The sequence below is a fragment of the Streptomyces sp. NPDC088116 genome, from assembly GCF_044741745.1.
Classification (GTDB): domain Bacteria; phylum Actinomycetota; class Actinomycetes; order Streptomycetales; family Streptomycetaceae; genus Streptomyces.
Window position 1 is genome coordinate 1 of the sequence record NZ_JBIUTF010000009.1, and the last position, 56,377, is coordinate 56,377.

The 56,377-nt window shown below is 69.8% G+C and carries 51 protein-coding genes and 3 pseudogenes (1 of these 54 cut by a window edge); 29 read left to right on the forward strand and 25 right to left on the reverse strand.

The features are described from left to right. Positions 1-88: 88 nt before the first annotated feature. Positions 89-229: pseudogene (locus ACIOJD_RS30860) on the reverse strand (RacO protein); the annotation flags it as partial. A gap of 142 nt (positions 230-371) precedes the next feature. Here ACIOJD_RS30860 and ACIOJD_RS30865 point away from each other — a divergent pair. After that, positions 372-860 carry an SDR family oxidoreductase gene (locus ACIOJD_RS30865; protein WP_401919416.1) on the forward strand — a complete coding sequence of 163 codons (489 nt, stop codon included), beginning with the start codon at positions 372-374 and terminating at the stop codon, positions 858-860. A gap of 338 nt (positions 861-1,198) precedes the next feature. Here ACIOJD_RS30865 and ACIOJD_RS30870 read toward each other — a convergent pair whose 3' ends face one another. After that, entirely contained in the window at positions 1,199-2,764 is a 1,566-nt protein-coding gene (locus ACIOJD_RS30870) for an alpha/beta hydrolase (protein WP_401919417.1), read from the reverse strand. Positions 2,765-2,886: 122 nt separating this feature from the next. Further along, entirely contained in the window at positions 2,887-3,111 is a 225-nt protein-coding gene (locus tag ACIOJD_RS30875) for a hypothetical protein (RefSeq protein ID WP_401919419.1), read from the reverse strand. Between the two features lie 251 nt (positions 3,112-3,362). On the opposite strand from ACIOJD_RS30875, the gene ACIOJD_RS30880 reads away from it, so the two are divergent. Next, a complete protein-coding gene (locus tag ACIOJD_RS30880; RefSeq protein ID WP_401919421.1) occupies positions 3,363-4,004 on the forward strand; it encodes a TetR/AcrR family transcriptional regulator in 642 nt (213 codons plus the stop codon). A 37-nt stretch (positions 4,005-4,041) separates the two neighbouring features. Here the strand turns inward: ACIOJD_RS30880 and ACIOJD_RS30885 are convergent, their stop codons facing one another. Continuing rightward, positions 4,042-4,545 (reverse strand): transposase, encoded by a 504-nt coding sequence (locus ACIOJD_RS30885; RefSeq protein ID WP_401919422.1) that lies wholly within the window; start codon positions 4,543-4,545, stop codon positions 4,042-4,044. Then, complete coding sequence (locus ACIOJD_RS30890) at positions 4,542-4,664, reverse strand: hypothetical protein (protein ID WP_401919423.1); 123 nt, start codon at positions 4,662-4,664, stop codon at positions 4,542-4,544. Before ACIOJD_RS30890 ends, ACIOJD_RS30885 begins: the two co-directional genes overlap by 4 nt. Before the next feature lie 1,207 nt (positions 4,665-5,871). Between ACIOJD_RS30890 and ACIOJD_RS30895 the strand changes: the two genes are divergently transcribed. Both ACIOJD_RS30895 and ACIOJD_RS30900 read left to right on the forward strand, forming a co-directional pair. Beyond that, complete coding sequence (locus ACIOJD_RS30895) at positions 5,872-6,573, forward strand: 2-phosphosulfolactate phosphatase (RefSeq protein WP_401919424.1); 702 nt, start codon at positions 5,872-5,874, stop codon at positions 6,571-6,573. Positions 6,574-7,531: 958 nt separating this feature from the next. Then, the gene (locus ACIOJD_RS30900) at positions 7,532-7,918 is read left to right on the forward strand and encodes a DUF4429 domain-containing protein (RefSeq protein WP_401919425.1); all 387 of its coding nucleotides are present in this window, start codon (positions 7,532-7,534) and stop codon (positions 7,916-7,918) included. A 39-nt stretch (positions 7,919-7,957) separates the two neighbouring features. Here ACIOJD_RS30900 and ACIOJD_RS30905 read toward each other — a convergent pair. Then, positions 7,958-9,105: pseudogene (locus ACIOJD_RS30905) on the reverse strand (FAD-dependent monooxygenase). 89 nt (positions 9,106-9,194) lie between these two features. On the opposite strand from ACIOJD_RS30905, the gene ACIOJD_RS30910 reads away from it, so the two are divergent. The 4 genes from ACIOJD_RS30910 to ACIOJD_RS30925 all read left to right on the forward strand — a co-directional run bounded on the left by ACIOJD_RS30910 (position 9,195) and on the right by ACIOJD_RS30925 (position 13,221). Next, the gene (locus ACIOJD_RS30910; protein ID WP_401919426.1) at positions 9,195-9,752 is read left to right on the forward strand and encodes a TetR/AcrR family transcriptional regulator; all 558 of its coding nucleotides are present in this window, start codon (positions 9,195-9,197) and stop codon (positions 9,750-9,752) included. A gap of 230 nt (positions 9,753-9,982) precedes the next feature. Next, complete coding sequence (locus ACIOJD_RS30915) at positions 9,983-10,780, forward strand: hypothetical protein (RefSeq protein ID WP_401919427.1); 798 nt, start codon at positions 9,983-9,985, stop codon at positions 10,778-10,780. Continuing rightward, on the forward strand, positions 10,777-11,535 hold the full coding sequence (locus ACIOJD_RS30920; RefSeq protein WP_401919428.1) for a hypothetical protein: 759 nt from the start codon (positions 10,777-10,779) through the stop codon (positions 11,533-11,535). Before ACIOJD_RS30915 ends, ACIOJD_RS30920 begins: the two co-directional genes overlap by 4 nt. 564 nt (positions 11,536-12,099) lie before the next feature. Then, positions 12,100-13,221, forward strand: a complete 1,122-nt coding sequence (locus ACIOJD_RS30925) for an NADH:flavin oxidoreductase (RefSeq protein ID WP_401919429.1) — start codon at positions 12,100-12,102, stop codon at positions 13,219-13,221. Positions 13,222-13,539: 318 nt separating this feature from the next. On the opposite strand, the gene ACIOJD_RS30930 is transcribed toward ACIOJD_RS30925, so the two are convergent. After that, a complete protein-coding gene (locus tag ACIOJD_RS30930; protein ID WP_401919430.1) occupies positions 13,540-14,463 on the reverse strand; it encodes an Lrp/AsnC ligand binding domain-containing protein in 924 nt (307 codons plus the stop codon). A 165-nt stretch (positions 14,464-14,628) separates the two neighbouring features. Here ACIOJD_RS30930 and ACIOJD_RS30935 point away from each other — a divergent pair, with 165 nt between their 5' ends. Both ACIOJD_RS30935 and ACIOJD_RS30940 read left to right on the forward strand, forming a co-directional pair. After that, positions 14,629-16,080 (forward strand): carboxylesterase/lipase family protein, encoded by a 1,452-nt coding sequence (locus ACIOJD_RS30935; RefSeq protein WP_401919431.1) that lies wholly within the window; start codon positions 14,629-14,631, stop codon positions 16,078-16,080. 323 nt (positions 16,081-16,403) lie between these two features. Beyond that, positions 16,404-17,687, forward strand: coding sequence for an MFS transporter (locus ACIOJD_RS30940; RefSeq protein WP_401919433.1), 1,284 nt, complete (start codon positions 16,404-16,406; stop codon positions 17,685-17,687). 70 nt (positions 17,688-17,757) lie between these two features. Here ACIOJD_RS30940 and ACIOJD_RS30945 read toward each other — a convergent pair whose 3' ends face one another. Both ACIOJD_RS30945 and ACIOJD_RS30950 read right to left on the reverse strand, forming a co-directional pair. Beyond that, positions 17,758-18,609 (reverse strand): RNA polymerase sigma-70 factor, encoded by an 852-nt coding sequence (locus ACIOJD_RS30945; RefSeq protein ID WP_401919435.1) that lies wholly within the window; start codon positions 18,607-18,609, stop codon positions 17,758-17,760. Positions 18,610-18,613: 4 nt separating this feature from the next. Continuing rightward, positions 18,614-19,165, reverse strand: a complete 552-nt coding sequence (locus ACIOJD_RS30950) for a carboxymuconolactone decarboxylase family protein (RefSeq protein ID WP_401919436.1) — start codon at positions 19,163-19,165, stop codon at positions 18,614-18,616. 544 nt (positions 19,166-19,709) lie between these two features. Here ACIOJD_RS30950 and pabB point away from each other — a divergent pair. The 4 genes from pabB to ACIOJD_RS30970 all read left to right on the forward strand — a co-directional run bounded on the left by pabB (position 19,710) and on the right by ACIOJD_RS30970 (position 23,831). Continuing rightward, entirely contained in the window at positions 19,710-21,938 is a 2,229-nt protein-coding gene (gene pabB / locus ACIOJD_RS30955; protein ID WP_401919438.1) for an aminodeoxychorismate synthase component I, read from the forward strand. A gap of 115 nt (positions 21,939-22,053) precedes the next feature. Continuing rightward, the gene (locus ACIOJD_RS30960) at positions 22,054-22,710 is read left to right on the forward strand and encodes a maleylpyruvate isomerase N-terminal domain-containing protein (RefSeq protein WP_401919439.1); all 657 of its coding nucleotides are present in this window, start codon (positions 22,054-22,056) and stop codon (positions 22,708-22,710) included. Positions 22,711-22,801: 91 nt separating this feature from the next. Further along, positions 22,802-23,173, forward strand: a complete 372-nt coding sequence (locus tag ACIOJD_RS30965; protein WP_401919441.1) for a hypothetical protein — start codon at positions 22,802-22,804, stop codon at positions 23,171-23,173. A 139-nt stretch (positions 23,174-23,312) separates the two neighbouring features. Then, entirely contained in the window at positions 23,313-23,831 is a 519-nt protein-coding gene (locus ACIOJD_RS30970) for a DUF1203 domain-containing protein (protein ID WP_401919442.1), read from the forward strand. Positions 23,832-23,896: 65 nt separating this feature from the next. Here ACIOJD_RS30970 and ACIOJD_RS30975 read toward each other — a convergent pair whose 3' ends face one another. Together ACIOJD_RS30975 and ACIOJD_RS30980 are read right to left on the reverse strand one after the other, a co-directional pair. After that, positions 23,897-24,118 carry a hypothetical protein gene (locus ACIOJD_RS30975; protein ID WP_401919443.1) on the reverse strand — a complete coding sequence of 74 codons (222 nt, stop codon included), beginning with the start codon at positions 24,116-24,118 and terminating at the stop codon, positions 23,897-23,899. After that, positions 24,031-24,579 (reverse strand): hypothetical protein, encoded by a 549-nt coding sequence (locus ACIOJD_RS30980; RefSeq protein WP_401919444.1) that lies wholly within the window; start codon positions 24,577-24,579, stop codon positions 24,031-24,033. The genes ACIOJD_RS30975 and ACIOJD_RS30980 overlap by 88 nt, the downstream gene beginning before the upstream one ends. Positions 24,580-24,762: 183 nt before the next feature. Between ACIOJD_RS30980 and ACIOJD_RS30985 the strand changes: the two genes are divergently transcribed. The 7 genes from ACIOJD_RS30985 to ACIOJD_RS31015 all read left to right on the forward strand — a co-directional run bounded on the left by ACIOJD_RS30985 (position 24,763) and on the right by ACIOJD_RS31015 (position 31,327). Then, positions 24,763-24,918, forward strand: coding sequence for a hypothetical protein (locus ACIOJD_RS30985; protein ID WP_401919445.1), 156 nt, complete (start codon positions 24,763-24,765; stop codon positions 24,916-24,918). Positions 24,919-25,021: 103 nt separating this feature from the next. After that, positions 25,022-25,204 carry a CsbD family protein gene (locus tag ACIOJD_RS30990; protein WP_401919446.1) on the forward strand — a complete coding sequence of 61 codons (183 nt, stop codon included), beginning with the start codon at positions 25,022-25,024 and terminating at the stop codon, positions 25,202-25,204. Positions 25,205-25,340: 136 nt separating this feature from the next. Further along, complete coding sequence (locus ACIOJD_RS30995; protein ID WP_401919448.1) at positions 25,341-25,523, forward strand: hypothetical protein; 183 nt, start codon at positions 25,341-25,343, stop codon at positions 25,521-25,523. Positions 25,524-25,618: 95 nt separating this feature from the next. Continuing rightward, a complete protein-coding gene (locus ACIOJD_RS31000) occupies positions 25,619-26,329 on the forward strand; it encodes an HAD family hydrolase (protein ID WP_401919450.1) in 711 nt (236 codons plus the stop codon). Positions 26,330-26,688: 359 nt separating this feature from the next. After that, the gene (locus ACIOJD_RS31005) at positions 26,689-28,308 is read left to right on the forward strand and encodes a hypothetical protein (protein ID WP_401919451.1); all 1,620 of its coding nucleotides are present in this window, start codon (positions 26,689-26,691) and stop codon (positions 28,306-28,308) included. A gap of 7 nt (positions 28,309-28,315) precedes the next feature. Continuing rightward, on the forward strand, positions 28,316-29,521 hold the full coding sequence (locus ACIOJD_RS31010) for a hypothetical protein (RefSeq protein ID WP_401919453.1): 1,206 nt from the start codon (positions 28,316-28,318) through the stop codon (positions 29,519-29,521). Positions 29,522-29,557: 36 nt separating this feature from the next. Beyond that, complete coding sequence (locus ACIOJD_RS31015; RefSeq protein WP_401919454.1) at positions 29,558-31,327, forward strand: nucleotidyltransferase family protein; 1,770 nt, start codon at positions 29,558-29,560, stop codon at positions 31,325-31,327. 75 nt (positions 31,328-31,402) lie between these two features. Here ACIOJD_RS31015 and ACIOJD_RS31020 read toward each other — a convergent pair whose 3' ends face one another. Next, on the reverse strand, positions 31,403-31,987 hold the full coding sequence (locus ACIOJD_RS31020) for a hypothetical protein (protein WP_401919456.1): 585 nt from the start codon (positions 31,985-31,987) through the stop codon (positions 31,403-31,405). A 217-nt stretch (positions 31,988-32,204) separates the two neighbouring features. Between ACIOJD_RS31020 and ACIOJD_RS31025 the strand changes: the two genes are divergently transcribed. From ACIOJD_RS31025 to ACIOJD_RS31040, 4 genes are all read left to right on the forward strand, one after another. Then, a complete protein-coding gene (locus ACIOJD_RS31025; protein WP_401919457.1) occupies positions 32,205-35,324 on the forward strand; it encodes a glycoside hydrolase family 2 TIM barrel-domain containing protein in 3,120 nt (1,039 codons plus the stop codon). Positions 35,325-35,632: 308 nt separating this feature from the next. Continuing rightward, positions 35,633-35,944, forward strand: a complete 312-nt coding sequence (locus tag ACIOJD_RS31030) for a hypothetical protein (RefSeq protein WP_401919458.1) — start codon at positions 35,633-35,635, stop codon at positions 35,942-35,944. After that, the gene (locus ACIOJD_RS31035) at positions 35,941-36,324 is read left to right on the forward strand and encodes an SH3-like domain-containing protein (protein ID WP_401919459.1); all 384 of its coding nucleotides are present in this window, start codon (positions 35,941-35,943) and stop codon (positions 36,322-36,324) included. The genes ACIOJD_RS31030 and ACIOJD_RS31035 overlap by 4 nt, the downstream gene beginning before the upstream one ends. Beyond that, positions 36,321-36,908, forward strand: coding sequence for a nitrile hydratase subunit alpha (locus tag ACIOJD_RS31040; RefSeq protein WP_401919460.1), 588 nt, complete (start codon positions 36,321-36,323; stop codon positions 36,906-36,908). Before ACIOJD_RS31035 ends, ACIOJD_RS31040 begins: the two co-directional genes overlap by 4 nt. A gap of 144 nt (positions 36,909-37,052) precedes the next feature. Here ACIOJD_RS31040 and ACIOJD_RS31045 read toward each other — a convergent pair whose 3' ends face one another. Continuing rightward, the gene (locus ACIOJD_RS31045; RefSeq protein WP_372486533.1) at positions 37,053-37,130 is read right to left on the reverse strand and encodes a 50S ribosomal protein bL37; all 78 of its coding nucleotides are present in this window, start codon (positions 37,128-37,130) and stop codon (positions 37,053-37,055) included. Positions 37,131-37,747: 617 nt separating this feature from the next. On the opposite strand from ACIOJD_RS31045, the pseudogene ACIOJD_RS31050 reads away from it, so the two are divergent. Further along, positions 37,748-37,984 (forward strand): annotated as a pseudogene (locus ACIOJD_RS31050) (hypothetical protein); the annotation flags it as partial. Positions 37,985-38,163: 179 nt separating this feature from the next. Here ACIOJD_RS31050 and ACIOJD_RS31055 read toward each other — a convergent pair. From ACIOJD_RS31055 to ACIOJD_RS31075, 5 genes are all read right to left on the reverse strand, one after another. Beyond that, positions 38,164-38,565 carry a DUF6221 family protein gene (locus ACIOJD_RS31055; RefSeq protein ID WP_401919461.1) on the reverse strand — a complete coding sequence of 134 codons (402 nt, stop codon included), beginning with the start codon at positions 38,563-38,565 and terminating at the stop codon, positions 38,164-38,166. Between the two features lie 107 nt (positions 38,566-38,672). After that, the gene (locus tag ACIOJD_RS31060; protein ID WP_401919463.1) at positions 38,673-39,497 is read right to left on the reverse strand and encodes an alpha/beta fold hydrolase; all 825 of its coding nucleotides are present in this window, start codon (positions 39,495-39,497) and stop codon (positions 38,673-38,675) included. Positions 39,498-39,735: 238 nt separating this feature from the next. Beyond that, entirely contained in the window at positions 39,736-40,236 is a 501-nt protein-coding gene (locus ACIOJD_RS31065) for a lamin tail domain-containing protein (RefSeq protein WP_401919464.1), read from the reverse strand. A 401-nt stretch (positions 40,237-40,637) separates the two neighbouring features. Further along, positions 40,638-41,975, reverse strand: a complete 1,338-nt coding sequence (locus ACIOJD_RS31070) for a jacalin-like lectin (RefSeq protein WP_401919736.1) — start codon at positions 41,973-41,975, stop codon at positions 40,638-40,640. A gap of 170 nt (positions 41,976-42,145) precedes the next feature. Next, on the reverse strand, positions 42,146-43,522 hold the full coding sequence (locus ACIOJD_RS31075) for a hypothetical protein (RefSeq protein WP_401919738.1): 1,377 nt from the start codon (positions 43,520-43,522) through the stop codon (positions 42,146-42,148). Between the two features lie 289 nt (positions 43,523-43,811). Here ACIOJD_RS31075 and ACIOJD_RS31080 point away from each other — a divergent pair, with 289 nt between their 5' ends. Further along, complete coding sequence (locus ACIOJD_RS31080) at positions 43,812-44,534, forward strand: peptidoglycan-binding protein (protein ID WP_401919465.1); 723 nt, start codon at positions 43,812-43,814, stop codon at positions 44,532-44,534. 16 nt (positions 44,535-44,550) lie between these two features. On the opposite strand, the gene ACIOJD_RS31085 is transcribed toward ACIOJD_RS31080, so the two are convergent. After that, entirely contained in the window at positions 44,551-45,621 is a 1,071-nt protein-coding gene (locus tag ACIOJD_RS31085) for an AsnC family transcriptional regulator (RefSeq protein ID WP_401919467.1), read from the reverse strand. Between the two features lie 144 nt (positions 45,622-45,765). Here ACIOJD_RS31085 and ACIOJD_RS31090 point away from each other — a divergent pair, with 144 nt between their 5' ends. After that, positions 45,766-47,325 carry an AbgT family transporter gene (locus ACIOJD_RS31090; protein WP_401919469.1) on the forward strand — a complete coding sequence of 520 codons (1,560 nt, stop codon included), beginning with the start codon at positions 45,766-45,768 and terminating at the stop codon, positions 47,323-47,325. 79 nt (positions 47,326-47,404) lie between these two features. Continuing rightward, entirely contained in the window at positions 47,405-48,640 is a 1,236-nt protein-coding gene (locus ACIOJD_RS31095; protein ID WP_401919471.1) for a M20 family metallopeptidase, read from the forward strand. A 90-nt stretch (positions 48,641-48,730) separates the two neighbouring features. On the opposite strand, the gene ACIOJD_RS31100 is transcribed toward ACIOJD_RS31095, so the two are convergent. The 6 genes from ACIOJD_RS31100 to ACIOJD_RS31125 all read right to left on the reverse strand — a co-directional run. Continuing rightward, complete coding sequence (locus ACIOJD_RS31100) at positions 48,731-49,567, reverse strand: hypothetical protein (RefSeq protein WP_401919473.1); 837 nt, start codon at positions 49,565-49,567, stop codon at positions 48,731-48,733. After that, positions 49,567-50,127, reverse strand: coding sequence for a SigE family RNA polymerase sigma factor (locus ACIOJD_RS31105; protein WP_401919475.1), 561 nt, complete (start codon positions 50,125-50,127; stop codon positions 49,567-49,569). Before ACIOJD_RS31105 ends, ACIOJD_RS31100 begins: the two co-directional genes overlap by 1 nt. A gap of 286 nt (positions 50,128-50,413) precedes the next feature. Further along, positions 50,414-51,757 carry a 6-phospho-beta-glucosidase gene (locus tag ACIOJD_RS31110; RefSeq protein WP_401919476.1) on the reverse strand — a complete coding sequence of 448 codons (1,344 nt, stop codon included), beginning with the start codon at positions 51,755-51,757 and terminating at the stop codon, positions 50,414-50,416. 190 nt (positions 51,758-51,947) lie between these two features. Next, positions 51,948-53,132, reverse strand: a complete 1,185-nt coding sequence (locus ACIOJD_RS31115) for an aldose epimerase family protein (protein ID WP_401919477.1) — start codon at positions 53,130-53,132, stop codon at positions 51,948-51,950. Between the two features lie 108 nt (positions 53,133-53,240). Continuing rightward, positions 53,241-55,793, reverse strand: coding sequence for an alpha-L-arabinofuranosidase C-terminal domain-containing protein (locus ACIOJD_RS31120; protein ID WP_401919479.1), 2,553 nt, complete (start codon positions 55,791-55,793; stop codon positions 53,241-53,243). Between the two features lie 170 nt (positions 55,794-55,963). Then, positions 55,964-56,377, reverse strand: the end of a protein-coding gene (locus ACIOJD_RS31125) for a Gfo/Idh/MocA family protein (protein WP_401919481.1). The gene runs 930 nt beyond the window's last position; the window shows 414 of its 1,344 coding nt (coding positions 931-1,344); its start codon lies off the right edge, out of view; its stop codon occupies positions 55,964-55,966.

Consider the following 56,377-nt stretch of genomic DNA (forward strand, 5'->3'; position numbering starts at 1 on the left):
ATGGCCGCCCACCACCACAAAAACGGAATACCCGCCCCCGCTCCACAAAACGCGAGCATCAATCCACGACAGCAAGCTAAGCGACTCCGCCACCCGTTTCCCGCATCGGCTCGATCTCCAGGGCGCGGTCCCCGATCGTGAACTGTCCGCGCGTCTGCTGTTCCACCACATCCCGCGGCTCGTAGCGGGACAGGGTCACTTCTCCGACGTTCTCGATCTCCTCCGGCATGGTGCTGTCACCATCCATGCGGGCCGGGGCACGGAACTGAAGTCCATGACGTGGACACGACCCGCTCATCACCGAGAGTCAGACCAGAAATCCACTGATCACAACGAATGATCACAAAATCCTGAACGGAGTTGGGCTCACAATGCGTTCGCGATGCGGTCACTGTGCCCGTTCGCCGAACGTTTCCTTCCGGCGCCTCCAGGCCCTCACCGCACGGGCCGTGGCTCCGTCCATGGCGGGACAGGGCTACGGCCGGATCGTCAACGTCTCCAGGCTCAACGCCCGCCGCGCCGGATCCATCTCCGGCACCATCCGCAACGTCGCCGTGTCCGCGCTGACCGCCAACCTGGCCGACGAGCTCGGCCCCCACGGGATCGGCGTCACCGTCGCGCATCCCGGACTCGTCGAGACCGAGCGGACCCCGGGTCTTGTCACGGACCGCGCCGCGGCCACCGGGCTGAGCGAAGAGCAGGTGCGCGCCGAACTCGGTGCCGCGACAAGTCTGGGCCGCATCGTCACGGCCGAGGAGGTCGCCGACGTCATCGTCTTCCTCAGCTCGCGACGCGATGCCGCCGTGACGGGTGACGCCGTGAGCGTCGCGGCCGGCAACCGTGGCTCCGTCCACTGCTGAGAGGACGGTCCGTGAGTCCACGGAGCGGGTTTTCGATAATGCGGTGAGGATCGGCCGTGAGAATGCCGTCGCCATTGAGATGGCTCGTCGTCACTGCCTGGTTCGCACCTCACCGCACCGGACGGGCTTGACCTGATCGCTGTGCAGAAGGCCCCTCTGTGAGATTCTGCCATTCGGTCCGCTCGCTTCACTTCCCCTGTCCCCTTCGCGCTCGGCGCGCTGAACGCTTGGTATGGCCAGGCGTCGGGCGCACGCACACTATTTCGCAGCGGGTGACTTCCCCAGCATGGTTGCGAACCAGCGTGAGGCCCGTCGAGTCAGGCCCGGAGTCGAGCGTGTCACAGGCTGCAACGGGCGTCGGTGGGTGGGGATTCGAGGTCGAGGAGATATTTCTTGACCACGTCGTCGACGCACTTGCTGCCGCCGAGGAGGTAGGCGCCGTGCTGCTTGCCGTCGACTGTGAGCAGGCTGCCGTCGAGGGCTCGCGCCATCGCGATGCCGCCCTCGTGCGGCGTCACGGGATCGCCGGTGACGGACACGACGAGCGTCTCGGGGATGCCTTCGACATCGGCGAGCCAGGGCTCCTCGCGTGTCGGCGGCGCGGGCCACGCCTCGCATTCGCTGTGGTAGTTGCCCGCCGTGAACACGTCGATGTCGAACATCGGGGCGGCCTCCCCGATCTTGCGTGCGAGCGCGGTCTGTTCCTCCGGCGTCGGACGGGGTGAGTCCATGCAGCGCACAGCGATGTTCGTGTCGGGATCCGTGCCGTAGGCGCCGTCCGCCGTGCGGGCGAAGAAGGCGTCGCGCAGGGCGAGCATCTCGTCGGCGGTGCCCGCTTCGAGCGCGGTCAGGGCGGAGATGACGTCGGGCCATTTCTTTTCGGAGTACAGTCCGCCGCTGATGCCGAGGTAGACGTCCCAGACGCTCAACTCCCGGCCGCCGGTGGTCGGTGCTGGTGTCTCGATGAGCGGTTGGACGATCTCGTGCAGGCGGTCGTTCGCAGCCGCGGGGTCGGGGCCGAGAACGCAGTCGGGCGATTCTGCGCAGCGTGCGGCGAGGTCGTCGAACCGTGCCTGCAGTCCGGTGAATGAGGAGAGGCGGAACTCGCTCGCCGTCAGGTCGGGCGAGACGGCCCCGTCGAGCACGATCGCCCGGACCTTTTCGGGGTAGGTCGCGGCGTACATGGCGCCTAGTTCGGTGCCGTAGCTGTAGCCGAGATAGGTCAGCTGGTCGTCACCGAGCACCTCTCGCATGATGTCCATGTCGCGCACGACGTTGGTGGACCCGGCGTTCACGAGGTTCGCGATGCCGCCAGAGCCGTCCGCGCAGCGCTCTGCGAGTTCGGTCGCCTCCTCGGTGCTCGTGATGTCGTACACCACGCCGAACCGCGGTGCGTCGCCTGCGTCGTACTGCTCGTCGGTGTAGCAGTCGAGAGGCGGGGTCGACGACCCGGTCCCGCGAGGATCGAAGCCGACGATGTCGAAGCGCTTGGCGACGGGACTCGCCTGCCACAATGGCAGGGTGGACGCGACGAGGCTGGTGCCGGATCCTCCGGGTCCGCCCGGGTTCAGCAGCAGCGAGCCCTCGGCCTCACCCGCGGCGGGGAGGCGGGTGAGCGCGATGTGCGCCTTCTTCCCCTCCGGCTTGTCGTAGTCGAGCGGTACCTCGACCGAGGCGCACTGGAGCGCCGGGTTCGCGAACAGCTTGGCGTCCGCCTTGCTCGTCGCGGTGTCCTCGCATCCGACCCAGTCGAGCTCTTGCCCGAGATAGACGCCGAGGTCCGCGTCCGCGCCGGAGTCCGGTGGAGGAGAAGCGGGCGTGCATCCGGCGAGCAGGAGGAGAAAAGCCGTGGCGGCCGCGCCGAGCACGGTCTCGCGGTATCGGGATCGAGGGTCTGAGCGCATGCGTTTCTCCCGTATCGAGCCGCGGTCGTGCGCGAGGGTGCGGCGGTGGTTTGACGGTCTGTTCTCGGTCGGGGCGCTGAGGTGGCCGACAGGGCGGCACGTGACCGGTCAGTGCGGGGGTGTCAGCTCTCGATCCCGCCGGTCTCGGCGTCTAGGAGCCGGTGATGGCGGAAGGTGATTGCTCGTTCGATCCCCGCGAGGCCGGCCGTGATGGTGAGAACCGTGTTCGCCCATGCCGGCAGGTCGATGGGCGAGACGAACGAGGGGGTGCGATCAGTCCAGGGTGGCCGGTGGGTGACCAGCTCAAGCAGCTGCGGGGCGAGGATCAGCAGATTAATCATCAGCACGGTGACAGCGCAGGCGGCGAGGGCTCGCCCGGATCCGGGGCCGGGCGTCGATCAACCTTTCCGCATCGCCGTCGAGCCCGTCGAAGCCGTAAGGATCTTTCCGCGCCGCCCCTGTCCAGAGATCGTGCCGGTCGCTCATGTCTCCCCTGTCCGGGGTCGTGACGGAACAGAGCACCGCCACGACACCTTCTAGCATGCCTGTGCTAAATTAAACTAGCACAGGCATGCCAAAGATTGACTAGGATGGGGTCATGCCCAAAAGAGCCAATCCGGATATCCGCCGAGAGCGGGTCGCCGACGCCGTGATCGAGGAGATCGCCGCGCATGGGATCCGCTCGGTGACCCTCGCCCGGATCTCCGCACGCACCGGCCTGGCCATCGGGAGCATCCGCCACTACTTCGGCGACACCGTCCGAGAGGTCATGCGCTTCACGTTGGCTGTCGTCCTGCAGCGCGCCGCGAGCCGCGACACGAAGATGTCCGACGATCCGGTCGCACGGATTGTGGATGTGATCGCATTCACCGCTCCGACCAGCGAGCAGGAGCGCAAGGAGAACATCGCTCTCGTCGAATACCGTGTCATGGCGCGCACGGACGCGGAGCTCGCGTCCGACATCGCTGCCACGTCCCTCGCGGGCGCGGAGGTGATCTGCTCGTTGCTGCGCGATGCGCTGGCCGACCGCGCGATCGACGAGGAGGCGCTGCACCGCGAGGCGCTCCTGCTGTTCGCCCTGGTCGAGGGCTTCTCGTTCAGTTCGGCGCTATTCTCCGCTCCGTTGAACGAGGCGGACGTCCGTGCCGTCGTGACGGCGACCGTGCAACGTCTGCTCGATGATCTACCGCCTTCCGGTGAAGCCATCGAGGGAGCGGCTGGAACCGGGAGGGCGTTTTGACCCGTTGTTTCGCACCGTTATGAGTACTTGATGCGTTTCATTCCCCTCGCCATGTTTGTGTTGATTCACGGGCGATGCGGCGGGCTATGAAGGCGATCATCGCGATGTAGATCATGGCGGTGGAGCGGGCGGGGAGGGCTTCGTAGTCGCGGGCCAGGCGGTGGTGGTGCATGAGTCGGCCCAGGGTGTGTTCGATCACCCGCCTGTGGGGAAGGGCGGTGAAGCCCTTGGTGCCCGGGGTGTGGCGGACGACTTCGGGGGCGATACCGAGGCGGGCGGCGTTGTCGACGAGGTATTCGCGGCAGCCACGGTCGGCCCAGCCCTTGCGGATGCCGGAGTGGTCGGCCGTAACACGGTTGAGGAGGCGTTCGCCGGCGACGGAATACTGGCTGCCGGCGGCGGTGACGAGCACGGTCAGCTTCAGGCCGGTGGTGTCGATGATGATGCTTCGCTTACGGCCGACGATCTTTTTTCCCACGTCACAACACTGTTCGCGGGCGGGGACGTTGGTGGAGGTCTTGACGCTCCGGGCATCGATCACGAAGCCGGTCGGCTCCGGGCGCGGCCCTCGTCCTCGCGGGCCAGGCGGTGCAGCAGGGCGTTGAGCTGCTCGAAGATGCCGTCGCGTATTCCTGCCAGGGTCACCCGGAGCGATGTCATGGCTCTTGCTCTATGACCACACTCTGGAGTGCTCTCCTGGAGTCGCTTATCATTCGAGAACTGATTGAGGGCGTGACCTCGCGGCTGCGCGGACCTATAACGGCCCGCCGCTTCCCAGTGGTTACACCGTCTCAGCCAACCATCGTGCTTCGGTGGTCGGGCTGAGGCGGCATGTCTCGGAACGGCCACCCTCACAGAAGGATGTCGGCCGTTGAGTTCCGGATCGTTGACGCGCCTCTTGCTCGTCGCCCTGGCAACTGTTCTGTCTCTGCTAGTCGCAGTCATCGCTGGTGTGCTGTCTTGGGCAGCGGACGGAAGCGCGCCACGCGCAGTGCTCTGCGGTGGCGGGGCATTCGTCGTGTGGATGACCCTCTCCGTCTCCCTGTTATCAGCTCTGGGCTTGCTCGACAGGGGCGTCGGGCAGGGATGATGTGTAGCGCAGCCGACCGGGGCGCTCCTCGTGCCGTTCCCAATAGACCTGGTGTCGCGCCAGACAGACCTGGTGTCGCGCCAGCTCACGGGACGTAGCTCGACCTGGATCTTCAGAACAATCCGTCCTGCTTTGACGAGGTAGGGGCCCGCCGAACGGTACAAACTCCGACCAGAGCTAGACGCGGCCGGCTCGTTAGTCGGCGACGCGTTTGAAGGCCCGCGCGTGGCTGACATCGACCGACGACACCTTCGGCCGACGACGCCTTCTGTCGGGCGCGCTCACGCAGGTCCTCCAGGTCGGCCGGGGCGCCCGCAGGGTGGTTTCCTGTAGGCGCCCCGGCAGCGCGGTGATGTGGCGCCCGCCGCGGTGGCGGCTGATGTCGCTGCGGCGTTCCGGGCCCGGCGAAGACCTGCCGGACAGGGCCCGGCAGCCACGAACATCGAACGCCGCACCGTGCGTCCCGCCCAGGTCACCAGGCTCAATCCGGCGGACCATACGACGGTCGGTCGCTGTGCCCGTGGCGTGGGCTGTCGCGAGTCGCTCTGGCCGCCGACTGGTTGTCGGCGGCCTGAGCGCTGGGAGGTCAGCTCTTCATGGCCAGGTCCCAGTTCAGTCCGCCGCTGGTGACACCGCCGAGACCGCTGATGCGCGGGTTGAGTGAGCCGTCGCGCGACTCGGACAGAAGCGGCGGCGGGATGCCGGGGTACGCCGAAGTCGACCGGTGTGATGCCAGCCAGTCGCCGGCTCTCTCGGGTATGCGCGATCATGACCGGAATGGACACTCGTTTCCTTGGTACCGCTGAACTGTCCGAGGCCCCGTCCGTGGCGGTCGTGGTCGACGTCATGCGTGCTTTCACCGTGGCTGCCTGGGCCTTTGCCCAGGGGGCGGAAAAGATCGTTCTTGCTGAGTCGCTGGACGAAGCCCTGGCTCTCAAGGCCGGTCACCCGGATTGGGTGGCGCTCAAAGACGGCGCGCCCGCGCCCGGCTTCGACACCGTCAACTCCCCTGGTCTGGTGCGGTCTGTTGACCTTGGCGGACGGACCGTTGTGCAGAAAACCACGGCAGGGACGGTCGGTGCCCTTGCGGTCAAGGAAGCATCGCTGGTGCTGTGCGCCAGCTTCGTGGTGGCGGAGGCAACAGCTCGGCTCTTGCGAACGTGCGAGGGTGACCGTGTCACGTTCGTGATCACCGGCGAGGATGGGCAGGCCGATGAAGACCTGGCGTGTGCTCAATACATCGCTCGGAGGGTCACCGAGGCCGGGACGGATGCTGCTGAGTACCTCCGCCGCGCTGCCGAGTCACGCGCCGCCGCCGATCTGGCGCAGGGGGTGCGCCAAGGAGTCCATCCCGATGACGTTGCGCTCTGTCTTGAGGTCGACCGCTTCCCCTTTGCCATGGTGGCGACCTTGGAAGGCCCGCTCATGGTCCTGCGTCCGTGCGCCATGCATTCGCCGACTGACGAGGCCCCGGTCTGATCGATTATGAGCTCTGCTTTCAGCGTGCGGAGCGAGCATCCTGGCTGGGGCTTGCGGTTTCAACTGCGTATCCCGATGGCGGTGGTTCGGGGCGGCGGCAGGCGGCCGACCAGAGTCGTTTGCGGCGGCGGCTTCGCGGAGCCGACTGTTCTCCTCGTGCTGTGCGGCGAGCCGGGCCAGGATCTGAGTGCCCAAGTCCGCCAGCTGACCGGCCTCTTGCACGGCCTGGGCCAGCCGTTCCTCGAGCATGGTGTTCTCTGCCTCGAGCCGGGCGATCCGGTCCTCGCGGGGGTATCGGGGATTCCGCCGGAGTCTCGCAGTGCCTGGAGGCTCCGCTCGGACCAGGTGCGGGGATGAACGTATCGGCGGGCGCCGTAGAAACGGTGCCCTCGACGCCCGCTTCGCAACCGCCGCACCGGAGCAGGAACCTGATGCCGGAGCCGCCCTCGTGTCGATCCGCTCACCGGACAGGGGGGCGTTGGGTTCAGTCAGGGGACGTCGCCCGCCCGGTCTCGCCGGTCCGGGTCACCGGGTCCGGGGCTGCGGTCTGCGCGGCCTCCCGGCCCGTACGCGCCGATCCCCGCGATCAACAGCGCCCCTCCCCCGACCTGTTCCCCCCGGTTCCTCATGTCTGGCCCCACCAGGCTGTGCTGGGCGCTGCCCGTGGGCCTTGTGGACCAGGAGGCGCGGGCCGCTGTACGCCTTCTGCACGGAGGAGCATGCTTACACCTCAACCCCGACTCTCCCTGATCCAGGGCATCTTGTGCTTGCTCGCAGCCGGTGGATCAGTGGGTGAGGCAGAGGCGGGGGGCGCCAGATGGATTCGCTGTCTCCACCGGGCGGGCCTGAAGATGTCCGTGCTCCTGGGCGGCCGGTGCAGTTGGAAGGCGATTTCGCTCGCCTCTTCTTCGACGGGCAGCTTTGCGCTATCAGGTAACAGGGCCATGCCCGCTGGTCCTTGCGGCGCGCTCTCAGCGACCGCCCGATCCCCATTCAGGCGATTGCCGACGCCGTGCTCGGTTTTCCGGGGAGCAATGCGAAGTGGGGCACGCTGCGGATCATTCCGCGTTCCGGTGTGGACGCTGTGGCCGAGGTGCTCGGGGATCAACTGCCGGAGTCGGAAGACCCCTATCTGATCCGTTTTCCAACGCAGTCGGCTCCGGGAAAGCCGAGTACGTACACCGAGTGCTGGTGCAGGCCATTCATGCTGCTGCTTCTCCCGGCAACGGCTCCGGGCTGCTGGTCCCTGTGCCGTCTCCACCGCGGCTGTTACGGGGGATTCAGAGCCGGGCGGAATTCGACGAGCTGTACATCGGTGAGTTCGAACCGCCCCCGGTGGCCCTGAACGCACCCCTTGACCGGCGTTGGAGCGGGCCTGGTGACGTCAGCCCAGACTCGGCGGCGTCCAGTCGGCGTGCCGCAGGACGGTGTGCACCGTCACGCGGGAGGATGCCAGCCGGAGACCGGCGTTCCGCGCGGCGACGGCCAGGGGATGCGTCAGCTGTTGGCCCATCCGGCCGGCCTGGCGGGCGACGCACTGGCTGCGCGGGCGGCGCTCGGCGTCGTAACGGGCCAGCGCCGATTCGACCGTGGGCCGGGTGGCCAGTGCGGCGGCCAGCACGGCCGCGTCCTCCAGTGCCTGGCAGGCGCCCTGGCCGAGGTTCGGGGTCATGGCGTGGGCCGCGTCACCGAGCAGTACGATCCGGCCCGCGGCGAAGGCGGGCAGGGGCGTCACCAGTTCGTGGATGTCGTGGTGCGGGACAGCGCCGGACCGGGTCGCACCGAGCAGCGCGGGGATCGGATCGCGCCAGGTGCCGAACCGTCGGCGCATCACGGCGAGCGCGTCCGTATGCCTCACCCCGGGCGGCGAGTTGAGCACCGCGTGCCACTCGGCCCGGCCGTCGGCGAACGCGATGTGGCCGAACTCTGAGCCCTTCCCCCAGGTCAGTTCGAAGTCGGTGTCCAACTCGACCGGGCGCTCGGTGATGGCGCGCAGCACGGTCGCCCCGCTGTAGACCGGGCCGGGGTGCCGAGGAAACAGCTGCCCCCGCAGTCGGCTGCCCACGCCGTCGGCGGCCACGACCAGATCCGCCTCCAGGACGGTGTCCCCGAGGGGTATCCGCACCCGGCCCGGACCGGAGCGGTCGACGGACATCACCTCTGCCCCGACCAGCAGACTCTCCGACGGCAGCGCCGCGCGCAGCAGACGGTGCAGCAATGCCCGGGGGATACCGACGATCGGCGTGCCCAGTTCACGTTCAAGAACGGTCCCGTCCATCCGGGCCAGCCAGCCGCCGCCAGGAACGCGGGTGCCCCCGGTGTACTGGGGCCGCGCAGCCGCGGCACCGCCTCGCCGACACCCAGGACGTCCAGGGCACGGATGCCGTTGGCGTGCAGGGAGATGCCCGCACCCACATCGGCCAGGACGGGGGCGCGTTCGACAACCGTCACCTCCCAGCCGATCAGGCGCAGACCGATCGCGGCGGCCAGCCCGCCGATGCCTCCGCCCACCACCACCGCGCTGCCGCCCATACCGGCCCTCCTTCGTCCGCCCCGCAGCACTTCTTCTACAGCTGTAGAAGAAGAGTACCCCCAGTCCTCTACAGGTGTAGAAAAGGGGGATGCCCACAGACCGACGTACCGTCCTCGCCGAAGCGGCCATCGATGTGCTGGCCGAAGCCGGAATCCGAGGACTGACCCATCGCGCGGTGGACCGGGCGGCGAACCTGCCGCCCGGCACCACCTCCGCCTACTACCGCACCCGCCAGGCCCTGCTCACCGCACTGGTGCGCCGCCTGGTCGCACTCGACCAGGCGGAACTCCAGGCGATCGGGGAACAGACGGCGGCACCGCGAGACGCCGACGAACTGACGGCCGGGATCGCCGCCTTCGTCGAACAACGGCTCACGGGGGACGGGCGCCGACGCTCCCTCGCGCGTTACGCGTGCGCCATCGAGAGCGTGCACCACCCCGAACTGCGGGAGATCCTCGTGCCACGCCGGAACGCAGCGCGACAAGCCGTAGACGACTTCTTCACCGCGCACGGCGTCACAGACGCCGAGGACCGTACCGTCACGCTCCTCACCTGTGTGGACGGACTTGTCTTCGACCGCCTGGTGGGGGGCGGAACCGTGTCGGACCACGAGATCCGCGGACTGGTGGCGGCGGCACTGCGATAGTCCCCGCCCGCCGGCACCGGACGGCCCCGGCCCAGGGCCTGACCCCAGGACGGCAGCCGCAGTCCTGACCCTCACCGTGACGAGCGTTCGGCAGCCCACCGTGCTGTACTGGCCAGATGGACCATAAGCACCCATTTGCGTCCATGGCGCACCCCGGGCCGCCCGGCGAGGAGGCCCGCGGAGCCGTGCGTGACGGGCGGACCGACGAGGCGCGCAGCAGGATCCGGCTCATGATCGGAATCACCGCCCGCGCCGGGGCGTACCGCAAGGGGCTCATCGCGGCAGCCGAACGTCTCAGCCCCGAGGAAGCGGTCATCATCGCCGATCTCGAGCGGAACGGACTTCAGGTACCGCAGTTGCACGACCTGCTGTGCGGCGGCCATGTGCTGGTGGACGATCCGCAGCTGTACGAGGACTGGCGGTCCGCCAAGGGCAGCCATCCGCGCCTGTCCAGCCACCACCACGACATCGACAAAACGCTCTACCCGGACATCGGGATGCGCGGAACGGTGGTGAGGGAGAAACTGCACGGGCGCACGAAACAGGGCACCTGGGTACAACTGGAGAAGACCCCCGCCGCCTTCGGCAAGAACAAGCTGCCCAGCCTGAGCGATCTGCGACACCTCATGGACTATGTGGTGTACCGGGTCACCCGCAGCAATGTCGGCCCCTGGGGCCTGTCACGGATGACCGAACGGCGCCCGATGTACCTGTCACCGAACCTGGCCCTGCCCACCTCCCTCACACCTCCGGTCGCACGGGCGCTGACCCTGGCACTGCGCCGGATCGACGAGGACGACGACGTCACCGCGGTGTCCCAGGACCTGGCGGCCCGCTTCCCGCCCCCGAACCGGGCGGACCTCGCAGGTGAACTGGGCCAGGCGCTTTCCGGCAGAGCCGGACGGGGCCTGTTCGGCAACTCCGAGGTATGGGTCACCGAGACACCGTCACGCAGCGCCGCCGCGGTCCTCCGCGAGCGCAGCCGGCCGCCCGTGACGGAAACGCGGCGCACGGAAGGAACGCCATGAGCAACGATCAGCGCAACGGTCCCTCGACCGCGTCGCCGGGCCCCGGCGACGCGGTCGTGCCCGGGGGACTGGTCTCCGCCGTGGTGAACCTCGTGAACACCGGACCGGTACTGCTCGGCGCGTACACCATCGCCGAACTCACCGCCGTGGACGCGATCGTGGACTTCCTCGAAGCCCGGCCGCCGGACGACGTCCTCGCCGAGGCCGTCCGCTCACTGGCAGCCCGCCAACTGCTCGTAGCGGGCTCCACAGCCGAGCAGGTCCAGGTACGAGGAGACCTGGGCATCGCGGTGGCGTTCCAGCAACGGGCCCGCCGCGTCCTCGATGCCCGCACCACCGGGACGGAACCCGGCGAGCCCTGGCGGATCCTGCTCCTCCCCCAGCCCGAACGGATCTGCCTGATGGTCCGCATCGACGCACTCGGCATCCACCAGCTCGGCCTGTACAAACTCGACGACGCCGTCAGAATGCTCACCGACTGGCTGCCCCGCGGCACAGCGGCCGACCCCGACCCGGCGATGGACACCGACACCATGCTCACCGCCTCGGAGCGTTCGGCACTGGTCACCGTCACCCACTACACCGCACAAGGTTCAGCAGAAACCGCCGGCGCCAGCACCGACCTCGTCCTCGCACGCCACGACGGGAGACTGCACTTCCTCACCCGGAATCCGGACAACAAAGAACAACTGGTGCCCAGCCGCTCGGAGAGCAGGAACGGCGTCCGCGACAGACTCCTCTCGCTGCTGACATAGCCAGAAAGCCCCCACTCCACGGTGGGCACCGGCAGGGGCGGGATCCAGCCGATCAAGAGCACGATCGAACAGCCCCAGCTCCCCCTGGAGGGCGGGGCCCTCCTTGGCCCGATGCCTTCCGGCCGCCGGCTCTTCCCCCACACCGGCCCAGCCTCCTCGGCCCTCCGCCTGATCGACTCCACGGCAACCGCCGGCGGAGTCGTCATCGCCACGTACCAACCCGCCGGAAACTGATCAACGGCCGTGCATGACAGGAGGGTCCGCTCGGTGCTGTGCCGCGGTACTCGGTCACCGCTCGTGCAGCCTGGGCCGGAACCGTTTCGCAGTCCTGGTCGGAGCACGCCTCGCGATGCTCCCAGCCGCGACCTCGTCAGCGCCGGACCGGTCTCCACTTCCCTCCCCGACACCGCTGTCGCGGTTCGCCGGCGAGGCCGGCGGCGCGGGCCTCGCCGGGAATGAGTTGCTCCATGGCGGTGTTGATCGTTCCAGCGCGATGGCTTCGCGCTGCGTTCAATGCCACACGTTCCATTCCGTTCCGCTCTCCGTCGACCGAAGGTGCTTATCTTGTCCTCCAGCAATTCCGGCGTCCGGGCCGCGCAGGTGCTCAACCGTCCGTTCTCCCTGGGCAGTCTCGCCCTGCGGAACCGGATCGTGATGGCACCGATGACCCGGCAGTTCTCACCCGGTGGTGTGCCGGGGCCCGACGTGGCGGAGTACTACGCCCGCCGCGCCACGGGCGGTGTGGGACTGCTCATAACCGAGGGGACGTACGTCGACCACCCGTCGGCCGGTAGCAGTGACCAGGTGCCGCGGTTCCACGGTGACGACGCCCTCGGCGGCTGGGCGCATGTTGTCGAGCGGGTGCACCAGGAGGGCGGCCGGATCGTCCCACAGCTCTGGCACGTCGGTATGGCCAGGGCCGCCGGGGCGCCGCCCGTCCCGGACGCCCCGCGCGTGGGACCGTCCGGCCTGGATATGGAGGGCGAGGAAACCGGCCACGCGATGACCCAGACCGACCTGGACGATGTCGTCGCGGCCTTCGCGGCCGGTGCGGCCTCGGCGGAGCGGCTCGGGTTCGACGGCATCGAGCTCCACGGCGCACACGGTTACCTCATCGACCAGTTCCTGTGGAAGGGCACGAACCGGCGCACCGACGCCTACGGCGGCGATCTCCGCGCCAGGAGCCGTCTCGCGGCCGAGATCACGGCCGCCTGCCGACAGGCGGTGTCGCCCGACTTCCCGATCATCTTCCGGATGTCCCAGTGGAAAATGGGCAGTTACGACGCCAAGCTCGTCGAGTCCCCGCAGGAACTCGACGCCCTGCTCACCCCGCTGAGCGAGGCGGGTGTGGACTCCTTCCACTGCTCGACGCGCCGGTACTGGCAGCCGGAGTTCGAGGACTCGGACCTCAACCTGGCCGGCTGGGTCAAGAAGATCTCCGGCAAGCCCACCATCACGGTCGGGTCGGTCGGCCTCGACAACGAGTTCACCGCGGTGTTCCAGGGCACCGGTGGCGAGGTCACAGCCATCGACCGGCTGCTGGACCGGCTGGAGCGCGACGAGTTCGACCTCGTGGCGGTCGGCCGGGCGCTGCTCGGCGACCCGAACTGGGCGGCGAAGGTCCTGGACGGACGCACCGATGAACTGGTGCCCTTCGAGGCCGACCTGATCAAGGCGCTGCACTAGGCCATGTCCGGCCGGTCTTCGCCGGGCCAGAACGCCTGGTGCCGCACCGGCTTTGTACGGTCGGTCCTCGCTCTGTCTGTACGGTCGGTGCGTTCGCGGGGACGCGACGACCGACCGTACAGAATCGGGGAGTTCGGCCCCGTCGGGGTCAGTTCCCACGGGTCTCCGGGAACGCGCGGACGCGGCTCTCGGGCCGGACCTGGACAGGCGCGTGCGTGCCGCTCGTACGCCAGGGCGTGGCGCAATTTCCGCGGTTCACCTTCGCGAACGTCAGAGGGACCGGACTGTGCGTTTCCGGGTCGGCCGTGTGCGGTCGGCTCAGAGGCTGCCCGGGCGGACCAGACCGGTTCTTTTGACCCCGCTCAGGATGGGGGTGACCTCGATGGTGGAGATATGGGTGAGGCCGCCGATGGTGTTGCTCAGGAAGTCGTAGAGCGCGTTGAGATCGGCGGCGGCGACGGCCACGAGGATGTTGGCCGGGCCGGTGGTGGCGGAGGCGAAGCGGACTTGCGGGTGGCGGCTGAGTTGCCGGCCCGTCTCCTCCAGGCCGCCGGGTGCGACGGTGATCCACAGCAGCGCCTCGGTACGGATGCCCAGCCGGGCGAGGTCGACTTCGGTCGCGAGCCTGAGGACCTGGTCGCCGACCAGCGCGTCCAGTCGGCGCCGGGCGGTGACAGGGGTGGTGTCGGCGCGATGGGCGAGGTCGGCGTAGGAGGCTCTGCCGTCCTCGGCCAGAGCCGTGATCAGCGCGTGATCGACAGGCAGGAGCGCTGAGCGGGCGGCCGGGGCGGATGCGTCCGGCCGCAGGCTGGTCAGCTCGGCTTCCGTCAGCAGGCCGCCGCTCCAGTCGAAGGCCGCGGGGAAGACCCGCAGGAGGACATGCGAGGTCCACGACTGCACCGCGGGGGTGGCGGGAAGGTCGCGCAGCAGCAGCGTGTTGCGTGCGTCCGGCCCGTCCAGGAAGAGGATGGCGCAGATTTCGTCGCCGCCGCCGAGGACGTCGACCCAGACGGTGTCGGCGCGGCGGGCCAGGGTGGCGGCGATGGCGCTGATCTGGCGGGGCCGGCACCGGATGCGCAGGGCCAGCGGAATCAGATCAGGGAACCACACGGGGTTGCGTACGGCTGTGGCGCGCAGCGTCCTGTCGTGGAACAGCGGCGCCGCGCGACGCACCACTGTGCGCTCCGAGATGCCCAGGACGCGTCCGACCGTGCGCCAGGAGGCCCGCGGGGAAGCCAGCATCGCAGCGGCGATCCGACTGTCTGTGTCATTCAACTGATGGCTTACTTTCGCCACATTCCTGGATTGCGTGTCTTTCATTCGCGTCTCCAGCCCTTCTTTCTGGCTCAGATCGATACTCCCGGATAGAAAAGCCTCAGAGCAACCGAGACGAGAGAGGTGAGCACGATGACGGGTATCGCAGACCGGATCGCCGAGACGGACCGCGGCAGGGTCAGGGGCATGACACAGGGCGAGGTGATCTCCTTCAGGGGCATCCCGTATGCCGCGTCGCCGGTCGGTGAGCTGCGTTTCGCGCCGCCCCAGCCGCACCGGGGATGGACCGGGCTGCGGGAGGCGGTGCAGGCCGGACCGGCTGTTCCACAGGCGGCCTCCCGGCTGGAAGGGGTGATGGGGTCCCGCGTGCCGGACTGGAGCGAGGACGGGTGCCTGACCGTCAACGTCCACACTCCGGTGCGGGCGTTCCGGGACGATGCCGCCCGTCCGGTCCTGGTGTGGTGGCACGGGGGCGGCTTCAGCAGCGGCTCCGGCGGATGGGACTGGTACGACGGGGGCCGGCTGGCCGCACTGGGCGACATCGTGGTGGTCACCGCGAACTACCGGGTGGGCCCGCTCGGCTACCTGTACCTGCCGGAGATCGGCGCCGCCAACCTCGGTCCCCAGGACCAGGCAGCCGTGCTGCGCTGGGTGCGGGACAACATCGCCTCCTTCGGCGGCGATCCGCGCGAGGTGACGGTCGGCGGGCAGTCGGCCGGAGCGTACTCGGCCCTCTCGCTGGCGCTCGATCCGCAGACGTCGGGACTCGTGACCCGGGTACTGCTGCAGAGCGGCCCCTTCGGCCTGCCGCCCCAGGACCCTCGGAACGCGGCCGACAACGCCGAAACCTACCTGCGGCTCCTCGGCATACCGGGCGGAGCGGATACCGCGAAGGTACTGCGTGCGCTGCCCGTTGAGCAGTTGCTGTCCGCCTACGGCCGGCTCGCGCGGCAACCCGCGCGTCCGGGCGACGCCGCCCCTCCCATGTATCCGGTGCTCGGCGGCCCCGGTGTTCCCCGAGACCTGCGGCGGGCGCTCGCGGACGGCGCGCTGGAGGGCAAGTCGTTGCTGATCGGTACCACTCGGGACGAGGCGACGGCCTTCTGCGCCTTCGACCCGCGCATCCAGAACCTCACCTCCGCCGGTGCGCTGGACCTCCTGACCGGCCAGCTCGGCGAACAGGCCCACGAGGTCTACCAACGGAAGGCCGCCCGGCTTCCGCGGGCCACACCGGCGCAGGTCTTCACGGCAGTGCAGGCCGATGAGCTGTTCCACAACGGCTCGCTGGAGATCGCCGACCACCACGCGGCCGGCGGCAACGCCGCCTACGTCTACCGGTTCGACTACCAGCCGGCCGAGGACGAGCATGCCCTCGGCGCCACTCACTGCGCCGAACTGCCCTTCCTCTTCAACACCTTCGACGCCTACCCGGACAGCCCCATGCTGGGCAGGCCCACCGACGCCGAGCGGGCCCTGGGCCACACCTTCGCGACCGCGGTCGCCGAGTTCGTCACGACCGGATCGGTGAACGACTGGCTGCCCTACACGCCCGCCACAGCCGCGCGCATCCGGCACTTCGGCTGAGACAGGGCACGACCACGCAGCGCCTCTTCCGCCGTACCGCCATACCCCGCCGGTGGGCCCGCCACAGGCCGGCGGCGTGATGGCGGTGTGTCCGGCGACCGTCGGGAAACAGGAGTCGATGTCCTCGGGCGCGGGCGGCGCTCGTCCTCGGCGACGGCGGCATGCGCAACCGGATGGCCGGCCTCACCAGCACCGCCACCACCGGGAAGGCCCGTGCCGGACAGCGGCGACCCGCGTCAAAAGAAGTGGAGGGCAGCCAACACCCGTGTTAAGAACGAGGGCTGGTCATCGGGTGGTCGGGGCGGACGAGGGCGGTGCATCGCGTGGCACGGGCAGCGACGGACGGCGACACGGGGCCGAGCCGCAGGAGGGGCCGGCCGCTCCTGGCGGCGGTGGCGGTCGACGCGCTGGGCACGGGCCTGTATCTCCCGCTGTCGCTGCTGTATTTCCTTGAGGTCACCGACCTGAACCTGGCGACGATCGGTGTGCTCGTCAGCGTGACCACCGTAGTGACCCTGCCGGTACCGATCGTCGTCGGACGCCTGGTCGACCGGCTCGGGCCCCGGCTGGTCGTCGCGGGCGGCCAAGCCCTGCAAGGACTCGGCTTCCTGCTCTACCTGGCGGTCTCCGGGGCGAGTTCGCTGGTGGTCGCCGTCCTCGTGACCTCGGTCGGTGTACGGGTCTACTGGTCATCGGTCTTCACGCTCATCGCCGACCGGGCGGACGCCGAGGGGGCTGATGCCAAGGACAACTGGTTCGCCCGGACCGGGATGATCCGGGAAACGGGCGGCGGCGGTGGGGCGCTGCTCGCGGGCGCGCTGCTCGCCGTCGACTCCGCGCGCGTCTACGACGTGCTGATTCTCGGCAGCGCGCTGGCGTTCCTGGTTGCCGCGCTGGTGGTCGTCCTCGCCGTGCCGTCCACTCCGCACGCCCCGCCACCGGCCGAGGGGCACTCCGGCCACCGGGCGCTGCTGCGGGACCGGCCCTACCTCGCGCTGATCGGGACCTGCGCGATCTTCGCCTTGTGCAGCTCGTTCCTCGCCCTGTCGCTGCCCGTGTACGTCGTCCAGGGCCTGTCCGGGCCGGATTGGGTGACCGGCCCTCTACTGGCCCTGAACACACTGCTGTTGGCCACCTGTACGGCCGCCCTCACCCGCTTCGTCCGTCGCCGCCTCACCCGTGTGCGCGCCATGGCGTGGGCCGGCGGACTGTGGACGTTGTGGTGCGCCGCGTCCGCGGCGGCCGTTCTGCTGCCGTCCGAGGCGCTGGTGCCGTACCTGGTGGCGGTGGTGGTGTGCTACTCGGTCGCGGAGATGACCTACGGGCCCGCGTCGAACGCGCTCGCCGCGGACGCGGCACCAGCCGGGTCTCGGGGCGTCTATCTGGCGGCGTTCCAGTACTCCTTCGCCTGCGCGGACATCGTCGCACCCGCCCTGTTCGGCCTGCTCTTCAGCCGGGATCGCCTGCTCCCCTGGGTCGTCGTGGGTCTCCTCGCCGCGCTGGGCGCGGTGCTGATGCTGCGCCTGGAGCGCCGGCTGCCGCGGGAGGGCCGAACGCCGGACCACAAGGGCGGCACCCGGGCCGTCGTACCGGAGATCGCGGAGTGATCGGTTTCCGAGAGGCACACGTTTGGGGAGTCGGGGAGGCACAGGCTGCCACGGCGTCCGGGGCGAGGGATCAGGCCAGGTGGTGAAGCTTGTCGGGGTTGCGGATGACCCGGATCTCGGTGATCCGGCCGTCCTCGACCTCTACGCAGGCGACGGTGTCGGGCCGTCCGGCCGATGTGAGCAGCAGGCCGGGCCGGCCGTTGACGTCGACCGCGGCGAGACGCGGAGCCTCGATCGGCTGGGCGAGTACGGCGGTGAGGAAGCGGGCCACGTTCTCAGCGCCGTGCAGCGGGCGCAGGGCCGCCCTGACCTTTCCGCCGCCGTCGTTCCACGCGGTGACGTCGGGAGCGAGCAGTTCCAGCATGCGGTTCATGTCGCCGCCGAGGCAGGCGGCGAGGAACTCGTCGGTGACCTGGCGCCTCACCTCGGCCGAGGCCTCGTAGCGTGGTCGGCGCGCCTGGACGTGCGACTTGGCGCGGGAGCCGACCTGACGTACCGAGGTCTCGGTGCGTTCGAGCGTCTCGGCGATCTCCCGGTACGAGAAGCCGAAGATCTCCTTGAGTACGAAGACCGCGCGCTCCAGCGGCGAGAGGCTCTCCAGCACCACCAGCATGGCGAGCGAGACCGACTCGGCCAGTTCCAGTTCCCCGGCGGCGTCCGGCAGGGTGACCAGTGGCTCGGGCAGCCAGGGCCCGACGTACTGCTCGCGCCTGGCGGCCGCCGAAGTCAGCTTGTTGAGCGCCAGGTTGGTGACCGTGCGGGAGAGGTAACCCCCCGGGTTGGTGATGGGCCCGGACACCTGGCTGCAGCGGAGCCAGGTGTCCTGAACCATGTCCTCGGCGTCGGCAACGCTACCGAGCATCCGGTAGGCGATGCCGAACAGCATGGGGCGATGCTGTTCGAACTCAGCGGCGTCGATCACGGCTTCAACGTACCGCGCATGTGTCGGAGAAGCCCTGGCTGGTCAGGCCGAAGGCGCTGTTGGTGCGCGAGCGGAAGTTCTCCAGCGAGATCATGAGGGTGAGTTCCACGAAGGCGGCCTCGCCCAACGGCCCCCGAAGGGCGGCGGCGAGTTCGTCGGTGACGGCCGGCTCGGTCTCGGTCATCGCCTCCGCGTAGGCCATGACCAGGCACTCCAGCTCGGTGAAGGCGTCCGGGTGATCGCGCCACCGCGGCACCTTGGAGATCTTGTCGAGCGGCAGACCGAGTTCGCCGGCTTCCCAGCGGCCGAAGTCCATGCACCAGGAGCACTTGATCCGGGCCGCCGCCGTCATGACGGCGAGGTGCTTGAGGCCGGGCTCGAGGGCGTTCCACTTGGCTACGGAGCGCTCCAGCTTGACGTACGAGAGCAGGACCCTCCGGTTGTGGCCCATCGCGAGCCCGGGGTCGAGCACCTGGCCGTACATCCGGCGGGAGTACCAGGAGCCGATGCGGTTCAGCAGGGTGCGGGGCGGGGTGAGTGAGACGCGGGCGGTCATTTCGGGCCTCCAGGTTTCCGGACAGGTGCTTCTGGAGGTAGGACAGGACAGCCGCCGAAAATGTGACACGCGCGCCCGGGGACCGGCCGGGCGACCGCCCTGCCCCGCCTCGGAAGTCCTGCGTGAGCGGCCCTTTCGTGGCCTTCTCACAGGCCGGGGCGGTGGAGCCGGACCGGCTGTGGGGGATTCGCGGAAATCTTCCCGCGACAGCTGAACGAGTGGTGCGGCATTCACGTATCCAAGGACGTCCGGCTCGGCTCTGGGAGGATTCCGCCGCCCGTACGCGGTGGGCGGCCCACGGGGACCGGTTCGCCCGGGAAGACGATGATCTTCTGGCTCGGAAGTCTCCACGCCCTCGTCAGGGACCTGGTTCTCTGTCCGGCCGTGACGGCGGCGGTCAGGCGGGTACTCATGCCGCGCCTGCGGCGTCGTTCCTCAAGAAATGGCTGCACCGGCCGCTCCGGGCGCTGCCGGGCGGCACAGGCGACGGGCCGTTCGACGACCGGCCCTTAAGCGCCGGAAAGACGAAAGGGAGGTGGGCCGGGTGAGGACTCTGCTCATCGATAATTACGACTCGTCCACGTACAACCTGTTTCACCTGCTCGCCGAAGTGAACGGCGAGGAGCCGGTGGTGATGCTCAACGACGCCCCGGCCCTGGAGGAGCTGGATCTGTGGGCGTTCGACAGTGTCGTGGTGTCCCCCGGGCCCGGACACCCCGGCACGGCGCGCGACTTCGGCATCGGCACGGGGCTGCTGGCCAGGTCCGGCATCCCGGTACTCGGTGTGAGCCTCGGGCATCAGGGCATCGCGATCGGTGAGCGGGCCCTGGTGGACTCGGCGCCCCGCCCCCGGCACGGGCATCTGTCCACGATCGGACACAACGGCCAGGGGCTGTTCCGTGGACTCCCCCAGGGCTTCACGGCGGTCCGCTACCACTCGCTGTGCGTACGGGAACCCCTGCCGCCCACCCTGGAGGCGACCGCCTGGGCCGAGGACGGCGTACTGATGGGGCTGCGGCACCGGACGCGTCCGCTGTGGGGCGTGCAGTTCCATCCCGAATCCGTAACCACGGAGTTCGGCCACCGACTGCTCGCGAACTTTCACGACCTGACGACGGCCTGGCCCCGGCCGAGCGGGACGCCGGCCCGTCGCCGGGACGTGTGGCGCCGGACCACGGCGGCCCTGCGTGCCGGGGAAACCGGCCCGGCCGCTCCCGGCCCAACCGCCTTTCCCGCCATCGCCGTTCCGCCCCACGCCGTGCCGGCCGCCGCGCCGGGCGGCGGGTACAGGCTGCACACCAGAATGATCGACACCGCCGTGGACCCCGAGGCGGCCTTCACCCGGATGAGCGCCGACGCGCCCCGCGCCTTCTGGCTGGACGGTTCCCGGATCGAGGAGGGGCAGTCCCGCTTCTCCTTCTTCGGTGACGGCACGGGCCCGCTGTCCGAGTTCGTACGCTACGACGTCCAGGCGGGCTGGACCGAGGTCGAACGGACCGGACAGCCGCTTCTCCCTGTCCGTGGCAGCGTATTCGACTATCTCAAGCGGCAGTTGGCGGTGCGCAGAGTGGACGCCCCCGAGCTGCCCTTCGACTTCACCGGCGGCTATGTCGGCTACTTCGGGTACGAACTCAAGGCCGACTGCGGCTCCCCGAACCGCCACCGCGCCGACACCCCCGACGCCTGTTGGCTCTTCGCCGACCGGCTGGTGGCGATCGACCACCAGGAGAACACCACGTACGCCGTCTGCCTGGCCGAGGACACCCCGAACGGGCTGCGCGGGGCAACCGAGTGGCTCGACAACGCGGTGGTCAACCTGAGCTGTGTGCCGTCGGCCCCCGCGCCGGCCGCGCCTCCGGCCGCCGTGGTCCTGGACGCCGCCGAACCGTGGCTGGTCCGGGACCGTACGGCCTACATCGCGGACATCGAGGCCTGCCAGCGGGAGTTGCGCGTCGGCGTCAGCTACGGGATCTGCCTCACCAACACCGCCGTGCTTCCGGCGCCGGGCGACTCGTACGACTTCTACCGGACGTTGCGCCGTCACAACACGGCACCGTACGCGGCCTATCTGAAGTTCCGGGAGGTCGATGTGGCGTGCACGTCCCCCGAGCGGTTTCTGCGGATCTCCCGGGACGGCGCCGCCGAGGCCGAGCCCATCAAGGGCACCGCGCCGCGCGGTGAACTGCCGCAGGAGGATGCCCTGTCGCGCGCGTCGCTCGCCGACGACGAGAAGACCCGGGCCGAGAACCTGATGATCGTCGACCTGCTCCGCAACGACCTGGGCCGGGTCTGCGGGACCGGGACCGTACGGGTGCCCCGGCTGATGGCGACCGAGACCCGCGCGACCGTGCACCAGCTGGTCTCCACTGTCCAGGGGCGGCTCCGGGCGGACGCGGACGCGGTGGACTGCGTACGCGCCTGCTTCCCCGGCGGCTCGATGACCGGAGCGCCGAAGGCGCGGACGCTGGAGATCATCGACTCGCTGGAGACCGTGGCCCGTGGCGTCCACTGCGGTGCCCTCGGCTATCTGAGCTGCAACGGCGCAGCGGATCTCAACATCGCCATCGGCACGGCCGTGTTCAGCGGCGGCCGGATGCGTCTCGGGGCGGGCGGCGCCGTCGTCCTCGGTTCCGATCCGGCGGCGGAGTACGACGAGATGCTGCTGAAGACCGCCGCACCCATGCGTGCCTACCGGGCCCACGCGGTCCCGGAGACCTCGACGCGGCCCGCTGCCCCCGTGGTCGCTCCGCCCGTGGAGGAGCCGGTTCGATGACGCCCCGCTCCGCACCGGATCCCCCACCGAACGCCCCGGTGGGGGCGGCCCCCGACGCGAACCGACCGTCCGTATGCGGTTGTCCGCCGTCGCGGCACCGCATTACCTTGCCGACATGGATCTCTTCTCGCGCTCCTGGACGGCGTTGCGCACAGCGGTCGCCGAGCTCCCGGACGAGGACTTCGCGAGGCCGTCCGGCTGTACCGGTTGGCTCGTGCGAGACCTGGTGTGCCATCTGGTCATCGATGCCCAGGACGTCCTGATCACCCTCGTGACCCCCGCCGGCACGGAACCGACCCGCGACGCGGTGACGTACTGGGAGGTCGCCGAAACCCCGCCGACCGGCGACGACCCGCTCGACGCGCTGACCGTCCGGCTGGCCGCCGCGTACGAGGAGCCTCGGCTGCTCAAGTTCCACCTCGACGATGTCGGCTCCGCCGCCGGCCGCGCCGCCGAACTCGCCGACCCGGGCCTGCGGGTCGGCACCCGCGATGAGGTCCTCACCGTGGTCGACTACCTCTCCGTATATGTCCTGGAGTGGACGCTGCACCACCTCGACCTGGTCGCGCACCTCCGGAATGTGGCGGGACCGCCGGCTGAGGGGCTCGCCCGGTCCCGCGAGATGCTGGAGAAGATCGCCGGTACCGCGTTCCCCGCGTCGTTCTCCGACGCGGACGCCCTGCTCGTCGGCACCGGACGGCGTGCCCCGACCGACGTGGAAAAGGCCGAACTGGGCGAGCAAGCATCGCGGTTCCCGCTCTTCCTCGGTTGATCCTGCGGTTGCCTCTTCTCGGGAGGGGTCCCTGAACCGGCGGGTTAGAAATGCCGAGCGGGAATCCCCCTTGAAACAGGAGGTTCAATTGATGAGTACGGGTATGCGCCGGCGAGCCGCGACGACTGCCGTGACGCTGACCATGGCGGGCGCACTGGGGTTCGGCCTGACGACGCCGGTGGCGTACGGCGCCGGCCAGGGGCCCTGCTACGACGGGCGGTGCGACATCACCGTGTCGAAGCCCAGGAGCGTCAAGGTCGACAGCAAGCGGTTCGGCTTCGGGACGTTGAAGATCACGCACATCAGCTCACGGTCCGTGAAGCTGGCGGCCACCACCACGGGCGGAGCGCACCTGAGCGGCAGCAGCAGTCCGGGAGGCACCGTCCAGCTCAACAACCTCAGGATCTGGGTGAAGTCGGTCTCCGGCCACAAGGCGCGGCTCGCCCTGTCGCCCACGTCCTGATCCTGTCGTCGGGCCCCGGCGCGTCGGTCCCGCGCCGGGGCCCGACGTCTGCCCGACGGCGGGCACCGCGGCGGCGCCGTCGACCTGCACGTCTGAATTCCGCCAGCCGGCCACGGGGCGGGGCTCCGACACTGGGCTCATGACCATGTACACACCTCTCCCCATCCCTCCTTCCGCGCTCGGGGAACTCCGGAACGTCGACGACACCGGCCGGCCGTCGAGGCCGTACACCGCGCGCGAGGACGGCGTACCCCTCGATTGCGTGGGCAGCCCGCTGCGCTGCTGTCTGCGGGCCATCGTTCCGGGCGAGCGGGTCGCGCTCGTCTCCTACGCGCCGTTGCGCCGCTGGGCGACGGCGACGGGGGCCGCGCCGGGGGCCTACGACGAAGCGGGGCCGGTCTTCATCCACGCCGACGCATGCGAGGGGCCGCGGGAAGCCCAGGGCTACCCCTTCGCCCGGCCTGGAGCGCTGCGCACCATCCGCCGCTACAACGCGCGGGGACATATCGTCGGGGGCCGTTTCTTCGAGATCCCGGACAACGCCGAGGCCGGGTTCGACCGGGTCCTCGGGGAAGCCTTCGCCGAGGCGGAGGTGGCGCTGGTGCATGTGCGGGCTCTGGAGTACGGCTGCTTCCAGTTCGAGGTCCGGCGACCGTAGAACCGTGCCGGTGCCAGGCCCCCGCCCCGTGGCGGGCGCGTGGCGCGGTGGGGTGGTGGGGGTGGTTACGGGCAGGCGTGTTTCTCGCCGTTCGCGCCCCAGGTCGTGCGCCGGTGGCCGCGCGCCACCGTGCCGCACAGCAGCTCGGTCACCGGTTCGCCGTCGCCGCCCCGCAACACCGCGAGCAGTTTGTCCTCCGTCAGCCGTCCCCCGCCCGCGACGCCATGGGCGTCGATGCGGCCGGTGACGCCGTCGAAGCCCCCGTCGCCCAGGCCCTGGTAGAGCACGCCCTGCAGCAGGGTGCGGTCCAGTCGGCCGTCACGTCCGCCGCCTGCGCGGGGGCGTAGCCGTGGGCGACGTAGAAGAGGGTGAGTCCCTTGAACTCGTCCCAGAGGCGCTGCTCCTCCGTCATGGTGTTGGTGACATCGTCACCACCGAGCACACTGATCTGCGGACAGTCGCCGGAGAGCCGGGCGATCTCGGCCAGGAACAGCTGCAACTGGCTGGCCCGCGCCGACCACACCACGGCGGTTCTCGGCTCCTTCCGTACGGTTCGGCAGACCTCACGGGAGCGGAGCCCCGCCACGATCAGGCGTCCCGCGTCGCCTCCGCCCGGCTCGCTGAGCAGGACGACCGGCACTCTGCTGCGGCTGCGCCGCGGCTGCACCACCAGTTTGTCGAACGCGTCGACGAAGCGTTCCACGCCCGTGTACGCGGGAATGCGGCTTTGCGGATCCCCCGCGGTCATGAGCTGCCCCCTTTCCCGCCTCGTCAACGCCGGCAACCCCGGCAACGCCCATGGCGGGCCGGGCGATCGCGGCCGTCGGCGTGAACGGGCGCGGGCCGGCGAAGATCCGCCGGACAGGCCCTGGCCGCTAGGCTGGCGTCCGCAGCGTCTGGGGGGTTGCCGTGAGAAAGTTTGGGGGTTGCCGTGAGAAAGTTCTGGACCGTCCTCGCCGTGCTCTTCGCGGCGCTCGCCGTCGGTGCCGTCGCCTCGGCGAGAGAGGGCACCGGCAGCATCGATGATTTCGCCGTCGCCGCGGTCCTCGCCTGCCTCGCCTGGGCGAGCTGGAAATCCCGCCGGTAAGCGCCCAGGGCCGCCCCGCACTCCCTTCCGTCCATATCGGGCGACTCGCTCGGATTCGTCCTACGTTGGGCTCATACCCACCAGCACCATTCGAGGAGCCGCAATGGATGACAACAGCGCCATGGACAAGATGAAGGGCAAGGCCAAGGAGGCCGTCGGAAAGCTCACCGGCGACAAGCGCAAGGAAACCGAGGGCAAGACCGACCAGGCCAAGGGCGGCGCGAAGGGCGCCATGGGTGACGCGAAAGACCGCGCCCAGGGCATGAAGGACTCCCTCGACGACTGAACCAGGCGGCGCACCTCCCGCTCACCCGAGCAGGGGGTGCGCTTTTATGTGTATATGCCCCGTTTAAGGGAAGGTGGTGTCATAGGGGCCTGCCCTGGCCCCGCGGGGGACGAGTGGGACCTCGAAGGGGGTTCTCATGGTCAACATCGATACCGACTTCTACTCGCACGACCGGCCCGAGCACCCGCTTCTCCCGGAGGACCGCCCCCGCGGAGGAGGCCCAAGGGCACCCGTGGCGCACAGTCGGCTCTGGATCGCCTGCGCCATCGTCATAGCCTTCGTCCTGGTGGCCCTCGTCGGGATCGTGCTCTTCCCGTAGGCGGGCATCGGCGGCCCTGCGCAAGCTTGACATGTACGCTCGACGCTCTCCGGGGCACCGCCACACCGCGGTGACCCTCCCGTCAGAAAGCAGCCATGCCGACGCCGACGTACCCGCACGGCCACCGAGCCGTCGTCTTCGATCTCGACGGAACACTGATCGACACCATGAGATCGGTTCCCCAGGCCTACACCGACACGATTCGCGTCCTGGGAGGAGGCGAGATCCCGCCGTCCGAGGTCATGGCCGTCTGGCACACGGGGTCCACTTCCGTGGTCCTGGAGCACTTTCTGGGCCGGGCGGTCTCGCCCGACGACATGGAGTGCTTCTATGGCCGCCTGGCCGTGACCACAGCCGGGGTGGCACCGTTCCCCGGCGTGGTGGAGATGCTGGACGCTCTCGGCCGCGAGGGCCGGGCCCTCGGCGTTTTCACCAGCGCCACCCGCCGTGCCGCGACGCTCATGCTGGCGACGACGGGCCTGGCAGGGTACTTCACCTGCGTCGTCGGGGGCGACGAAGTACGAGCCCCCAAGCCCGCTCCCGAAGGGCTGAATCGCTGTTGTGTACAGCTGGGCGTCGCGGCGGGCGAAGCCGTCTATGTCGGTGACGCCGAGGTGGATCTCAGGTGCGCCGAGGCAGCCGGAGCACTGGGCATCCATGCCTCCTGGGGTTCCCCGCCCGATGGATGGGGCGCTCCGGCCGATGCACGACAGCCTCTCGCCCGGACGGCCCGGGACCCGCGCGAGGTCGTGGAGCTGCTCGGCCCGCGCGCATGGACGGCCGGCGTTGCGTGGGGCGGCATTTAGGTATCTGCCGCGTGGACATCCTCGCGTGGACATCCTCGCGTGAACAAGGCACATGGCGATCGATGATCGAGCGTACGGAATTGATCGAATGTCAGATGGCCAAGATCTGGTCGACCGCCCGATCTTGTGGCGACGAGCAATCAGAAGCACCATGCGGAACATACACAACAGCTGACCGGTATCGACCAAACCCGTGACCAGCGTCCACGGGTCAACCGGACTTGTCCGAAGAGCACATGGCGTGTCAGTACCGTTGCGCGCCCGCGCCCCGCTGCTGCATAATCACATTCGATAAATTCTTGGCGTTGGATGCCTTGAACGCGTTGGATGCCCTGACCGCTGTCGGCCGGAGGGCGCACATGGGTTTACCCGTACCGTTATTGAACGAGGGCCTGCGATCACGGCAGATCGATCTGGCCCGCTGGGTCATTGATCCGGACGCCTCCGACAGCGACATCATCGACGCCATGCGTATTCCGTCGCATGTCTCCGTCGAAGGACTCCTGATGGAGGAACTTCAGGCGGTCTCTCCTTACCACGAGGCATGGACGGCGATCTCGGGCACGGACACCCAAGAGCTTTTCCTCCGCAACAGCACGTGCAAGCGCGCCCTTTACCTGTCGGCTCCGATCTTCCTGCCGGACAGTATCCCGGTTGACACTTTCGCCGCGACCGGCGTCAACGAACGCATCCACGTCTATGAGGCGGAGGAGGTCCGGGACACGGTGCGGCTGGAGGCGATCTCGTCGTACCGGGTCGGTGGATTTCGTTTCCGGTACGCGCTGTCCATCCAGTACAAGGACGACTCCGTGGGCCTCGGCTGGCAGGTCATTCGTCCGGTCATCGTCTTCGACCGCCGATTACTGGCAATGGCGAGAGACAGCGGTCCTCAGGCCGTGGCGAGTCTGCTGCGCATCCTCGAATGCCTCGGGAAACTGATCCTGTTCGGTTCACACGACTATGTCCACGCCACGGTTCTGAACTGGTTTCCGCCGGTCAAGAACCTCAAGCCCGCGTACGCGGCCATCGCCTCGGAGCGGCGGCATCCGCCCGAGGTCGACGTGTGGCACAGAGGATCACAGGAAGCACTCCCGGCGCATTACACACGGGAGCGAGAGACGCCTGGAATCGCGACGTTGGAGCTCTACTCGCTGCTGGTGCACGGCCAGGTGGTGGCCTGGATCTGGGATCGCGACCCCCGGGTCCGGGAGACCGTCCACGCTCATGTGCGGGAGCTGCACGAGGCATTCACGGATTTTCTGCGTACAGGCGTATTCGGTGAACCGGACGAGCGGCGGTCCGCGGCCGAATATGTCACCACGCTGGCGGGCTGGTTCCTCGCATCCGCGCTCGAAGTCCGGTCGGAACGGATGGCCGAGGCGCTCGGCTCGCTGCCGGCGGACGCGGTGGACCTCGCGTACGGACATCTCACGGCGGTCCACGGAGGGATGTTCGACTTCGTCGGATTCGCCGATCCGGACCGCTTCCCCTGGCGTGGCCGGTTCGTCGTGGTCCACGAGGTCACGGCCGAGTACGAGGCGGCCCTGCGTCTCCCGGCTCTGCGCGGCCACCTCCACTACCTGTCGAGCCGTCGCAAGCAGCGGACGCCCTCGCCTGCGACGGCCGCCGGTCCGGCCACGTCGACCACCTGGATCGAGGACCTGTGCGCCCCTCTCCAGGAAGCCGAGCGGGCCACCCTGCTCGCTTCCCTACACGACCTCACGTCCTGTCGGAGCCGGGCGGATTGGGAGACGGGGCTCGGACGGCTCAAGGAGTCCGGACAGCTCATGAGGCTTCGCGCACTGGGCGCGGGACAGAGAGCGGGGGCGACCGGCGGGACGACCGCACACGGTACGACCACGGACGGCGACACCGGAACTCAGGCACTCGTCCTGAGCTGCGCCCGAGCCGTTCTGACCGGGTTCGTCGACGTGGCCGAGTCCGTACTGGCGTCCTGCGGCCCCGTGTCATCGGCCTGATGTCACAGTGACGTCCGATCGAGAGGTATGCGAGATCAGCGACATCAACAGCCACGTCAGGCAGCTCACCGGACCTCCGTATCCCCTGGCGCATCGCATGGTGCTCACGCTCGCAGGGCAAGGGGTCCGGTTCTGGTCGGACATCCAGCAGGGCCTACGGGTCGCCCGGACCATTCTCGGTCCGTACTGCGATATCGAGAACGGCACCTTGGCGGACCACGGAGCCGACCACCACTGGACCGTTCACAGCTACCGGCTGCCCGACTATGCGGCGACGGTGGAACGTCTGCTGAAGGTTTTCACGGCGGCCGGAATACCGCCGGTTCCTATCCGCCGCTGGCCGGGAGACTTCTCCTCGGACCGCTACGACTTCTGCGCCGGCCGGTCCGTCGTGGTACACCGCCGCCCGTTCTCCGGCCTGACGGTGTTCTCCCGCGATGAGCGCACGATGCGCTATGTGCGCCCGGACAACGCCTACGATGTCTCGCACACTGAGCACGTGCTCAAATATCCGCTGCGCGTGACGTTGCGACAGGCGGGCGCAGGCCAGATACATGCGGCCGGTTGCGCTTTCCGGGGGCGAGGCCTGTTGCTCATGGGGCACAAAGGGAGCGGAAAGTCCACCCTGCTGTGCCGATTCATGAGCCGTGGCGCCCGACAGGTTTCCAATGACCTGTCGTTCGCACTGCGAACTCCGCACGGTGCCTGGGAGATGATCGCCTTTCCGCACATTACCCGCGTGGCGCGCGGCACGGTGGACGACAACAGGACGCTGCACGATGCCCTGGAGCGCGAGGAGCGAACCGGCGACTATATGCGCTCCCCTGTGTTCAACGGAGGAAAGGAGGAGTTCTACTTTCCGGTACTCGAGCGGATCTGGGGACGAAGCCCGCTGTGTCGTAGCGCGCCGCTCGATCTGATCGTTTTCCCGTCCTTCGACGCACGACGCACGGTCGCGGCCGCACGTGTGCTGCCGCGACAGGAAACGCGGGAACGGGTTCTGCACACCCTGGTCGATGATCCTCCACTGCCGGACTGGCTGCCGTTCATGTCCACGGACGAATTCCGCTCGCTCGCGTCGGCCACGGCGGAGTCACTGCTGGAAAGCGACCCCGCGGCCTGCGAATTGACGTTCGGACCGAGCGGATCCGACCCGGTGGGCGTGATGGAACGGCTTCTGTCCGGAGAAAGCGTCCGCCGGGGCTCCCCGTAGCGTCACCGGGGCTCACACCGAAAGAGGCGAATGCGTATGAACGAAGGTTCTCCCGAGTGGCTTGCGGAGTTCCTCCTCCGAGCATCCGGTGCGCCGCTCACCGAGCGCGACGGGGAGTTGCTGGCGCGGATGGTCCGACGCGCCGATTTCGACGGGGGCTTGGCCGCCGCGGAAGCCGTACGTCACAAGGTGCCGCTCCTGGTGGAGACGAGCCTGGCCGGGATGCGGGAGCTGGGCCACGACGTGCCGGAGGCTCTCGTCCTGGCCGTCGCGCACGCGACGCGCGAGAAGCGGCGGACCATGGCGGCGCTCCGGGGAGAATTCGAGGCCCTGATGAAAGGCCTCAACGGCCATGGGCTGGAGCCCCTGGTGCTGAAGGGACCGGCCTGGGCGACGGCCTACTATCCGAAGCCGGCGGACAGGGCTTTCGGTGACATCGACCTGCTCATCGCCGCGGACCAGCTGGACGACTACGGCAACGCCCTGCTCTCGCTGGGGTATTCGCAGTCCACCTACGACCCGTCCGAGGGCACTCTGCGCCCGCTTCCCGAGGGACGTATCACGGGAGCCATCGCCACGGGGCGGCACGCGGCGCCGTTCCTGCGCGTCGACGGGGATTGCACGACGGTCTTCGCCGTCGAACTGCACGGTCCCGGTTTCGATCCCAACTTTCCTCACGCGGACAACAGTTGCTTTCTGCGGCGAGCCGCACCCTGGCGGCTTCCCTCCGCACGAGCCCGGTGCCTCGACCCGGTCGACGCCGCGATCTACAGCGCGGCCCATCTGTGGAAGGACATTTACGTCGCCTCGCCCGAGGGAAAGGCGTCGTCGGCCCTTCTCATCTCCTTCTGCGACCTGCGCCAGATGTTTCTGGCCCTGCCCGATCCCACGGTCTGGCGCACTCTGTACGAGCGTGCCGACGCGCTCCGCGCGGGCGATCAGGTCTATTTCGCCCTCGTACACCTCAGCCGCCTCTATCCGGAGGTGGTTCCCGAGCCGCTGCTGGAACCGCCGCGGTTCCTTTCGGGTTCCCCGGAAGCCGTCCTCGATGACGTATGGGAATTCCTGGACGGAGCCAGCACATTCCGGGAGCGTCTGTTCGACCCGCAGGTGGACGAGCGCCGGTTCAAGCGTATGCAGCGCGTGGAGGAGGCAGGCGGCAGGATCGAGATACCTCGCGGCGGCGGCCCGGCCGTAGGAGCGAGTGCGGGAGCGGAAACGGCAGCCAGGATCGAGCTGAGCGGAGCCTCGGCGGCCCCCGCATGGCAGTTCTTCCGCACCCACGTCACCTACGGAGTCCGTCCCACCAGTGACGAGGAGTTCAGCGCGGTGCTCGCCTTCGAGCACTCCGAGACCCATCTCCGGGTCTGTGCGAGCGTCAAGGACCTGACCCAGGTGTTCGACAAGGTGAACGGCTTCTACTTCGCACAGGACTCGGTGCAGCTCCTGTTCGAGTATCCGCTGGGCAGCGGCCGGATCAGAAGCTACTTTCTCGTGCCGAAGGCCGCCGACCTGCCCGGTCCAGCGGTCGTACGGCACTACGCGGGGTTCGACCGGGCAGGCACGGAGCTGGTCGCCGACTCCTCGGCCACGGCCGAATTCTCGGACGCCGGATATCGCGTGTCGGCGCGGCTGCCGAAGAGTGAACTCTTCCCGGGACTCGGGGAGGGAGAGTGGTTCGGGTTCGATGTGGTGGTGTACGAGAGCGGCCCGCCCGGACAGGAGAAGCGATCCGTGCTCCAGTGGTCCGGCGGGCGGAACGCCATTCGTAATCCGGCCTATTTCGGCAGGGCCCGCCTTCGATGAACAACACGGTGGCGGCCGGTCGACGGACGTCGACGCACTGATGCCCGTCAACCGGCAACGCCCCGGTCACAGCGGTCAGTTCACCGTCCATCGCAGCTTGACGCCTTCGTTCCCGAGGAGGGTGTACTGCACCCGGTCGAATTTCGTGTGCTCGGGAAGCTCGAACACGAAGAAGCCCTCGGCGCTCTGACCGGGCCGCAACTTCATGAAATAGGGTACGGCGGGGCCGTCGACGATCTCGTGGTCGAGCCAGGCGGTGGCCTGGAGTGGTTCGCCGTCTCCTGAGGGCAGGAGCTGTGTCCGCCAGGGTGATTCCTCGACGAAGGTCGAGCCGACGTTGGAGAAGCTGAGCTCGACCCCGACCCAGCGGGTTCCGGGCTTGAGCTGATCCTGGGACTTCGCCGTCGGCTCGGCGGGATCGATCACACGCTTCACCGTGTAGGCGAATTTCGACCCGTCTCCAAGGTCCTTCCCCAGATCCTTGGTGATGGTGGTGCCGACGCTCACCGGAGCGGGCGCTTCGGGACTCCGGGTGCCCGTGGCCCCCGAGCCGGGGCGGCCGGTGGTGGTGTCCGTGGAGCACGCTGCGGTGCCCACGGTGATGAGCAGGGCTGTGGCCAGAGCCAGACCCGTGCGGCGCATCTGTTCCCCCGTGTTCATGCCAGAAATTATTCGGGAGTCACCCTGTCATGTCCGATCCCGGACGATCACGACAGGCCCTTCCTCTCGCATGGGAAACCTCGCGCACAGCTCTTGACCGCTGTCGGCGCTGCCCTGCGAGAATCCGATGGCTCTGGTGAGTTCTGTTCGTTACTGGTCACTTATGGTGCGCGCCAGGCCCGGCATCCGCGTGCGTGCCTCAACGAGGAGGATCGCGATGACGGTCAACCGCAGGTCGTTCCTGATCGCCGGCACCGCCGCCCCACTGGCCGGCTCGCTCGCTCCTGGAACCGCGGGCGCCGCGTCGGCCGAGCGCCCCCGTGCCACCTCGGGCAGAACCGTCGAACTGACCGACGGCTGGCGGTTCGCGCTCGTCGATCCGGCGGGCGTCACCGATCCGACCGGCGCCTACGCCGACGCGGCGGATCCCGGATACGACGACTCCGGCTGGCGGCCGGTCCGGATCCCGCACGACTGGAGTATCGAGCTGACCCCGACCAGCGGTCCCGGCACCACCTCCGGCACCGGCTTCTTCCCCGGCGGCCTCGGCTGGTACCGCACCTCGTTCACACTGCCGCCCACACTCGCCGACCGGCGGATCTCCGTCGAGTTCGACGGCGTCTACATGGATGCGAACGTGTACTGCAACGGCACGCTCGTCGGCAACCACCCTTACGGCTACACCGGGTTCGCCTTCGACCTCACCGACCTGCTGCACACCGACGGGACCACCGTCGACGTCATCGCCGTCGAGGTGCGCAACCGGCTGCCCAGCAGCCGCTGGTACTCCGGCAGCGGGATCTACCGGCACGCCCGGCTGGTCGTCACGGACCCGGTGCACCTGCGGCGTTGGGGGACGTACGTGACCACGCCCGGCCTCGCCACGACCATCGGCGAGGGCCGGGCCACCGTACGCGCACAGGTGGAGGTCGTGAACGAATCCGGCGGCGCCCGGCCGGTCACGGTCGTCACCAGGGTCCGCGACCCGCACGGCCGGGTCGTGGCGCGGGCGAGTGCGGATGTCTCCGTCCCGACGACGGCGCCCCGCACGGCGACCCTGGAGATGACCGTCGTCCGGCCCTCGCTGTGGTCCCTCGACAGCCCGCGCCTGTACGGCCTGGACACCGAGTTACGGTCCGGCGGCACGATCGTGGACACCTGCCGCGCCACCTTCGGCATCCGGTACATCGACATCGATCCCACGGGCGGGCTGTCCCTCAACGGCGAGTACGCCAAACTCCAGGGCGTCAACCTCCACCACGACCTGGGCACACTGGGTTCCGCCGTCCACATGGACGCCCTGCTGCGCCAGCTGACCCTCATGAAATCGATGGGCGTCAACGCCTTCCGGGCCTCGCACAACCCGCCCTCACCCGAGATGATCCAGGCCTGTGAGCGGCTCGGCATCCTCATGGTCGTGGAGGCCTTCGACTGCTGGCAGACCCGTAAGACCACCTACGACTACGCCCGGTTCTTCGACGCCCACAGCGACGCGGACATCGCCGAGATGGTCCGGGCCGCGCGCAACTCCCCCGCCGTCGTGATGTGGTCCATCGGCAACGAGATCCCCGACTCCACGAGCACCGCCGGACTGGCCACGGCGCAGCGCCTCATCGACGGCGTCCGCGCGCTCGACCCCAGCCGTCCGGTCGTCATCGGTTCGGACAAGTACCGCGCCCTGCCCGCCGCGGGCTCACCTGCGGACCTGATGCTGAGGAAACTCGACGGCCTGGGCCTGAACTACAACACGGCCGCCTCGGTGGACGCGCTGCACGCGCGCCACCCGCAGCTGTTCCTCTTCGAGTCCGAGTCTTCCGCCGCCACCGCGACCCGCGGGGCGTACCAGGAGCCCGGCAGCCTCAACACCGGTGAGAACCACACCCCCGGCAAGCGCGAGACCTCCTCGTACGACAACAACCTCGCCCGCTGGACGATGAGCGGCGAGTACGCGCTCAAGAAGGACCGCGACCGGCGGTTCTTCACCGGGCAGTTCCTCTGGACGGGCATCGACTACATCGGTGAGCCCACGCCGTACGACGTGTTCCCGGTGAAGGCGTCGTTCTTCGGCGCGGTGGACACGGCCGGCTTCCCCAAGGACATGTACTACCTGTTCCGGAGCCAGTGGACGAGCGAGCCGATGGTGCATCTGGTGCCGATGAACTGGACCGACCACCGGCGCGGCGAGACCGTCGAGGTCTGGGCGTACTCCAACGTGGACACCGTGGAGCTGTTCCTCGACGGAAAGTCCCTGGGCGTACGGAGATTCGACACCAAGAGGACCACCGACGGCCGGACCTACCTGGAGACCACCGAGGCGACCGGCGACGACAAGACCGTGACGTCCGGCCCCTATCCCGGCAGTTACACCAGTCCCAACGGCAGCGCCGGCAAACTGCATCTGACCTGGCAGGTCCCCTTCGCACCAGGCGTGCTGAAGGCGGTGGCCCGGCGCGGCGGGCGGGCGGTGGCCACCGACGTGCTGCGCACCGCCGGCCCGGCCCACACCGTGCGCCTCACCCCGGACCGCACCACCGTGGACGCCGACGGCCGGGCGCTGCGCTTCATCACCGCCGAGGTCATCGACGCGCGCGGTGTCCTGGTGCCCGGCGCCGACCACCTCATCGCCTTCGACGTCACCGGCGGCTCGCTGGCCGGTCTGGACAACGGGCGCCAGGAGAGCGACGAGCGGTACCGGGCAAGCACCCGGACCGCCTTTCACGGCAAGGCCCTGGCCGTCGTCCGTTCCGGCACCGTCCCCGGGGTCATCACACTCACCGCGACCGTGGACGGGCTGCGCCCCGCCACCACCACTGTCCGCGCCACCCCGGTGCACGGACCGTCGACGGTCCGGCCCGTGCCCGTCGCCCCCGATCCGGGCGCCGGCTCGCCGGACCACCCCCGGGCCGACGCCAGTTACTCCGGGGCACCGGACACCCTGCCCGCCGCCATGCTCGACGGCGACCCCGGGACCGGCTGGTCGAACGCCTACGTCAAAACCGCCACCGCCCTGCTTCCCGCCTTCGACGGCGCCCGGCCCGCCGACTGGGTATCGGTCACCTGGGCGGGCCCTCGTACCTTCGACACGGCCGAGGTCTCCTTCACCGTCGACGCGACCCACACCCTGCCCGCCTCGGTGCGGGTCTCCTACTGGGACGAGGACCGATTCGTCGCCGTACGGAACCAGCGCGTCATCTGGGCCAGCGCCTCCAGCGCACCGAGTGTGATCACCTTCGACCGTGTCACGGGCTCGCGGCTCCGGCTGGACCTGACGAGCGCTCACCCAGGCTCCGCCGAGGGCGCCCAGCGCATCACCACGCTCACGGTGCCGGACGCCTGACGGCTGCTTCCCTCGTACGTCTCCGAGCCCGGACTCCTTGCCCGTACGTCTTCCGATCCCGTCGGAACGGGCCCGGCCCGATCCCGACGAGAGGGCCTCAGGGCGTGTCCCGCAGACAACGCCCTGGGCCCGCCGGTCCACACTTCGGTACGCGCGCCGAGCACACTTCGGTCTCTTCCGTGAGGAGAGCACGGTCCGGACCGTGATGTACGCACCGGAGCCGCGCGGACAGCATGTGATCACCGACGGTCGCCAGGCCCCACGGGCGGCGAACGAGGAGGAATGCCCATGACTCGGCAGGAGTAGACATGACCCGGTTGAACGACATCGGCGGCGTCCAGGGGTTCGGCCCGCTGACCGGAATCGACGAGGCATCGGTGACACCGGTGGCGCAGGCGTACGGGCCGGACGGCCGGACCGTCTGGGAAGCCGACTGGCAGGCCCGTATCTGGGCACTGGTCATCGCTCTGGGGATCAACGGGGTCTGCTCGGCCTCGGAGTTACGCGACGCCGAGGAACGGGCGGCGCCCCACGAATTCCTGGCTGCCTCCTATTACGAGCGCGTGGTGATGGGCATCGAGAGGATTCTCCGGGAGCGCGGGCTGCTGGAAGCCGGATGACCGGTTCGGCGGGCGCCTTCCGGATCGGACAACATGTCCGGGTCCGGACCGGGGCGCCGCCCCACCACACCCGGATGCCGGCCTACCTGCGCGGCCACACCGGCCGCGTACGGGTGATCCAGCCGCCCGCGCCGCTGCCGGACGACATCGTCCTGAACGCCGCACCCGTGCGGCAACTGCGTGTGTACACCGTCGCCTTCGCCTCGCACGCGCTGTGGCGACTGCCGGACGCACCCGACCACGAGGTGCTGTGCGATCTGTGGGAGTGCTATCTGGAGCCGGCCGGGGAGCACGTGGAGGCTTTCCGGTCGTCCCGGTCCGACGGCGTGGCGTCCCACGACGAGAAGAAGTCCCACGACGAGAAGAAGGAGAGAGCGTGAGCGGAGAGCACGTCGATCTGCCGGTGGCGGCCAGGGTCCGGCGACTGGAGACGACGCTGGTGAAGGCGGGGCTGGTCACCGACGCGCAGTTGGACGCGATCCTGGAGGAACACCTTTCCAAGGCGACCCCGTTCAACGGGGCGCGGCTGGTGGCCCGTGCGTGGTGCGACCCGGACTTCCGGGAACTGCTCGTCGGCCGGCCGCAGGAGGCGCTCCGGGCCGCGGGGCTGGACGGGCTGCTCGCCGACGACGAACACCTGAGGGTGGTGGAGAACACCGAGGACACCCACAACGTGGTGGTGTGCACGCTGTGTTCGTGCTATCCGATGCTGCTGCTCGGCCCGTCACCGAGCTGGTACCGCAGCGACTCCTACCGCGCCCGGGTGGTACGTGAACCCCGCGCCGTACTGGCCGAGTTCGGGTACCTGCCCGGCCCCGATGTGCGCATCCGGGTGTGGGACGCCAGTGCGGAGGCCCGCTACATGGTGCTTCCCCGGCGGCCGGCGGACAGCGGGCATCTCGGGGAGGAAGAGCTGCGCGGTCTGGTCACACGAGCCGGGTTGATCGGGACGGCGGCCGTCTGATCCTGCTCGGCGTCCGCTCAACGGCTCCCCCGCCGCCTACCGGCATCCACGGTCTCCCCGCGTCCGCGCGCGACAGCGCGCCGCGTTCGGGGAGACCGTGGGCAGGGCCCGGTCGGGTCGGATCAGTCCGGCCCGGTCCTCAGATCAGGACTGAGGACGACGACCGTGGTTGGCTCCGTTCTTACGACGTGCCTTCTTCTTACGACGTCGCTTCGACGACATGCCGCCTCCTGTTCCAGGGATTTCCGGTGATGCTTTTCACTGCGTTTCCACCCTTTCACACCGGTGTCCCATCCGGCGATCCGGGATCGTGTCCCCCCGATCCCGGGACCGCGTACCCCGCGCCCCGCACGCCATCCCTCCGTGTGAAGCACCTCACGCCGCCCTGTGAAGCACCTCACGCCGCCAAAGCCCGGGTATGACACGGGGGTCGTCACATACGTTCGTGCAGGCCGCGAAGGCGCCGAGCGTCACGCTGCTGCTGGACGGCGTGCCCGTCACCGATGGCGAGGACGTCTCCCCGCTGCCGCCGTGCTGGACTCCCGACGGCACGCTCCCCTACCTCGCGGACGGCCGGTTACGGGCCCGGCGTCCGGGAGAGAAGTCGTCGTCCGAGGTGCGGGAGATTCCCTTCTCCGCTTCGCTGCGCGTGCCCGAACCGCGCTTCGCGCGCAAGACGTACGACTTCGACTCGACCGCTGCCCGCCCGGTGCGGGGTATTCATCTTCCGGCGCTCTCCCCGGACGGGCGGTCGGTCGCGTTCACCGCGCTCAACGCCCTGTGGGTGATGCCGATCGGCGGGCGCCCCCGGAAGCTGGTGCGGGCGGTTCCCTCCGACCGGGCCCCGGCTGTCCGCCACCGGCGAGCTGATCGACGGCAGCCGGGTCGCGTACAGCATGGGCCGGGCCCACCGGACCCGGGACGGCGTACGGCGCTCCCTGGATCGGGCGGTCGCGCTCGACTACGACTTCGTCAAGACCTATGTCCGTGCCCCGGCCTGGATCATGCGGGAGGCCGCCCGTACCGCCCACGAGCGGCTGGGCGTGCTGTCGGGGAGCCATCTCCTGTCCCCGGGAGCCGCGGAGCAGGTGTTCCCCCCTAGGGTCTTTCGTTTGGATCTTGCCGGGCTCGCGTGCCCTGGCACCGCGCCTAGCCGTGCTGTCGTGGCGGGGGCTTGCGGGGGCTCCCGCCCCGTCGGCTCCCCGCCCCCGAGAGGGGACGGGGAGCCGACGGGAGTACGGGACCGGCGCTCGCGTCATCGCGCGAATCTGGGCAACCACTTCACCTGGTAGCCGGAGTGACCGGCGTGTTCGGCGGCCATCTGCCGCACGACGAAGCCGAGGCCGACGGCGCGGCCGGACGGGAAGTCGTGTACCGGACGGTCGGTGTCCAGGTCGGACACCTCCTCGTACTCGTCGAGAAGGACCCTGGTCGTCTCGATGCGGCGCAGCGTGTTCGCGGGGTCCTGACGGGCGATGTGCCCGTCGTAGCCCTGCGTCCGCACGCTGAAGGAGACGCCGCCGGTACGGTCGTGGACTTCGCCCGGCAGCTCGGGCGGGCATCGCCAGGAGTCTCCCCCGGCAGCTCGGGCGATCTGTTCCTCCTCGTCAAGACGTGCCCGTACGAAGGCCACGAGGTCAGCGTTGTGGTCAGTCATCAGGTTCCGGTTCCTCTGTCGTCACGGGTCCCGGGCCGGCAGGTCGATCCCATCGCCGCGGGCCGGTTCCACTCGTCCAGCAGAGGATGCCGTACGCGACGGCCGCGTCATCGGGCAGGGCTGCGGCGAGTCGCGGGCGCGAGGGTCCGGTCCAGGAATGAGCCGACCGCGCGGGCGAATCCGTCCGGGTCGTCCCGGTAGAGCCAGTGCCCGCAAGCGGGAAGTTCCGTCAGCTCGGTGCCCGGCCGCATGAGCGCCATCCGGCGGGCCGTGGCGGCGGTGAGGATGAAACTCTCGGCGGCACGCAGAAGCAGGGCCGGCTGTCGGGAAGCGGCCCACTGCGCGGAGAAGTCTCCGGTCAGGGCGCGTTGGGAGGCCATCATGTCGGCGGTGTCGAAGAGCAGACCCCACCCGTCGGTGAACTCGGCGGCGCTGTCCATGAAGTAGCCGGCGTCCGGGATTCCCCGGGCGTGAATGGCGCCTTCGAGTTCTTCCGGGGAGGCGGCCCGTCGGGGCCAGGACGTGACGTCGAGCACGGGGTGTGTCTCGGGTTCCTGGTTGAGCACGGTCATATCGGCGACGACGAGTGCGGTAATGAGTTCGGGGTGGCGCCGGGCGAGGATGTGGGCGATGGTGCCTCCCATCGAGTGTCCCAGCACGGCCGCCGGGCCGAGCCGGAGCGCGCGCAGCAGGTCGGCCGCGTCGGCGACATACGTCTCGGCGGTGAGGTCGCCGCCCTTGTCCGAGAGTCCGTGAGCTCTCTGGTCGAGCGCGACAACGCGGTATCGCCCGGCCAGGGCCTCGGCCAGCGGAGCGAAGATCCGGGCACGACCGAAGTGGCCGTGCAGAGCGAGCAGGACAGGACCGGGGCCGCCGAAGTCCAGGTAGGCGAAGCGGCGTTCGCCAAGGCGGATGAACGACTCGGGCGGCATGGTCGGGCTCCTCTGCCTGGCATCAGGGGCCTGGCGTCGCGGGGTTCGGGTCCGTAAGGGCAGGATATCCAGCGCGCCCCCTCGCGGATCTGTTCACCGGAGGATTGTCGCCGTCCGCCGCCTTCTCCCGCCAACGAGCACGGCGTGCCACGGCTGACAGGCCGTGGCACGCCGTGTGATGCGGTGACACCCTCTGTCCCGGTCGCGCCCGGGACAGAGGGTGTCAGGTCAGCACGGGTCAGTGGCGGCCACCGTGATCGCGGTCGCCGTGGTGGCGGCCCCAGGACTCGGAGTCGACGGTGCGGCCGTGCTCGTTGCGGAGCGTGGCACGGTCTCCCTTGTTGCCCCAGACGTACTCGCGGCGGTCCTGGTAGACGTCTCGGCGGGTGTCACGGCCGTGTCCGGTGTGGACGCGGACGGTGGAGTGTCCGGCCAGCCGCAGGTTCTTGAAGCGGTAGCGGTTGCCGTCGCTGTCGGAGAGTGTCCAGCCCCTCAGTTCGACAGCGCCGCGACCGGTGTTGACGACCTCCACCCATTCCGCGTTCAGGCTGCGGTTGGAGTGGTCCTCCCTGCCGGGGCTGTCGTACTGGATCTCGCCCAGGGCGACCGACGAACGCGGGGCCTGCGGGCGGTGGCCGTGGCCATCGTCCGCCGAGGCCGGCAGGGCTGCCGCGCCGATCAGGGCGCCGGATGCCAGCAGGCCGGCGACAAGACGGCGAGCGGTACGAGAAGCAGACATGGTGTCCCCTCCATAAGCGCACCGGTTCCGATCGGAGCCGGTGCGCGAAACAGGTTTTCCCCGGCGGGATGCCGAGGCCACAACCTTGGCCCGCTTCCGTGCCCATCACCGGGCGAACGAGACCGAGTTACCGAACACGGACATGTCCGTAACCATCATCTGATGAACGTAAGCATCCGTCGGTGGCCGTACGGCGACACCCCTGTACGGGACACCGACCCGGTCACCGGAACCCGGCAACCGCTTACCGGACGCATGGCCCCACCCGCGTACTCCGCTCGCGCCGACGTCCTGGCCGACCCGCCTCGGATAACGGTGGACGCCCGCCGTCTCCTGCCGCGTTCGAATCTCCTCGGCCCCATCGTTCGACCAGGACGACGGCTACTGGCGCGTAGCGACGACTACTTCGGCGCGTAGATGACCCCGAGCTTGTCGATCTCGTCGCCCGAGCGGCCGGTGAAGCCGACGATCTGCCAGCCGGCCGGCGCGGTGTGGGTGACCGCGTCCGAGGTGGCGCCGCCGGCCGCCAGAGTGCGCCCCGCGTCCGTCGTGAACGCGGCGGAGAAGATCCGGGTCCGCCCGTCCTTCTGGCCTCTCGTCAGCTTGACCGAGGTCAGATGCTCGCCGGAGGCCAGGGTGAGCGAGGTGGCCGTGCCGCCCGTGCCGCCGTGGCCGAGGACCGTACCGCCGTCGAGGGTGAGGGAGAGGCCGTCGAGCCGGGAGCCGCCACGCAGCGTGAGGGTGCGGGGCGCCGGGGTGGCGGGAAGGTCGTCGCCGTCGTTGAAGGCGGCGCCGTGCGGGCCGCCGAAGGTGTCGCCGGCACGGCGGTTCGCGGGCAGCGACCAGGTGAAGTCGACGGTGTGGGGGTAGTGGTCGGAGAGGTGTTCGCCGCTGGAGTCCAGGAAGGAACGCCACTCGTTGTTGTAGCGGGTGGCGTCGAGGTTCACCAACGGGCCGCCGCGGTAGAGGACTTTGTCGACGACCTCGCAGGTGTTGGTGGGGGCCGTCTGGTCACAGACCAGCGCGTCGCTGCCGGCGGCCGGCGCCGAGCCGCCCCTGACCAGCCGCACCCAGGCGTCGGTGAGGCCGTTCTCGCTCGTGAGGGTGCGGATGTTGTCGCCCGTGCGGGTGTAGCGGGTGTTCGTGTCGCCCATCACGATGACCGCGTTGCCGCCGCTGTACGCCTGGATGAAGTCCGACAGCTGCTCGATGTTGGCCCGGCGGGCGGCCAGTGCGGCGTCCGTGGTGTCGGCGTTGGTGTGGACGTTGTACAGATCCACGAAGACACCTTCGGCGATCCGCACGCGGGCGAGCGAGAAGCCCTTCGGGGTGAGGCAGTCGGCGTTGGTGCAGTCCCTCCAGTCGCCCCGCTCGAAGTCGTCGAAGGCGTAGTCCGACAGGGTGTTGAGGCCGTCGCCGAATCCGGCGCCGCCGCTGGTGGCCGTGCGGTACGGGTGGGTGTCGTTGGCGTAGAGCGAGGCGTGGTAGTTGAAGTCCTCCTGGACGTTGATGATGTCGTACGAGCCCAGTCGCTGCCCGATGAGCGGGGTGTTGACCTCGGGGTTGCCGTCGCCGAGGCCGAGCGGGAGTCCGGCGATGTTGTACGTAAGGACATTGAACGAGCCGGATTCGGCGGCGGCGGTCGCGGCGGCCTCGGCGGAGGCGGGTGCGGCGCCGGTGGTGGCGAGGCCGGTGAGCGCGAGCGTTCCGGCGGCGAGGAGGCCGGTCAGTCTTCGTATCGGGGTTCGTGTGGGGGTTCGCATCGCGAGAGATCACTCCTGGGGAGATGAGCCGGTGCGGGGACGAGCCGAGTGGGACAGGCGCGCGCCGGTCCGCGAGCACACTCACCTCGCCGTCACGCGCCACCGTCCCCGGCGAAGTCTCTCGCTCCGCAGGAGTATTCGCGCCCCTAGAAAGCTGTGAATTTCCCATGTGTCGAGCGCAGGTTCTCCAGCCGTCGCTCGATCGCCTGGAGCGCTCCGGGCCGACGGCCGGGCACCTGACGGCGCAGCGCGAGGAGGGCCGGTGCCAGCAGGCCCGCCCGCGCCTGGTCGTCGATCTGTTCCCACTGGTGGTGGGCGCGGTCGGCCGCGGCTTCGACCTCGGTGTCGTCCGGGAGCTGTCGGCGCGCCAGGCGGGCTTCGGCCGCTGCCGTCCACAACTCGCAGCTGCGGGCCGCTTCCTGGGCGAGGCGGGCCAGATCGGCGCGTACTTCCAGCCAGTGGATCGCCTGCGTCGAGCCGGGCCCGTACATGCGCAGTGCCTCGCTCTCCCACATGGCGGCGATCGTGGCGGCCTCGGTGTGCCGCCCGCCGCGGGCGGCGGCCAGGATCGCGGGATGCGGGTCGTCCGCGGGCGGTTCGGCGACCACGGGGGCGTGCGAGCCGGGGGGCGGTGGGGCGGGAGTCCGGTCATGGCGCTCGGGCTCGGAACCGGGCGCGGGAGCCGCGCCGGGCGCGGGAGCCGCGCCGGGCGCGGGAGGCGAGGCGGGCCCGGGAGCGTCACCGTACGCGGGAGCCTCGCCGTACGCGTGGGGGGAAGCGGACCCGGCGTGGCTCTCGCCGGACGGCGGACGGCTCTCGACGGGCGGCTCTCGCCGGACAGCGCGCGCACCACCCTCAACGGGAGCCGTGGGCGCGGGTGGAGCGTCCACGGCGAGGAGCAGCGCGCCGTCGGTTCCGGCGCGGGTGGCGGCCTGCTGGTGGAGCTGGGCGAGCGGCGGCTGTGCCCCGCTGCGCCAGATCGCCGCGTACGCGTTCAGGTAGGCGGGGGCGACGATCGTACGGCGCGGCGGTGGCGGCGCCACGCGTCCGTACAGACGTGTGCCGTAGCCGAGCGCGAGACCTTCCACGCCCAACTGCTCCCAGGCCTCCGCGTCCGCCACCAGGTCCACGACGACCGTGGTGGTGCCCGGACGGCGCAGCTTGAGTTCGCCGGTCAGCCAGTGCCAGGGCAGGCCCGTGTAGCGCAGGGTGGTGGGGGTCGTACGGGCCAGCGCGAGGTGGACCAGGCGCTGCTTGTGGTCCAGATGGAGTTGTCCCGCGATGTAGAGGGACAGGGGTCCGGCCGTGGCGGCCGCGGCCCGGATACGGGTGAGTACGGTCTGCGGGGCGAGCGGATCGGCGAGTTCGATCACGGTCGCGGCGGCCGTGCCCGTCAGCGTGCTCGGGGATACCGCCGCGAGCGCGGGTAGTGCAGACGCTGCGTCGATGAGACACCCTTTGCCTGCCGGAGCGGCCGCGAGCAGCAGCGCGGTCCCCGATACGGTGCCCTCCCCTGTGATCATCACACCAGCACCGTAACCCGCCGGGCCGGTCGGCTCACCCTCGACTGCCCCAACGCGCGGTGAGTGAGGCGCCGGTCACCACGAGTCCGGGGCGCGGACGGGCCGGTCCGGGCCTGGTCGGAGTGGGCTCCGGGGCCGTCGGCGGGGGCGGGCATCACGCCATCAGCCGTGCTGGGCAAGGCACTTGAGGGTCCTTGCGCTCATTCACCCCTCGTGACCGGCGGGACCAAGGTAGCGTCCGGTGGCGGGCGGACAGTCGGGGCAGACGTCAGGAGAAGGAGGCGGCTCGGTGACGGGATCATCCGATCGCAGACAGCCGACACGACGTACGGTGCTCGAACCGACCCATGTCATGCGCCGGCGGCGGCCACGCCCGCTGTCGGACTTCGACGAACTGTTCCGGCCCGACGAGAGCCGGCCCGACGCACACGAGGGCGGCCGGGGCGAGGGCTGGGAGCGGGTGACGACGCCCGGCACCACGGCGGCCTGGGTCCCGGAGGCGTCGCAGGACTCCGAGGACACCGACGAGTTACCGCGCGTTCCCTCCACGGGGCACGGCACCGAGTGGACCGCGCCCACCGCCCGGTGGCAACGCGACCGCAAGGTCGGCGTCCTCGCCGCCCTGGGCACGGCGGGAGCCGCGGGCTTCGGTATCGCGCTGCTGATCACCTGGAGCGGTACGGGAGAGCGGCCGCAGGCCTCGGCACCGGCGCCCGCGCCGACCGCGAGCACCGCCCCGGCGGATCCCGGGACTCCGGCCGAACCGGTGCCACCGGCCTCCGACCCGGGCGTACTGCAACAGGGAGACAGCGGCCCGCGGGTGAGCGACCTCCAGGAACGGCTGCTGCGCATCCCCGACGTGTACGAGGGCGGCAGCGTGAGCGGCACGTACGACACGTCCCTGACCGAAGCCGTCGGCCGCTTCCAGCTCTGGTACGGCATCCGCGGCGACGAGACCGGCGTCTACGGCGACGACACCCGCCGCGATCTCGAATCCCGCACGGGGACCTGAGAATTGGCGGTGCCCGTCACGGTGCCGGGCCGGACGGCGGGGCGTCGACCCGCTCGCCGAGGCGGACGCCGTCGCGGGCCGTCCAGTGACGGCGCAGCACCCGGACGCCCACGCACGTATTGACCGTGGTGACGGCGGGAAAGGCACCGAGGTCCGTGGTGATGAAGCGGGCCAGGTCCTCCTCGTCGCGGAAGACTCCGTAGTGGATGACCGAGGCGGAGCCGGCCACCATCGACACATGGCGGGCGGAGGGGTGGCCGCCCAGGGTGTCGAGGAGTCCGGGGATCGCCTGCGGGAGCACGGTCAGGGCCATCAGGGCGTTGAGCGGGAAGCCCAGCAGGGTGGGTTCGATCTCCACCCGGGGCACCAGGGCGCCGCATTCCAGGAGCGACTGCGAGGTGCGGTAGGCCGTCGAGCGGCTGACACCCAGCTCGCGGGCGATGTCGGCGGCCGGGATCCGGCCGTTGGCCACCATCAGGTCCAGGGTGCGTTCCTCCAGGTCCGACAGCTGGCCGGGGGAGGTCAGCCGGTCCCTGGTGACCTGGACGGCGTGCTCGCGCAGGTGGCCGGTCTGCTCTTCGGTGAGCCGGTGCAGCCGCCAGCTCTGGCCCATGGTGTGTGCGCGCAGGACCAGTTGGGACTCGGTGGAGACGATGCCCTCTATGGCGGGCAGGCGGTTGGTCAGCAGATCGAAGATGTCGGTGCCGAGCAGCGGGTAGACGCTGCAGTAGATGTCGGCGCTGCCGGTCGTCAGCAGCAGTGTCTGCACCTCGGGCAGCTCCAGGATGCGCCGCGCGACCTCCTCGGAGCGTCCGGGGGCGCACTTGATCCACACCTGGCGCGGGTTCTCCGTGGTGATCAGTGGCCAGTCCACCCGGCCGACCACCCGCAGCAGTCGGTCGTCGCGCAGCCGTGAGAGGCGGCGGGCGATGGTGCTCGGTGAGCTGTCCAGCACGTCGGCGAGGGCATTGACCGGGGTGCGCGGCGCGACCTGGAGCGCGGCGACCAGGTCGAGATCGACGTCATCGAGGAGCCGTTCCTCCGGTCGTGCCGACGACCGGCGCGTGGTGACGGTGGGCGAGGCCATGGCCCGATCCTAACCCTTCCCATCATCAAGAAGTTACGCGGATGAAATGACCGCGATGGCGCTACTCATTGACACAATCGTTCATCCTGACGTCTTATTGCGGATCAATACGCCGCAGCGCCGCTGCTGGGAAGGACCGATGTGGTGACCAAGACAACGACGGTGGACCGTCCCGCGGCATCCGTGGCGCTGACGCTACGGCTGCTGGGCGGCATCGAACGCGTGGGCAACAGACTCCCACACCCGTTCTGGCTCTTCGTGATACTCAGCGGAGTCCTGATCGTCCTGAGCTGGGGCCTGCACGCCATGGGCGTGTCCGCCGAGTCGCCCACCGACGGCGCGACCGTGGCGGTGAAGAGCCTGGTCTCGGACGCCGGTGTCACGATGATGCTCGACGACCTGATCGACAACTACGCGACGTTCCCGCCCCTGGGGGTCGTCCTCGTCGTCATGCTCGGCGTATCGGTCGCGGACAAGGCCGGACTGCTCACCGCCATGCTGCGGGCGGCGCTGGCGAAGGTACCGGTCAAGGCCGTCACGTACATGATCGCGCTCACCGGGATGCTCGCCCACATCGCCTCGGACGCGGCGTTCGTGGTCATGATCCCGCTCGGCGCGATCGCCTACCGCTCGGTCGGGCGCAATCCCGTGCTGGGCGCGGTGGTCGCCTTCGTCTCGGTCTCCGGAGGACATGCGGCCAGCCCGCTGGTCACCCCCTCGGACGCCACGCTGGCCGCATTGACCACGGCCGCGGCGCACACCATCGACCCCCATTACACGGTCACCCCGGTGGCCAACTACTTCTTCTCGCTCGTCTCCTCCCTTGTCCTGGCGCTGGTCATCACCGTGGTCGCCGAGACCCTGCTGAAGCGGCGGGTCGCGATGATGGTGGCCGAGGACGGGGAGGAAGCGGCCGAGCCCGGGGAGGAACTCCCCGATCTGTCGCTGTCGGACGCCGAGCGGCGCGGGCTGCGGGGGGCCGGCTTCGTCGCCCTGGCGCTGATCGCCGCCATCGCCGTCGCGGCCCTGCCCACCGGTTCCCCGCTGCGCGGTGAGCACGGCGCCGTCATCGACTCGCCGCTCGTGCACAACATCGCCGTCTTCCTCTCACTGATCTTCTTCGCCACCGGAATCGCGTACGGCCGGGCGGTGGGAGTCATCCGCGGCGCCAAGGACGTCCCCGAGATGATGGCCCTGGGACTGCGCGAACTCACCCCGATCCTGGTGCTGTTCTTCGCGATCTCACAGTTCCTCGCCTACTTCAAGTGGACGTCGATCGGCGAGGTCGTGGCCATCACCGGAGCGGAACTGCTGGACTCCTCCGGTGTACCGATCACTCTGATCTTCGTGGGTGTCATCCTCGTGGTCAGCGTGATGAATCTGCTCCTCACCAGCGGATCCGCCATGTGGGCGCTGATCGGGCCGGTGTTCGTGCCCATGATGATGCTGCTGCATGTCGCGCCGGAGACCACCTGGGCGCTGTACCGGATCGCCGACTCCTGTACGAACCCGATCACCCCGATGAGCCCGTACTTCGTCCTGTGTCTCGGCTTCGTCCGCCGCTACCGGCCCACCGCGGGCATCGGCACCCTGATGTCCCTGACGCTGCCGGTCTCCATCGCGATGCTGCTCGTGTGGACCGTGCTCTTCCTCGCCTGGTACTCCGTCGGCCTGCCCTTCGGCCCCGGATCACCGACCCCCTGACGCGCCGCCCGGCGCTCACCACCGACTCGGACCGGGACCACCCGGTCCGCCCGGAGAAACACGGAGGCACCCAGAGAACATGTCCGCACCCGCACCCGAACCCGCGCCCCTGTCCGTACCGTTGTCCCCGTCCGACGGCCCCGCGCTGACCCGTATCGCGGCCTGGTGCCGTGAGGCGGACCACGAGCAGGCCTGCCTCGCCGACCTGTGCCGGCTGGTCGAGCAGGAGTCGCCCAGTGACGACAAGGCACTCCTCGACGCCACCGCCGATCTCCTCCTGGAGCTGCTCGCCGACCGGCTGGGCACACCGGACCGCACCGTGCGCCACCGTGACCCGGAACTCGGCGACGTCGTCGAGGCCGAGTACACCGGCACCACCCCGTCGGGCCCCGTCGTCACGGTCGTCGGCCACTACGACACCGTCTGGCCGGCCGGCACCCTCGACGCCTGGCCGTTCACCGTCACCGACGGCCACGCGTCGGGTCCGGGCGCCTTCGACATGAAGGCCGGCCTGGCCCAGGGCATGTGGGCGCTGCGCGCCCTGCGCGAACTCGGCCTGCCCCGGCCCACCGTACGGTTCGTCTTCAACGGCGACGAGGAGACCGGCAGCGTCATCTCCCGCCCGCACATCGAACGGGCGACGCAGGACGCCGCCGCCACCCTGGTCCTGGAGCCGGGCGGTGCGTGGGGCATCAAGGCGGGCCGCAAGGGCGTCGGCATCTTCACCCTGACCGTGACCGGCACCGAGGCCCACGCCGGTCTCGATCCGGCCAAGGGCGCCAGCGCCATCCACGCACTGGCCGACGTCATCGGGCAACTGGTCGCCGCCGCCGCCCCCGAGCGGGGCACCACCATCAACGTCGGCCGGATCAGCGGCGGTACGGCCCGTAATGTCATCGCGGGCGAGGCGCACGGCCTCGTCGACATCCGGGTCACCGATCAGGACGAGATCCGGCGGATGGACCAGGTGCTGGCCGGCCTGGCGGCCACCGACACCCGGGTCACCGTCACGCTCGGCGGCGGCTGGAACCGGCCTCCCATGCAGCCCGGTCCGGGCAGCCGCAAGCTGTTCGCGCTCGCGGACAGCGTCGCCACCCACATCCGGGGCCCTCTGGCGGAACTGTTCGTCGGCGGCGGCAGCGACGCGAACTTCGTCTCCGCCCTCGGCCGCCCGGTCCTGTGCGGCATGGGCGCCACCGGCGACGGAGCACACGCCCGGCACGAGCACATCGTCACGGGCGACATGCCCGACCGCACCGCTCTCACCGCCGGTACGCTCCTGCGTCTCGCCGAAGAGCCGCTCACCGGGAACTGACCGGCACGCACGGCCGGTGGAGCACGCCCTCGGGCGGAGTTCCACGGCCCCCTGCCCCGCCCGCCCCGGACCGGTGACGGATCGCTCCCGTCACCGGTCCGGGGCGAAGTCCCCTCCGACGTCGGCGGTCCGGCCCGAACTGGTCGCCACCGCGGAGTAGCGGTCGCCACCGGCGTCCCGCCCGCCTTCGGCGTGGTCGTACTGTCCCGCGAAGACATGTTCGCCCGCCGGCACCACCACACCGTCCTTCAGCGTCCACCGGAAGACCAGGTCACCGTCCTCCACCCGCGCCGAGACGACGAAGTCCTCGACGGGCAGCGACCGCCAGGAGCCGGTGTCCCGCACCCCGCCGGTCTGCGCGACGCGCAGTTCCACCGTCAGCGAGTTGAGCGGCCGTTCCGCCCTGATCGTGACATTGCTCTGCGCCCAGTAGTCGTTGCTGTTCGGGTCGAGCGAGCCGTCCGACCACAGATACCCGTCCTCGGCGACCGGTGTCCCGGCGCCGGGGGTACCGGACGGGCCGTCCGGCGTGGGCGTGGCGGAGGGGCCGTTCGTACGCTCCGAGTCGGGCGTGTCCGTCGGCCGGGGGATACGGCTCGGCGTGGGCTCCGCCGGGCGGCCGGAGTCCGAAGGGCCCGGCGCCGGGGCGGCGGACGGGCTCGCCGGTCCCGGGGTGGTCGCCACGGTTCCCGACGTGTCGGTACCGCCCGTGACGGCGCCGTAGGCGAAGACGCCCACGCCCAGGGTGGCGACCCCCGCGGCCGTCACCGCGACCACCCGCAGCCACGGCGCCGGGCGGGGAACCCGCTGACGGCCGGGGTCCTGCTCCGGACCCGCCATGCCCCGCTCGATCCGCGCCAGCATCCGCTCACGGTCCGGACGGTGTGCCTGCGCCGCCTCTCCCAGCCGCCTGTGCAGGTCGTCCATCAGCTCCTCCCCTCCGCGCGTTCCGAAGCAACCGTCGCACGTACGCCTTCCGTTGTGGTGCCGGGCCCCAGCAGCCGCTCCAATTCGGCCATCCCGCGCGACGACTGGCTCTTCACGGTGCCCACGGATATGCCCAGAGTGAGAGCGGTGTCGCGTTCGGAGATGTCCAGGGCGTAACGCAGCACCACGCAGGCGCGCTTACGGAACGGCAACCGCCGTAACGCCGCCCGGACATCGAGCACGGCCGGCACGTCCGGGTCGTCGAAGCGCTCACCGCGCTGCGAGAAGAACAGCGAGACGCGGCGCCGCTCCCGCACCGCGCTGCGGATCTGGGAGCGTGCCAGATTCGCGACCACTCCACGGGCGTACGCGACCGGGTGGTCGGCTGCCCGGACCCGGTCCCAGCGGTGCCACAGCGCGAGCAGGGCGTCCGAGGCCAGGTCGTCGGCCGTGTCGGCGTCGCCCGTCAACAGGTAGGCCAGCCGCGACAGTTCCGCGTAGTACCGCTCGAAGAACTCATGGAACTCGGCGGCGATGGCGTCGTCGACGACCCTGCCCACGAAGCCACTCCCTGTCTGCCGTCCACTCCCCCGCCGACCGTCCCACCACCACCATCAGCGAGGTGCGTGAGCGTAACAACAGAAAAGACAGAAAGAGGAAGCCACCCTCCAGGACCGGCCAGCATCCACCGCAACACACACTGGTTCGACACAACAGGAACAGTCGGCTCCGCACCGGCCGGTGCAGGGCGTCCTGACTGTCCTTCCGCCGTGTTCCGGCCCTGGGGTGCACCCGGACGAGAAAGATCAAGATGGCTGAAACGGCCGCCTCCGGAGCGGGGGGCTCCTATCGGTTCAGGTAGGCGAGGCCGGGGTGCACGCTCGTGTAGCCGTCCACCAGGCGGCGGGCGACGGCCACGGAGTCCACCAGGGGGTGCAGTGCGAAGGCCTTCGCCGCGGTGGCGCGCGAGCCGCTCTCGGCGGCCGCGAGGACCTCGCGCTCGACGGCCTTGACGGCGCACACCAGGGCGGTGGCGTGGTCCGGCAGGGGCGCCGCGGACAGCGGGCGGGCTCCGTTCGCGTCCACGAGGCAGGGCACCTCGATGACGGCCTCCTCGTCCAGGACCCGCAGCGTGGTGCGGTTGCGGACGTTGAGGATGAGCGTGGCGCGTTCGTCGCGGGCGATGGCGCGCATCAGGAAGAGGGCGACCTTCTCGTAGCCGCCGGACTCCAGGTCACTGGCGTCGCGCTCGCCGACGCCCGCCGCCTCGCGGTTCTCCGCCATGTAGGTGGCTTCACGTTCGGCGCGGGTACGGTCCCAGGTTGTCAGGGCGGGCGCGTCCGGGCGCTCCATCTCCTCGTAGAAACGGGCCTGTTGGTCGCGCAGGAAGGCGCCGCGGGTCTGTTCCGCCTCCTGGTAGGCGCGGACGGCTTCCCTGTTGAAGTAGTAGTAGTGCAGGTACTCGTTGGGGATCGCGCCGAGGGACTGGAGCCACTCGGGGCCGAACAGCCTGCCCTCCTCGAAGGAGCCGAGGGCCTCGGTGTCGGCGAGCAGGCGCGGGAGTTCGTCGCGTCCCGCGACGTACAGGCCGCGCAGCCAGCCGAGGTGGTTGAGGCCGACGTAGTCGATCCGTGCCTCGTCCGGGTCGGCTCCCAGGAGGCGCGCGACGCGCCGGCCCATCCCCACGGGCGAGTCGCAGATCCCGATGACGCGGTCGCCGAGGTGGCGGGACATCGCCTCGGTGACCAGGCCCGCAGGGTTGGTGAAGTTGATGACCCAGGCGTCGGGGGCGAGCCGGGCGACGCGTCGCGCGATGTCGACGGCGACGGGGACCGTGCGCAGTCCGTACGCGATACCGCCCGCGCCGACCGTCTCCTGGCCCAGGACCCCCAGGTCCAGCGCGACGCGCTCGTCGGCCGCGCGGCCTTCGAGGCCGCCGACGCGGATCGCGGAGAAGACGAAGTCGGCGCCGCGCAGCGCCTCGTCAAGGTCGGTGGTGACGGAGAGCAGCGGTGCGTCGGGGACGGACGCGGCCTGTTCGGCCAGGACGCGGGCGACGGCCGTGAGCCTGGCGGTGTCCAGGTCGTGGAGGGTGACGTGGGTGACGCGGCCCTCCGCATGGTCGCCGAGCAGCGCTCCGTACACCAGCGGCACCCGGAATCCGCCACCACCGAGAATTGTCAGCCTCACTCCGCAACCACCTTCGCGTTCACGCCACAACCACCTTCCGGCGGAGCCTACGCGGGTGGCCGTGCCGGAGGGGCAGGGGCCGCGGGCGACCGCCGTCCTCCCCGTACGGGCGATGGCCGGGGCAGGAGGCCGGCAGCACCGTGGCGGCTGCTCCCCTGCCCCGTCACGCGACAGGTCACTCCCCGGGTGCTCAGGCGTGGAAGGAGTGTTCCGTCGTCGACCGGTACGTCTCCCCCGGGCGCAGCACCGTGGACGGGAACGACGGCCGGTTCGGGGAGTCCGGGAAGTGCTGGGTCTCCAGGCACAGGCCGTCGCCCTGCCGGTAGATCCGGCCCGAGGTGCCGGCCAGCGTGCCGACGAGGAAGTTGCCCGAGTAGAACTGCACTCCGGGTTCGGTCGTCGCGATCCTCAGGGTGCGCCCCGAGCCGGGGTCGCTCAGTGTCGCGGCGTGCCGGGGTGCGGCCGTGACTCCCTTGTCGAGCACCCAGTTGTGATCGAAGCCCTGGGCGCGCAGCAGTTGCGGGTGGCCGGTTCGGATGTCGCGGCCGACGGGTTTGCCGGACCGGAAGTCGAAGGGGGTCCGGGCCACCGCGGCCAGTTCCCCGGTCGGGATCAGGGTGGTGTCGACGGGGGTGTAGCGGGACGCGTCGAGGGTCAGCTCGTGGCCGTACACATCGCCGCTGCCCTCCCCCGCGAGGTTGAAGTAGGTGTGATTGGTGAGGTTGACGACCGTTGCCCTGTCCGTCGTGGCCGCGTAGTCGATGCGCCAGGTCCCCCGGGGTGTGAGGGTGTACGTCACCGTCACCCGCAGGGTGCCGGGATAGCCCATCTCGCCGTCCGCGCTGATGTAGCGCAGGACGATGCCCACACCCGTGGAGCCGGTGAAGGGCTCCACGTCCCAGACTCTCCTGTCGAATCCCTTCGTTCCGCCGTGCAGGCTGTTCGCCCCGTCGTTCAGGGGGAGTTGGTAGGTGCGGCCGTCGAGCGTGAAGCGGCCCCCGGCGATCCTGTTGCCGTACCGGCCGATCAGCGCGCCGAAGAAGGTGGTGGCCTTGAGGTAGTCGTCGATGTTGTCGAAACCCAGGGAGACATTGGCGTACCGGCCATGGCGGTCCGGTATCTCCAGCGACTGGACGACGCCTCCGTAGCTCAGCACTCTCAGACGGGTGCCGCCGTTCTCCAGGGTCCAGCGGTACACCTTGGTGCCGTCGGGGAGCTTGCCGAACGATTCGCGCGTCGGTGTCCTGCCGCTGCCGGACGCGGCTCGGGCCGTCCCCGCCGCGGCGGCGCTCAGGCCCACGGCGGCGGCTCCCGCCAGCACCGCGCGTCTGGTGGCCGGACTCGTACGCGGGGCGTCGGAGGAATCAGTGTGCATGAGCGCGGCTCCTGTCGGATGGTGTGGTGAACTTCCGGTCCCCGCAAGGTGGCTTCCGGTCCCCGCGAGGTGAACTACCGGTCCCCGCACGTGACATGACCGATTCCCTCATCGGGTCCTGAGCCGCATGAAGGTGATCGAATTCGGCGGGAAGGTGTGGGTGAAGGTGGCGCCGACGCCCGTCACGGTCGACGTCACGGGTTGGATCGGCCGGTCGTCGGCGGTGTTCACCGCGTCCGGGGCGCCGCTGAGGGTCGTCAGCCGCGCGGTCGGTGCGACGTTCGCGGACCGGCCCAGGTCGATCCGGGTGCGGGCCGCCGCGTCCTGCGCGTTGACCACCTTGACGATCAGGTCGTTCTTGTCGCGGGTGACGACCTGACGGAAGGGTTCGGCGATCTTGTCGTCGGTGAAGCCTCCCCACTTCGTACCGTCGACATAGAGAGTGACCTGGCGGCCCCGGACCTCGACGCGCAGGTCGTAGGCGCGGCCGGTCTCGATCTTCGTGCCGTCGGAGATCATGGTCTGCTTGGCGCCGCCGACCGACTTCTCGACGGCGGACTGTGTGTTGTTCCAGCCGCCCAGGTTCCACCAGTAGAAGTTGCCGGTGTCCTTGACACCGAAGGCGACCAGGAACCCTTCCTTGCCGGACCGTTTGGTGGCCTTCACTCGCAGGTCGTAGTCCTGCCAGGCCGGATCGCCCGCGGTGACCAGGGTGTTCTCGGCCGCGGCGTCGGACTGGACGTACTGGCCGTCCTGAATGGTCCAGGTGCCGGTGCCCGCCGCCTTCGTCCACCGGCTGTCACCGGCCGAGAAGTCCTCGGTGAGCAGCGGTGTTCCGTCGGCTCCGGTGACCCGCACATCGTCGTAGGCGGCGCTCGTCGCCCAGGTGGAGAGGCCGATCGCGCCCGTGATCGGGGCCGAGGGGGCCGGGGCGGCGGTCGCGCTGCTGGGGACGACACGGTCGCCGGCGTTCGTCATGAACAGCTTCTGCGTCTCGTAGTTCGCCGAGCCCCAGGAGCGTGTGTTGTCGAACCAGATCATGTCGGGCCGCCACTGCACCGAGCCGGTGTGGGCCAGGAGCGGGGCGTACGAGGCGAGCTTCACCACGTCGGCGTTGCGTTCCAGGCCGGTCATGAACGCAGCCTCGGCGAGTGCGTTGCGGAACCGGTTGTCCTGCGAGGCGTACTCGCCGAGGAACACCTTCGGCCCCGAGCGGTCGTAGGAGTCGTAGCGCCCGTTGTTCTCCAGGAACCACTGGGGGCTGTTGTAGTAGTGCTCGTCCACCATCGCCACGTCGGCGTCGCGGTTGAGCTGCCAGGCCCGGTCGAAGGTCGGACCGCTGTCGTCGGGGCCGGAGTTGGAGATCACGGTGATGTCCGGGTGGGCGGCCTCGATCGCCTTCCTGAACTGGGTGAACCGCTCGAAGAACGCGTCGGGGAGGTTCTCCTCGTTGCCCACCTCCACATGGGTGAGGCCGAACGGCCGGGGGTGGCCCATCTCCGCGCGCTTCCTGCCCCAGGCCGAGGTGGCGGGTCCGTTGGCGAACTCGATGAGATCGAGGGTGTCCTGGATGTGGCGCTTCAGCAGGGCGGGGTCGTCGGTCGCCTTGTTCTGTCCGCATCCGGTGACCAGGGCGGGAACGACGGGCAGGGCCATCGCGCCGATGTCCTCGGCGTACTGGAAGTACTCGTAGTAGCCCAGGCCGTAACTCTGGTTGTAGCCCCAGAAGTTCGCGTTGGTCGCGCGCTGCTCGACCGGGCCCACCGTGTCTTTCCACTGGTAGGAACGCTTGCGCTGCCATCCGGAGGCTTCGTCGTACCCCTCGTGGCTGCCGGTGTTGACGAGGCAGCCGCCGGGGAAGCGGAGAAAACCGGGCCGCAGGGCGGCGATCTTCTCGGCGAGGTCCTTGCGCAGGCCGTTCGCGCGTCCCTTGTACGTGTCCCTGGGGAAGAGGGAGACCATGTCGAGCCGGACGGTACCGGTGCCGCCCGCGGTGACGGCGAGGCGTCCCGCGGACTCGGTGGCCGTGGCGGTGAGTGTGCCGGTGTACTTGGTCCACCGGTCACCGCGTGCGGTGACGCGCGCCGGACTCGCGAGCGCGGTGCCGTCGGCGGAGCGCAGGGCGACCGTGAGCGGCGTCCCGGCCGCCCGGTCGGTGCGCGCCCAGACCGAGAAGTCGTAGCGTTCGCCCCGCGTCACGGCGATGCCGGTGCTGTAGCCGGAGTTGACGACGCCGGTCCCGGCGTCCGTCCCGTCGAGGTCCAGGCGCAGGTAGGTGCGGTTGCGCTCGCCCAGCCGCCCGGCGTCGCCGACGGCCGCGGCCGTGCCCGTCCCGGTGGGTGTCCACGCGGTCATCGGCGTGTAGGAGGCGTTGTCGGCGGTGCTGTACTCGAACGACCGGTTCTGTACGAGTTCGGCGTACAGGCCACCGTCCGCGGCGCGGTTGATGTCCTCGTAGAAGACGCCGTACATCGTGTCGTCGATCGCCGGGCCGGTGCGGCTCGTGTCGACGGTGAGGCCGTAGTCGGTGGTGGGAACCCGGTCGGTGGCGGAGGCGCGACCGGTGATGCCTTCCGTGGCGTTCGCGGGCGCCTGAAGCGCGTTGGCCGTCACCAGGAGCGCCACGGCCATGAGCGCCGGTCTCCAGCGTGTGCGTGGCATGAGTGTCTGCGGCTCCTCGTTCGAAATACCGGACGACGGTCAGAACTTCGAACGGCAACATAAGGAGAGGCGGCACAGGCGTCAATGGGTCGCGCAGCACGACATGGCCCGGACGGCGGCCGGGCCGCGTCCGGCGGGCGGCCGGGCCTGTCGCAGGTGCGCCGGTTGTCTCAGATGTCCAGCAGATCCTGGGCGCGCACCGGAAGGCCGGTCACAAAGGACTGGTTCGCGGCCAGGCCCGTGACCAGGGACCGGGCGCCGTCGCTCGCGTCCGCCGCGCGTCCCAGGGCGTCCGTCGCGCCCGCTTCCCGCCGGCCGAAGAGGTCCTCCAGCATGCGCACGTCCCCGCCGCCGTGTCCGCCCTCGCCGGTCTCGACGTTCACCTCGCGCGGCTCTTCCCAGAACCGGCGCAGCAGCAGCTCCGTGCGGCCCGCCTCGTCGCCCGCGGCCGCGCCGTGCATCACCGCGCTCGCGCCGTCCGTACGGATCCGGGGCCGGGCCCATGTCGACTCCTCGACCAGCAACTCCAGTCGGCCCTCACTGCCGTTGAAGGAGATCCGGTACCCCTCCCAGGGCGCGTACGC

Coding starts and splice junctions, on each gene's coding strand:
- ACIOJD_RS30865 (WP_401919416.1), top strand. CDS start 372: ATGCGTTCGCGATGCGGTCACTGTGCCCGTTCGCCGAACGTTTCCTTC.
- ACIOJD_RS30870 (WP_401919417.1), bottom strand. CDS start 2,764: ATGCGCTCAGACCCTCGATCCCGATACCGCGAGACCGTGCTCGGCGCG.
- ACIOJD_RS30880 (WP_401919421.1), top strand. CDS start 3,363: ATGCCCAAAAGAGCCAATCCGGATATCCGCCGAGAGCGGGTCGCCGAC.
- ACIOJD_RS30890 (WP_401919423.1), bottom strand. CDS start 4,664: ATGACATCGCTCCGGGTGACCCTGGCAGGAATACGCGACGGCATCTTC.
- ACIOJD_RS30895 (WP_401919424.1), top strand. CDS start 5,872: ATGGACACTCGTTTCCTTGGTACCGCTGAACTGTCCGAGGCCCCGTCC.
- ACIOJD_RS30910 (WP_401919426.1), top strand. CDS start 9,195: ATGCCCACAGACCGACGTACCGTCCTCGCCGAAGCGGCCATCGATGTG.
- ACIOJD_RS30915 (WP_401919427.1), top strand. CDS start 9,983: ATGATCGGAATCACCGCCCGCGCCGGGGCGTACCGCAAGGGGCTCATC.
- ACIOJD_RS30920 (WP_401919428.1), top strand. CDS start 10,777: ATGAGCAACGATCAGCGCAACGGTCCCTCGACCGCGTCGCCGGGCCCC.
- ACIOJD_RS30930 (WP_401919430.1), bottom strand. CDS start 14,463: ATGCTGGCTTCCCCGCGGGCCTCCTGGCGCACGGTCGGACGCGTCCTG.
- ACIOJD_RS30935 (WP_401919431.1), top strand. CDS start 14,629: ATGACGGGTATCGCAGACCGGATCGCCGAGACGGACCGCGGCAGGGTC.
- ACIOJD_RS30950 (WP_401919436.1), bottom strand. CDS start 19,165: ATGACCGCCCGCGTCTCACTCACCCCGCCCCGCACCCTGCTGAACCGC.
- ACIOJD_RS30960 (WP_401919439.1), top strand. CDS start 22,054: ATGGATCTCTTCTCGCGCTCCTGGACGGCGTTGCGCACAGCGGTCGCC.
- ACIOJD_RS30965 (WP_401919441.1), top strand. CDS start 22,802: ATGAGTACGGGTATGCGCCGGCGAGCCGCGACGACTGCCGTGACGCTG.
- ACIOJD_RS30970 (WP_401919442.1), top strand. CDS start 23,313: ATGACCATGTACACACCTCTCCCCATCCCTCCTTCCGCGCTCGGGGAA.
- ACIOJD_RS30980 (WP_401919444.1), bottom strand. CDS start 24,579: ATGACCGCGGGGGATCCGCAAAGCCGCATTCCCGCGTACACGGGCGTG.
- ACIOJD_RS30990 (WP_401919446.1), top strand. CDS start 25,022: ATGGATGACAACAGCGCCATGGACAAGATGAAGGGCAAGGCCAAGGAG.
- ACIOJD_RS30995 (WP_401919448.1), top strand. CDS start 25,341: ATGGTCAACATCGATACCGACTTCTACTCGCACGACCGGCCCGAGCAC.
- ACIOJD_RS31000 (WP_401919450.1), top strand. CDS start 25,619: ATGCCGACGCCGACGTACCCGCACGGCCACCGAGCCGTCGTCTTCGAT.
- ACIOJD_RS31005 (WP_401919451.1), top strand. CDS start 26,689: ATGGGTTTACCCGTACCGTTATTGAACGAGGGCCTGCGATCACGGCAG.
- ACIOJD_RS31015 (WP_401919454.1), top strand. CDS start 29,558: ATGAACGAAGGTTCTCCCGAGTGGCTTGCGGAGTTCCTCCTCCGAGCA.
- ACIOJD_RS31020 (WP_401919456.1), bottom strand. CDS start 31,987: ATGAACACGGGGGAACAGATGCGCCGCACGGGTCTGGCTCTGGCCACA.
- ACIOJD_RS31025 (WP_401919457.1), top strand. CDS start 32,205: ATGACGGTCAACCGCAGGTCGTTCCTGATCGCCGGCACCGCCGCCCCA.
- ACIOJD_RS31030 (WP_401919458.1), top strand. CDS start 35,633: ATGACCCGGTTGAACGACATCGGCGGCGTCCAGGGGTTCGGCCCGCTG.
- ACIOJD_RS31035 (WP_401919459.1), top strand. CDS start 35,941: ATGACCGGTTCGGCGGGCGCCTTCCGGATCGGACAACATGTCCGGGTC.
- ACIOJD_RS31045 (WP_372486533.1), bottom strand. CDS start 37,130: ATGTCGTCGAAGCGACGTCGTAAGAAGAAGGCACGTCGTAAGAACGGA.
- ACIOJD_RS31055 (WP_401919461.1), bottom strand. CDS start 38,565: ATGACTGACCACAACGCTGACCTCGTGGCCTTCGTACGGGCACGTCTT.
- ACIOJD_RS31060 (WP_401919463.1), bottom strand. CDS start 39,497: ATGCCGCCCGAGTCGTTCATCCGCCTTGGCGAACGCCGCTTCGCCTAC.
- ACIOJD_RS31065 (WP_401919464.1), bottom strand. CDS start 40,236: ATGTCTGCTTCTCGTACCGCTCGCCGTCTTGTCGCCGGCCTGCTGGCA.
- ACIOJD_RS31075 (WP_401919738.1), bottom strand. CDS start 43,522: ATGATCACAGGGGAGGGCACCGTATCGGGGACCGCGCTGCTGCTCGCG.
- ACIOJD_RS31085 (WP_401919467.1), bottom strand. CDS start 45,621: ATGGCCTCGCCCACCGTCACCACGCGCCGGTCGTCGGCACGACCGGAG.
- ACIOJD_RS31095 (WP_401919471.1), top strand. CDS start 47,405: ATGTCCGCACCCGCACCCGAACCCGCGCCCCTGTCCGTACCGTTGTCC.
- ACIOJD_RS31100 (WP_401919473.1), bottom strand. CDS start 49,567: ATGGACGACCTGCACAGGCGGCTGGGAGAGGCGGCGCAGGCACACCGT.
- ACIOJD_RS31115 (WP_401919477.1), bottom strand. CDS start 53,132: ATGCACACTGATTCCTCCGACGCCCCGCGTACGAGTCCGGCCACCAGA.
- ACIOJD_RS31120 (WP_401919479.1), bottom strand. CDS start 55,793: ATGCCACGCACACGCTGGAGACCGGCGCTCATGGCCGTGGCGCTCCTG.